Source organism: Ochrobactrum soli (assembly GCF_003664555.1).
Taxonomy (GTDB): domain Bacteria; phylum Pseudomonadota; class Alphaproteobacteria; order Rhizobiales; family Rhizobiaceae; genus Brucella; species Brucella teleogrylli.
The window spans coordinates 113,366-171,036 of the sequence record NZ_RCHH01000007.1 but is presented as its reverse complement, the minus strand read 5'-3'; the positions used below and the strand labels follow the sequence as shown (position 1 = coordinate 171,036).

The window sequence follows — 57,671 nt, the reverse complement described above, 5'->3', positions numbered from 1 at the left end:
GGTCCGCATGAGAAGGTCGTTGTACAGATCGAATATCAGCAGGCAGTGCGTCTGGCCGATAATCGCTTTTCGCTGCGCGTGCCGCTGGTCGTTGCCCCGCGCTATAATCCGCAGGACAAGGCCGCAATCGACCAGCGCGCCAAGCTGAATGGTGGCTGGGGACAATCCGCCGCCAGCACGACACAGAACACTCAGGCTGCACCGATCGATACGGCACTGATCGGACCGGACAGTGCACGGACCAACCCGGTCACGCTTGCAATCAAGCTGGATGCGGGGTTCCCGGTCGATGGACTGAAAAGCCTCTACCATCCCGTCAAGATCGACCGGCTGAATGGCGACGCGCGCCAGATCACACTGCAAGGCGACGCAATTGCCGACCGCGACTTCGTGCTTGAATGGAGCGCTGCGGCGAGCAACACGCCAACTGTCGGTCTGTTTCGCGAACGGGTCGGCAAGGAAGACTTTGTGCTTGCCTATGTCACGCCGCCGGTTCTGGCGCCGGCCAGGAAGACCGGTCGCGAGATTGTCTTCGTGATCGACAATTCCGGTTCAATGGGCGGCACCTCCATGGTGCAAGCAAAAGCCAGCCTCGATTATGCCCTGTCGCGACTGGAACCGAACGACCATTTCAACGTCATCCGCTTCGATGACACAATGACCAAATTTTTCCCGGACAGCGTTGCCGCAACCGGCGAAAATGTCGCCGCTGCGCGCAGCTTTGTCGGCCAGCTTGAAGCCGCTGGCGGCACGGAAATGCTGCCGCCGCTGCACGCCGCCCTCGATGACAGCCATCAGAGCAAGGGCTTGCGCCAGATCGTTTTCCTGACCGATGGCGAAGTGAGCAACGAATTGGAGCTACTCGATACAATCGCCGCCCGGCGCGGACGCTCGCGCATCTTCATGGTCGGCATTGGTTCAGCCCCGAACAGCTATCTGGTGAACCGCGCCGCCGAGCTTGGTCGCGGGAGCTTCACCCATATCGGTTCGGCAGCGGAAGTCGACGAGCGCATGCGTGCCCTGTTCGACAAGCTGGAAAACCCAGCCGTAACTGACATCCGCGCCGCGTTTACCGAAAAGAATGTCAGCCTCACGCCGACATTGCTGCCTGATCTTTATCGCGGCGAGCCGCTTGTCATTGCCGCCCGCATGGGCAAGGCGACCGGCGAACTGACCGTCAGCGGCATGGTCGGTGACCACCCCTGGACCGTGACACTGCCGCTTGATCAGGCAAGTCACGCGGAAGGCATTTCCAAAATCTGGGCGCGCCGCAAGATTGACGATGCCGAAGTCGCTGCCACGCTTGGCGAGATCAATCAGGATGCCGCCGACGCCCGTATCCTGCGGCTTGCGCTCGATCACCATCTGGTGACGCGCCTGACCAGTCTCATCGCCGTGGATGTCACGCCATCACGCGCCGCCAATATACCGCTGACCAAGGCCGATATTCCGCTGCATCTGCCCGCTGGCTGGGACTATCGCACATTGCTCGGCATCAGCGCCACGCGCGACGCGAATGCCGGACAGCCAACCGACAGCGAAAACGCCGACTGGAGTGGCGTCGACAGTAAAGCTGAGGAGATCGCTCCGACCCTACCCGTTCCGAGTCTTCCACTGCCGCAAACGGCGACACCTGCAACGCTTCTCATGCTGCAAGGTTTGCTGGCCGTGCTGATCGGTGCCCTTCTCTTCTGGTTCACGCGTCGTGAAAAGGCAGGCAGCCATGAGTAATCGTCAGACCATCCTGAAGGGGCGCGCGCTTGCGCGCTCCCTCTCGACACTTCTCGCCTGCGTTCTGATCACAGGCGGTCTGGTCCTCGCCGGACAGGGCTTCTGGATTCACGCCAAGGCCTTTGCCGCACAAATCCTGCTGGAGCGCGCTTTCACGCAGAGTGTGGAGACGGGGGCGCCTGTCAAGCCGTGGAGCTGGGCCGACACATGGCCGGTGGCGCGCATCGAAGTGCCGCGACTGGAAACCGCAGCGATTGCGCTGAAAGGCGCGAGCGGTCAGGCACTCGCCTTCGGGCCCGGACACCTCGATAATACGCCGGAAGCGGGAGATCAGGGCACGGCGGTCTATGCCGCCCATCGCGATACCCATTTCGCTTTCCTGAAAAATGTCGAGCCGAACGATTTGATCCGCATCACGCGCCGTGACGGAAAGATCGTGACCTATCGCACGACCCATATGGCTGTGGCCCGTTGGGACGAAGCGCCCATCGACCCGCAGGCCACGGGAAAACACCTCGTTCTTGCGACATGCTATCCCTTCGATGCAATCACGCCCGGACCGCTTCGCTATCTGGTCTATGCCGATCTGGTCGCCGATCGGCTCGACGGCGAATGAGCACGCAGCGTCAGGCGGGGCCAAGCATGATATTGGTCTCGCTTTTGCTGACGCCCTGAAGCGAGCGGATCGTCGAGATCACCTCGTTGAGTTCCGAAATCGTCGCCACTTCCAGCTCGGCAATCACGTCCCACATGCCATTGGTGTTGAACAGACCCGTCAGCCCCGGCACGCGCTTGATGGCGCTGATCGTGGCTTTGAGCGAAGAGCCTGACATTTCGATCAGCATGAAAGCCCTGATCTGGTCCTTGCCGATATCGTCGCGCACACGGACCGTAAAGCCCTTGATGTCGCCATTGGCCACCATGCGGTCGAGCCGCTTCTGGGCTGTTGCGCGCGCCACGCCAAGAAGCTCGGCCAGTTGCGGCACCGATGCGCGTCCATTGATGCGCAATTCCGTGATCAGTCTCTTGTCAAGCTCGTCCATGACCCCCTCTTTCTTTTTAGTAAGTGCGACTACCTATATCGGCAGTAATTTATAAAAATAATCACTTTATATTCTTTTTTGTCAATCTGATTGCAGATATTCATTTTCTGCAAGGGGATTGCCCAGGTGGTTTCCAGACGTTGATCGCGATGGAAACCCATGACCAATCCCGGCTTGGACCGGTCACAAGGTCACGAAAACAAGCGCATGCAAACGGCGATTTCACGGTCCCGGCGTCCGGGGCTTCAAATGGGGAACTGACCTACATGAATACCGCGAAATTTTTCTCCACGGCGCTTCTGGCGCTCGGTCTCACCTTTTCCATGAACGCGGCCAAGGCCGACGATCTGGAAAAGATCCAGAAGGCAGGCAAAATGTCGATTGCCCTGTCCGGCGTTTTTCCTCCTTTCAGCTTTGTGGATGAATCCAACAAGGTCGTCGGTTTCGACGTCGATATCGGCTCTGAAATCGCGCGCCGCCTGAAGGCCGAGCCAGAAATCGTCACGACCGCCTGGGACGGCATCATCGCTGGTCTGGTGACCGGTCGCTACGACACCATTGTCGGTTCGATGGGCATCACCGAAGAACGCAAGAAGGCAATTGCCTTTGTCGGCCCTTACTATCGCTCGGGTCTGGCGCTGTTCGTCCGCAAGGACGACGCTGCCACCTCGCTCAAGGAATTTGAAGGCAAGACCATCGGCGTGACGCTCGGCGAAACCTCCGAAAAATGGGTCCGCGAACAGGGCAAATACGACGTTCGCACCTATAAGGGCCTGCCGGAAATGCTGCTTGATCTGGGCTCTGGCCGTATCGATGCCGTTGTCGCCGACGACGTACCGGTTCTGGTTGCCATCACCAAGAGCAATGCGCCGATCAAGCAGGTCAAGGATGACCAACTGCCCCGCTACGACATCGGCATCGCCGTACGCAAGAACAATCCGGAACTGGCTGCCGCCATGCAGAAGGCTCTGGACGACATGATGGCCGACGGCACCTACAAGGCCATTTCCGAAAAGTGGATTGGCGCGGATATCCGCTAATCTTCCCTCTCCGGAAGATGGGTTGTGACAAGCAACCCATCTTCGAAATTGATCCCCCAAATCTGGTACTGTTCGCTTCTGCCCACCACCCTTTGGGCGAACAGCGGCGCGGTTCCTCCGGCCATTCGGTGGCCCATCTCCACGAGCCACCGATGGGGAAGAAAGGTTGAAGGATGGATATCGCACTTATCGAGCGGATTTTTCCCTTCATTGTTCAGTCTGGCTGGGTCACCGTCCAGCTGACAGTCGTATCGCTTCTGATCGGTCTGGTCGTTGCAACCGTTCTGGTTATTGCCCGCTTTTCGCGCTTCAAGCCGTTCCGCTGGTTCGCCACGGGCTATGTCAGCATCATGCGCGGCACGCCGCTGCTGGTGCAGCTTTTTCTGGTCTTCTTCGGCGGCCCTCAGTTCGGTCTGGAATTCAGCCCGTTTATGGCTGGCGTGATCACCATGGGCTTCAACATCGGAGCCTATATGTCGGAAGGCATACGCGGCGCCATTCTGGCCGTGGACAAGGGCCAGAACGAAGCGGCCCGCAGCATCGGCTTTGGACGCTTCAACACCATGCGGCTTTTCATTCTGCCGCAGGCAGCACCCCTGATGATCCGTTCGCTCGGCGTCAACACGATCATCCTGACCAAGAGTACAGCACTTGTCTCAACAATCGGCGTGGTGGAACTGACCTATTCCGCGCAGCGTTTCGTGACCTCGACCTATAAGCCCTTCGAAGTCTTCACGATCGCGGGCATCGCCTACATCGTCATCATTGCCGTCATTTCGATGATCGTTCGCGGCATGGAAACCTTCTTCAACCGAGATCGGAGGGCCGAAGCATGAGCCTCGATTTCACGGTCGTTCCCTCCTATCTGGAACTGCTCTTCATCGGCCTGCTCTGGACGGTGCTGATCACCGTTCTGGCCGGTGTCATCAGCGTGGTGCTGGGCGTCGTCATCGCTCTGGTGACATTGCACGGACCAAAAATCGTCAGCCTACCGGTGCGCGGCATCGTGTTCCTCTTCATGGGCACGCCACTGCTGCTCCAGCTCTATCTTCTCTATTATGGCCTGTCGCAGATCGGCATCATGGTTCCGGCCTTCTGGACCGGCGTGTTCGGCCTTGGCATGCATTATGCCGCCTATAACGCCGATATTTTCCGCGCTTCGCTGCAAGCTGTGGACGCCGGGCAGATGGAAGCCGCCCGTTCGCTGGGCTTCAGCCGGGGCATGTCGCTGCGCTATTTCATCATTCCGCAGGCGATCCTGACCGCGCTGCCGCAGGTGGGCAATAACAGCATCATCCTGCTCAAGGATACAGCGGTGCTGTCCGTCCTCGGCATCACGGAACTGGTTCTGAACGCACAGCGCACCATCAGCGAAACCTATCGACCCTTCGAATTCTATTTCGTCGCCGCCGTGCTCTATTATGCCGTCAATCTTCTGATGGAATGGGCATTGAGCAAAGCGGCCAAGAAAGCGGAAGCTATCCGATGAACACTCAGACACCCATGATCGAATTGCGCCAGATCAGGAAATCCTATGGCAACCACGAGGTTCTCAAGGGCATCGACCTGACGGTTCCGCGCGGCAAGATCGTATCCATCATCGGCCCCAGCGGGTCGGGAAAAAGCACGCTTCTGCGCTCCATCAACATGCTGGAAGAAACCTCGGGCGGAGAAATCTGGCTTGATGGCAATCAGGTCAACAAGCCGCTCAAGGGCCATGCCTTCGAAAAGCACATCAACCATATCCGTCAGGAAATGGGCATGGTGTTCCAGCAGTTTAACCTGTTTCCGCACCTGACCGTGCTGCAGAACATCATGATCGGTCCGATGCGGCTCAAGCATCTGCCCCGCGCCGAAGCGCTGGACCGCGCCAACACGCTGTTGGCGAAGGTCGGGCTGGTGGACAAGGGCAATGCCTATCCGGCGCGCCTTTCCGGCGGCCAGAAGCAGCGCGTGGCGATTGCGCGCGCGCTCGCCATGCAGCCCAAGGTGATGCTGTTCGACGAGGCCACATCGGCGCTCGATCCCGAGCTGGTGGAAGAGGTTAATCAGGTGATGAAGCAGCTCGCCAGAGAGCACATGACCATGCTGATCGTGACCCACGAAATGCGCTTCGCCGCTGAAGTATCCGACCATGTGATGTTCATGGATGGCGGCGTGGTGGTCGAGCAGGGTCCGCCGGACCAGATGTTGTCCAATCCGAAAGAGGAACGGACCCGCGCTTTCCTGCGAAAGCATCTTTCGCACTAGAGCGCGTTTCGATCTGATTGGATCAGATCGGCGCTCTAATTCTTTGTTTTAACGCGCATCTTTTCCGAAAACCGTTTCACACTTTTCGGGATGCGCTCTAAATTACGGAGACTACTCAATGACTGCGAATATTTCAAACGGCGCGCAAAACGCCGTAACGATGGCGCACAACCATATCGATGCGCAGCATGTCGAAGAGCTGGCTCTTCGCATGGTCAGTTGGCGTAGCGAAACGGGCACGCCCGGTGAAGCGGAATTCTCTGGTCGCTTCGTCGAATTGCTCAAGGAAATTCCTTATTTCCAGGAGAACCCGGCCAATATCCGCACGGTTGCCAGCCATGGCGATCCGCTGACCCATAATGTGGTGGCGCTGGTTCGCGGCAAGGGCCGTGACACGGTGGTTCTCGCTGGCCACTTCGACACGGTTGCGACCGACAATTATCACGAGTTGAAATCGCTTTCCTGCGACAGCCTCAACCTGAAAGACGCGCTGATCAAGGACCTTGGCAAGCGCGCGCGCTCAGCCCAGGAAGAGCGCGCTTTGGAAGATCTTCTGAGCGGCGACTTCCTGCCGGGCCGTGGCCTTCTGGACATGAAAAGCGGCATCGCTGCCGGTATTGCCTGCCTTGAGCGTTTTGCGACCGATCCCGACCGCAGCGGCAATCTGGTCCTGATCGTAACACCGGACGAAGAGCGCGAAAGCCGTGGGATGCGGTCGATGCGCAATGCGCTGCCGGAGATTGCGCGGGACTTCGATCTCGATATTTCGTCGGCTATCAATCTTGATGTAACGTCCGATCAGGGCGATGGCAGCGAAGGCCGCGCCGTCTATGCCGGAACCATCGGCAAGCTCCTGCCTTTCGCGCTTGTCATCGGTTGCAGCTCCCACGCCAGCTACCCTTATGAAGGCGTCAGCGCACAGGCCATGGCGGCTGGTATTCTCACGCGCTTCGAAGGCAATGCCGATCTGGCCGACCGCGACGACAACGATATTTCCCCGCCGCCCATCTGCCTTGAGGCAAAGGATTTGCGCGACGGCTATGAAGTCACGACGCCTGAACGTTTCTGGATCGCGCTCAACTGGCTCTATCATGGCATGACTGCGGAAGAGCTCTTCAAGCGCTTTCAGGATGAAGTGCGCACCGGCGCCGTTGATGCGGTTGCACGCTTTACCGCGCAGGCCGAAGCCTATGGCAAGCTGGTCGGCAAGCGCGCCGGAGCAACCCCCCCAGCGCCGAAGCTTTTGACATTCACAGAGCTGCGCGCCATGGCAGCACAGATCGCAGGCAACGACTTCGAACGTCTCTATGACGAACAGGAACAGCGCCTTTCCGGCATCGACAATCCGCTTTCCGTCAGCCGCCAGCTGACCGAATGGCTGGTGGGTGTTGCGCACCTTGCCGGACCGGCGATTGTCGTCGGCTTTGCCGGGCTGCACTATCCGGCAAGCCATCTTGACGACACCAAAACCAATGACCGCCTTTTCAGAGAGGCCATCGACGAGACGATCAAGGTCTTTGCGGACTTCCCCGACCAGAGCCTGGTCTGGAAGCCCCATTTCCAGGGCATTTCCGATATGAGCTTTCTCGGTCAGGCAACGCTTGGACAGGATATCGTGTCCCAGAACACGCCGGTGTCGCGGCTCGTCGATCATCCAGCCGCCAATGCGCTGCGTTTCCCGGTGGTCAATATCGGCCCATGGGGTCGCGAGTTCCACCAGAAGCTGGAGCGCGTCCACGCGCCTTACGCCTTCGAGGTTCTGCCGCAGATCGTTTCGATGATCGCTGAAAAATTCCTCGCGGCGAAGGCTGGAAACAGCGCCCGCTGATCGGGCGCGTCCGCCCATTGAATAAAGGTTCACTCCCATGACCAATGAAAAGCTGAATATCGTTCCCTTTGTCAGCGTCGATCACATGATGAAGCTGGTTCTGACTGTTGGTGTCGAAACCTTCCTCAAAGAACTGGCGGCAATTGTCGAAGAAGATTTTCGTCGCTGGGAACAGTTCGACAAGACGGCGCGCGTCGCCTCCCATTCGCAGGAAGGTGTCATTGAACTGATGCCAACCAGCGACGGCACGCTTTATGGCTTTAAATATGTCAATGGCCACCCAAAAAACAACCGGACGGGCCGTCAGACGGTTGCGGCCTTCGGCGTACTCTCCGATGTGGACAGCGGCTATCCGCTGCTCCTGACAGAGATGACCATTCTGACCGCGCTGCGCACCGCCGCCACGTCAGCAGTGGCCGCCAAACATCTGGCGCGACCGGATTCCAAAACGCTGACGATCATCGGCAACGGCGCGCAGAGCGAATTTCAGGCGCTGGCCTTCAAGGCTCTGCTCGGCATCGACACGCTGCGTCTGTTCGATATCGACCGTTCGGCGAGCGAGCGCTGTGCGGCCAATCTAGCGGACAAGGGATTTTCGGTCACCATCTGCGGGTCGTCGCAGGAGGCTGTCGAGGGCGCGGACATCATCACCACCGTCACCGCCGACAAGCAATATGCCACCATTTTGAGCGACAACATGGTCGGACCTGGCGTGCATATCAATGCGGTTGGCGGCGATTGCCCCGGCAAGACCGAGCTGAACAAGGAAATTCTCCTGCGCTCGGATATTTTTGTCGAATATCCACCGCAAACCCGCATCGAAGGTGAAATCCAGCAATTGCCGGAAGATTATCCGGTCAAGGAATTGTGGGAAGTGATCACCGGTAAACTGCCGGGCAGAACATCGGATCGCGCCATCACGCTGTTCGACAGCGTCGGCTTTGCAACCGAGGATTTTTCCGCCCTGCGCTATGTCTTCAGCAAACTGGAAGAGACCGGCCTTTATGCCGAACTCGACATGCTGGCAGACCCGGATGAACCGCGCGATCTCTACGGCATGTTGCTTAGATGCGAGCAGGCACTGGAGGCCGCATAAGCTTCGGCGATGATGCGCTGCATCGAGCCTTGAGTGAATAGTTCCGCCCGACACCTGTTGTTGGCGCTCCAATGTGGTATCACCATCGGCACGTGAGAGTGCCCGGTGTAGTTGGATATCCATGATCGTTTGAGCGATGCAGCAATTGGCCAGAAAAATGTTTGCAGAAATCGGCTGGGGTATTCCAAGCTCGATCGTCCTGCATCTGTTGCTGGCCATTGTTCTGCTCGTCCGCCTGCCGGAACTGCCAACCGCGCAAGAACAGAGCGTCAATGTAGAGCTTGTTCCCCCGCCGCCACCCGCCGAGGACAAGCCCAAACAGTACCAGGACAAGCCCGCTCCTGCGCAACAACAGGCGCAGGCCCAGAAGCTTGCCTTTGAGTCCGCTTCCAACGATCCGAAGGATGAGACGCCGGAGCAACCTGACGTTCCGCCCGCCGCACCAGAAACAAGCGAAAAGCCCGACGAAGCTCCACCCACGACAACCGAAACCAAGAACGAGCAGCCGCAGGACAAAGAACAGGAAGCGGTGGAGCTGCAGGCTCAATCCGCAACTGCGGCGAACGCGAACGAGGCGGCAGCCCCTGCTGTTCAGAACCCGCCTGTTCCCCAGCCCAAACCGGAACAGGCAAAGCCGGCCACCAAGGCCGTTTCGGAGCAAAAGGCTGAAAACTTCAAACAGGCGCGCAGGCTTTATTCCAAGGATGCCCTGTCTGACCCGCGTGTGAAACAGGCGCTCGGCAAACTCTCACCGACGGATCGCGTTATCCAGATTTGCAGCATCGAGGCGCTTGAACAGATCCGCCGCCAGCAGCCGGGCGCTTTTCCCGACATGCTGGCGCGCGCGGGCGGTTCGGTTTCCAACAACGGTCTGACGGTCAGCAACGGCGCCTTTCGCAGCCGCGCCCAATGGTATGGCGTGGATTTCAAATGTCAGGTCAATGCGGAGGCCATGTCGATCCAGTCCTTCAGCTATGCCATCGGCCACGCCATCCCCGAAAGCGAATGGGGCGCACGGCAACTGCCCAGAGACTAGTGGTCTGATTCCAACATTTGCATCCCTCGGTTCACGCGCTGAGCAAATGTTGGAATCAAAAAGACCACTAGCAAGTATATGTATCTAGTGGATTTTTCGAATTTGACGTTTGAAACAGCATCTATGTCAGCCGGGATTCAAACGTCAAATTCAATCCACTAGAATATGAAGTGATGAGACAAGACTGGCAGCATTTGCTAGAGTTGTCGGTGTAATGCCCCACGAAACTAACACTGAATGGAGACAGATATGAAAGTCGTATTTGTAACGACCGCTGTCCTCGCTCTGTCGGTTACGGCTGCGATGGCAGACTGCACTTACCACAATGCGCAATCGTCAACAAAAATGGAAAAGCCGCAAACAACGGCAAGCGCAGAAACTACGGCGCCCACCCAGAAGTAAAATATATTCCAACAGGAGGCCCTTCGAAACGGCGCCTCCTGTTCGGGATAGCGCTGTTCAAAGCCGCAAGCTGATACCAGCCTTGCGTAGAAGCCAGTAAAACAGCGCTGTCGCACCGACACCCAGAACAATCGCCCAGCCGAAACCGGACCCGTCGCCCGTGAAGGGCAATCCGGCAGTGTTCATCCCGAAAATACCGGCGATCAGCGTGCCGGGCAACAGCAATGCGCTCATCACCGCCATCACTTTGAGGCTGCGGTTTGAATCATCCGCCAGTTCCGCTGCAATCTCTTCCTGCAACAACCGCGCACGATCATTGACCATAACGATTTCACGGTCGAGGCGCTCGAGCCGCATGGAAAGCCGCGTCAACGCGGCATGCCCCATCTCAGGCAAGGTCCAGTCCAGACGGTCTTCCTCTTCAAACAAAGCCACCATACCGGCCACCGGACGATGCAGCGAGACCGCCAGTCTGCGCACTTCCTTAAGATCCCTGCGTTCATCATTCAACCGCTCGGTCACCAACCGATCCTCAACAGTATCGAGCATTTTGCTCGCCTCATTGAGCCTGATTGCGGTGTTCTTGCAGAAGGCCGTAACCACCGCCTCAAATAATTCATAGGCCGTTGCCGGGCAAAAACCGCTGGCAAAGGAATGGCGCACCCTGTCTACGGCTTCCAGAGGATGCCGCCTGCCGGTTACCAGAAGCCCACCCATCACCGCAAAATGCAGACGGCCGATTGTGGTGGACATGCGCTCCATGTCCTGATGCATGTCGGCGATGACGCCATGGATCGTTCCTGCCTCATGGCTGAGCACCAGGCTATCGTCATGCCCTTCCAATATTGCCCGCGCCGACGCGGGCAAGGCACAGCGCTCCGAGAGCCAGCCCTGTGACCGCTGATCGACCAGATCGACATGCAGCCACACCCAGCCGTCATTAGCGGCCAGCGCAGCATCCACTTCGTCTGCCTTGAGTTCCACAACCGCATGATCGGGGCGCTTGTGATAGGCCCCCACCAGACCGGTACTATGTTCCTTCAGCGAACCGTGAATAATGTTCAATGTCGTGTACCAATACCCGGAACAAAGCGGCCCCGCATCGAGCCTCTAATACACTTCCGGCACATACATTTCGGACGGGGTCTGATGACGTACATAATCGTCATGGCGCACGCGTTCCGGCAGATGGATGGCCGACTTCGGCACATCCTCATAAGGGATCTGCGACAGAAGATGGGCGATGCAATTGAGGCGCGCCTTTTTCTTGTCGACGGCCTCGACAACCCACCATGGCGCTTCGGCAATATGGGTGCGGTGCAGCATCTCTTCCTTGGCCTTGGTGTAGTCTTCCCAATGAACGCGGCTTTCGAGGTCCATCGGCGAAAGCTTCCACTGCTTCAGCGGATCGTGGATACGCATGTTGAAGCGGAATTCCTGCTCTTCGTCGGTGATCGAGAACCAGTATTTGATGAGAATGATCCCGGAACGCACCAGCATGCGTTCAAATTCGGGAACGGAGCGGAAAAACTCTTCCAGTTCCTCCTTCGTGCAAAAGCCCATGACCCGCTCGACACCGGCCCGATTATACCAGGAGCGGTCGAACAGGACCATTTCGCCAGCGGTCGGCAGATGCGGCACATAACGCTGGAAATACCACTGATTGCGCTCGCGTTCGGTGGGAGCAGGCAGCGCGACGACGCGGCAGACACGCGGATTGAGACGCTGCGTCACGCGCTTGATCGCGCCACCCTTGCCAGCGGAATCGCGGCCTTCGAACAGCACGACGACTTTGAGCTTCTTGTGCTGCACCCAGTCCTGAAGCTTCACCAGCTCATGCTGGAGACGAAACAGCTCGCGGAAATAAAGGCGGCGTTCAAGCGTCTGTTCGGCGGGGCCGGACATGCCCTCGGCGACCAGCGCGTCAAGCCGCTCTTCCTCGATCTGCATTTCCAGCTCTTCATCGAAACTGTCGGCGATTTCCGCCTTGATACGGTCCAGATGGCTACTCTCGAACATGTTCACACCATAAGCTGAAGATAACACCCGAAGCCGCGACGACTCCGCGCAATTGCACGGAATACTAGAAGTGGCTCATGACGGTTTCGTGACGCAATCCGGTCGCGCGGGTGTCAACAAAGGCGATATCAAGCCCTATTACAGTTTCGCAATTTTAAAGTGCGCTATGGACCCGGTTGAATTGACGCCTACGTAAAAAATAAGCTTTCGTTGAAAGCCGTTTGATTGCATTCTCCCGCAGATGCGAACCACCGGGATCGTTCAATGATTGCAAAACCTTCCTACCGTTTCCTCCGCTCCGGACGAAGCGTCATATTCGGAACCACGGCTGCCTTTGCATTCTGCATTTCGGCAATAACATTTGGCGCTCCGGCCCGTGCCGATTCCCGCAATGTGGTTCCGGTTGCCGTGATGAAGGTGGCGGCAAGCGATTATCAGCCCCGATTGACGCTTTCCGGCGCGATTGCCGCCCGCTCGCTGGTCAACACCTCATTTCGCCTTGGCGGGCAGGTCGTGGAGCGCAAGACCGAGATCGGCCAGCATGTCGACAAAGGCGAGTTGATCGCCCGTATCGACGATGCCGAACAGCAGGCGAATCTGCGTGTTGCTCAGGCCTCGAAGGATGCCGCGCAGGCGCAGCTCGTTCAGGCGGACGCCAATTTCAAACGCCAGAAGGCGCTTCTCGCGCAGGGTTTCACGACCCGCAGCACCTATGATCAGGCAAACCAGACCCTGCAAACCGCGCAAAGCGCGCTTTCGAGCGCCGAAAGCCAGCTTAGCGACGCGCGCGACCAGCTTTCCTACACCGAACTGCGCGCCCCGGTTTCCGGTGTCGTCACGGCGCGCAACATCGAAGCGGGTCAGGTGATACAGGCCGCGCAGACGGCGTTTTCGATTGCCGAGGATGGACCACGCGATGCCGTCTTCGACGTGCAGGAAACGCTGGTCAACCACGCCAAGGACGGCATGGGCGTGACAATTGCGCTGCTGTCGGACGCTTCCATTGTTGCAGAAGGACAAATCCGCGAAATCTCTCCGGTCGTCGATGCGCAGACCGGCACGGTCCGGGTCAAGGTTGGCATTGCCAAAACCCCGCCACAGATGGCGCTTGGTGCGACCGTCACCGGAACAGTGCATATGGATAGCCGTCAAGTCATCGTCCTGCCATGGAGCGCCATGACATCCGACGCCGGACGCCCCGCTGTTTGGCGGGTGGCTGACGATACCCATGTTACAACGCTGGTTCCAATCACCGTGCTTTCCTATGAAAAGGAACGGGTGATCGTGGATGGCGGCTTGAACGACGGCGAACTGATCGTCACGAAAGGCGCGCAGATGCTGCGGTCGGGCGAGCCGACCGAAATCATGCAGACGCAGGAAGGGGCGGTTGCGCAATGATGCGAGAATTCCGAAAGCCCATTGCCCTCCCCCTGATGCGCGCCGCTGTGCTGATGACCACGCTTGCGCTCGCAGCCTGCGGCAAGAGCGATGAAAGCGAAGCGGAGGCCGAACCCGTTCGCCCGGTTCTCTACATGGTTGTTGAACCGCGACCGGCCACGCAGGCGGGGTTTGCCGGTACGATCGAGCCGCGCTATTCGACCGATCTCGCCTTCCGCGTGCTTGGGCGCATCATCAGCCGTCCGGTGCAGGTGGGCGATCTGGTGCAGAAGGGTGAGAGCGTCGCAACGCTTGATCCGTCGACGCTTGATCTGGCGATCCAGTCGGCGAAGGCCGATCTGGCGAGCGCCGAGGCGCAATATGCCAATGCCTCGGCCAGCGAGGAGCGGCAGCGCATTTTGCTGCAAGGCAACAATGTTTCGCAGGCCGATTATGATGCCGCCAGACAGGCGCGCGACAGCGCCAGTGCAGGACTGGAAAAGGCCCGGGCCGGGCTGAAAAAGGCGCAGGACCAGCGCAGCTATGCCGTGTTGCGCCCCGACTATGACGGGGTAATTTCGGCAACCAATGCCGAGGTTGGACAAGTGGTCGCTGCCGGTCAGGCAGTGATGACGGTGGCGCGCCCGGACATTCGTGAAGCCGTGGTCGATATTCCCGACAGCATGACACAGTATTTCGCGCCGGGTGCTGCCTTCAATGTGCAGCTTCAGGCTGATCCGTCGGTGACGGGAACCGGCACTGTGCGGGAAGTCGCGCCGCAGGCGGATGCGCAGACCCGCAGCCGCCGGGTCAGAATTGCCCTCGACAATCCTCCCGACGGTTTCCGTCTCGGGGCGACCATCCGCGCCGCTTTGGCGACGCCGGAGAAGGATGTGGTGCGCCTGCCGATCCAGGCCCTGCGCGAGGACAACGGCAAGACAAGCATCTGGATTATCGATCCCGACAAACAGACCGTCTCGCTGCACGATGTTCAGGTTATCGCGCGGCAGGGCGGCAATTTCGTTGCCGGTGGTGTCGAGGTCGGCAGCTATGTGGCGATTGCTGGCGTCTATGAATTGAAAGAAGGACAGAAAGTCCGTCTGGACCAGAAAGGAACTGGCCTGTGAAAAAGGGATTCAATCTGTCCGACTGGGCTTTGAACCACAGATCGCTGGTCTGGTATTTCATGCTCGTGTTTCTGGTCGCAGGCTTCGTGTCCTATCTCGATCTCGGTCGCGAAGAAGACCCGGAATTCACCGTCAAGACGATGGTGGTGCAGGCCAACTGGCCGGGCGCTTCCGTGGAAGAAACGCTCAATCAGGTCACGGATCGCATCGAGAAGAAGCTCGAGGAACTCGATACGCTCGATTATACGCGCAGCGTAACGACCGCGGGCCAGTCTGTCGTCTTCGTTTTCCTGAAGGACACGGTGCGTAAACGTCAGGTCACCGACGCCTGGAATGAAGTCCGGCATATGCTGGACGATATCAAGCCGGAACTGCCTGATGGCGTTTATGGGCCTTATTATAACGACAAGTTCGGCGATGTTTTCGGGAATATCTTCGCCTTCACCGCTGATGGTCTGTCCATGCGACAGCTGCGTGATTATGCGGAAGATGTGCGCGCCAAGATTTTGACGCTGCCCAATGCCGGTAAGGTCGAGCTGATCGGCGCGCAGGACGAGGCGATCTATCTCGAATTTTCGACGCGGCAGGTCGCAGCACTTGGTCTCGACCAGCAGGCCGTGCTTCAGGCCTTGCAGGACCAGAACGCGATCACGCCATCGGGCGTCGTTCAGGCCGGGCCGGAACGGATCAGTGTCCGCGTCAGCGGCCAGTTCAATTCCGAAGCCGATCTGCGCGCGGTCAATCTGCGCGTCAATGACCGGTTCTTCCGCTTGTCCGATGTGGCCACCATCACGCGCGGCTATGTCGACCCGCCAACATCCATCTTCCGCGTCAATGGCGCGGATTCCATCGGGCTTGGCATCGGTATGAAGCCGAACGGAAATCTGCTGGAATTTGGCGCGGCGCTCGACAAGATGATGCAGCAGGTGACGGCGGAACTCCCTGTCGGCGTCAAGGTGTTCAAGGTGGCCGACCAGCCGCATGTCGTGAAGGAAGCCGTGTCCGGCTTTACCAGCGCGCTGTTCGAAGCCGTGGTCATCGTGCTTGCCGTCAGCTTTGTCAGCCTTGGCTTGCGCGCCGGATTCGTGGTGTCGCTATCGATCCCGCTCGTGCTTGCGATCACCTTCCTGTCGATGTCGCTTCTGGATATTTCACTGCAACGCGTGTCGCTCGGCGCGCTTATCATCGCGCTCGGCCTTTTGGTCGATGATGCCATGATCGCCGTCGAAATGATGGTGGCGCGACTGGAATTCGGCGACCCGATCAACAAGGCCGCCACTTACGTCTATTCGCATACGGCCTTTCCGATGCTGACAGGCACGCTTGTAACCATTGCGGGCTTCATCCCGATCGGCCTCAATTCCAGTCAGGCGGGCGAATATACTTATACGCTCTTTGTGGTGATCGCCGTTTCGCTGGTGGTGTCGTGGATTGTCGCGGTGCTGTTTGCGCCGCTGCTGGGCGTCACATTCCTGCCCAAGAAAATGAAGCCCCATGCGGAAAAGCGCAGCCGCTTCTTTGAAGCCTTTTCCAGGGCGCTGTTGCTGGCGATGCGCTATCGCTGGGTGACCATCGTGACAACCGTCCTTCTGTTTGCGGTTTCAGTTTTCGGGATGCGCTTCATCGAACAGCAGTTCTTCCCGCAGTCGGATCGTCCGGAACTGGTTCTCGACTGGACCTTGCCGCAAAACAGCTCCATCGCCGAAACCCGGGCGCAGATGGAGCGTTTCGAAGAAACCATGCTAAAAGGCGATCCCGATATCGAGCATTGGAGCACCTATGTCGGGCAAAGCGCGATCCGGTTCATCCTCTCCTTCGACGTGCAGCCGAACAATCCCTATTTCGGCCAGATGGTCGTCGTCGCCAAGGATGTCGAAGCGCGAGACCGCCTGAAGGTCAAGTTTGATGAGGTCTTCCGCAAGGATTATGTCGGCACCGACGTCTATGTGAAATTCCTGGAGCTTGGACCGCCGGTCGGACGCCCCGTGCAATACCGCATTTCCGGCCCGGACATTCAGAAACTGCGTGGTCTGGCGCAGGATTTCGCTGGCATCCTGACTGCCGATGAAAGACTGGGTGTGGTCAATTATAACTGGAATGAGCCCGGCCGCGTGATCCGTGTCGATGTCATGCAGGACAAGGCGCGCAAGCTTGGCATTTCATCCAAGGATATTGCTACGACGCTGAACGGTGTCGTCGGCGGCATCACCATCACGCAGGTTAGGGATTCGATCTATCTGATCGATGTCGTCGTGCGCGCGCAAAAGCACGAACGCGATTCCATCGACACCTTGCAGAGCCTGCAAATTGCGACCGGCAACGGCACCTCGGTGCCGCTCGCTTCCATCGCCAATTTCCGCTACGAGCTTGAGCAGCCCGTCATCTATCGCCGCTCGCGCATCCCGACGATCACGGTCGCGGCAGGCATTATCGACAAGACCATGCCGGATACGATCGTGAAAGACCTCGGCCCCGCGATCAATGCTTTCGCCGACAAGCTACCGGCTGGCTACTATATTCAGACCGCAGGCACGGTTGAGGAAAGCGGCAAGAGCCAGGGACCGATTGCCGCCGTCGTTCCACTGATGCTGTTTGTGATGGCGACTGTGCTGATGCTGCAGTTGCAGAGTTTCCAGCGCCTGTTCCTCGTGGTGGCGGTTGCGCCGCTTGGATTGATCGGCGTGGTTGCAGCACTCCTGCCAAGCGGCAAACCGCTTGGTTTCGTCGCCATTCTAGGCGTGCTGGCGCTGATCGGCATTCTGATCCGAAACTCCGTCATCCTGATTGTGCAGATCGAGGAACATATCACCGAAGGCATGAAGCCCTGGGATGCTGTGATGATCGCCAGCCAGCACCGTATGCGCCCGATTGCACTGACGGCGGCGGCGGCAAGCCTTGCGCTGATCCCCATTGCCCGCGAAGTGTTCTGGGGGCCGATGGCCTATGCCATGATGGGCGGCATCATCGCTGGCACGGCGATCACCCTCCTGTTCCTGCCAGCACTCTATGTGGCATGGTTCCGCATCAAGGAACCGGACGCAGAAGAAACGCCCGCGCCACAACATTGATATTGCAACGAAATCTGTCTGGAGCGGGAATCCGCTCCAGACTGCCACACCCCCTCACAAAAATTTTACACTCCACCCTTGAACCGGGCAAAAACATACACATTTGAAGAAGGCAGCGCCGGGCCCCTCTGGTCATGGTTTTCCGCTATGGCGATGTCGGGGCTGCTCCACTTGTTCAAATGGAGATGGTCCGGCGATGGATTCGCTTATTTTAGCCCTTTCGGGCGATTTTCTCGGCACACCTGTATACTTCTGGGCGGCATTCATCACGATCGTCGTGGGTTTGCTGGTTTTCGATCTTGGTATTCTGCATCGCGACGAACATGAAATCGGAGCCAAGGAGAGCCTGCTCCTTTACGGCTTCTATGTCGTCATCGCATTGGCTTTCGGCGGCTGGGTCTGGTGGGAACGCGGCGCGCAGGCGGGCCTCGAATTCTACACCGGCTATCTGATCGAGCAGAGCCTTGCGATGGACAATATGTTCGTCATCGCAACGATTTTCGGCTTTCTCGCCATCCCGCGCCTTTATCAGCACCGCGTGCTGTTCTGGGGTATTCTGGGCGTCATCGCCTTCCGCGCGGTTCTGATCGGGCTGGGCGCGGCATTGGTGCATGAGTTCAATTGGATCCTGTTCCTGTTCGGCGCTTTCCTCGTCTTCACCGGCTTCAAGATGTTCCGCCATCAGGATGAAACGCCCGATATCGAGCAGAATGCGGTTTTCCGGTTCCTGCGCAAGCGCTTCAATATCACCAGCGAGGTGCACGGGCGCCATTTCACCGTCAAGAAGCCGCACCCGAAAACCGGCAAGCTCGTCACCTGGCTAACGCCGCTTGCGGTCGCGCTGATCATGGTTGAGACCGTCGATCTGATCTTTGCCGTAGACTCCGTCCCTGCCGTGTTTGCCGTCACGCAGGATACGTTTATCGTCTACACCTCGAACATCTTCGCCGTCCTCGGCCTGCGCGCGCTCTATTTCGCACTCGCCGCCGCCATGAACCGCTTCCGCTATCTTCAGGTATCGCTGGCGATCATTCTGGTGCTGATCGGTATCAAGATTTTCCTCGTGCCGCTGGGTGTTCATATCAACACACTGCTGTCGCTGGTGGTAACGCTCGGCATTCTCGCAAGCGGTGTGCTCTACTCGCTCTATAAGACCCGCAACGAGCCGGATATGAGCGTCGAGGAACTGGCCGCGCAACAGCATAAGGAAGGCTGATCGCAAGCCCTGCTTTCCCAGAGCGGTTCCGGTTAAAACGGAATCGTGGAACCGCTCTATCTATTTGTTTTGCGCATTATCCTACGCAAAACCGCTACGCACTTTTGCTGGAAATGCTCTAAGAAAAAGCCCCCGGACTTGGTTGGTCCGGGGGCTTTCATTTCGAGGTGACGCTTAAGAAGCGATATAGTTTTTCAGGAAGGCCCGCGTCCGGTCCTGCTGCGGGTTGCGCAACACGTCTGCGGGCGCGCCTTCTTCGACCACAAAGCCGCCGTCCATGAAGATGATCCTGTCGGCAACCTCACCGGCAAAGCGCATTTCATGCGTCACGATCAGCATCGTCATATGCTCGGCTGCAAGCTGCTTCATGACCGCATTCACTTCATCGACCAGTTCCGGATCGAGCGCCGAGGTCGCCTCGTCGAACAGCATCACCTTCGGCTGCATGGCAAGCGCGCGGGCAATGGCAACGCGCTGTTTCTGGCCGCCGGACAGGCGTGACGGGTAGACGTCCACCTTGCTGGCGAGCCCCACCTTGTTGAGCAGTTCCAGCGCCAGTTCGCGGGCCGCCGATTTGGACATGCCCTTCAGCTTTGTCGGTCCCAGCGTGATGTTTTCCAGCACGGTGAGATGCGGAAACAGATTGAAGTGCTGAAACACCATGCCCATCTGCTGGCGCACCGCGTTGATGTGCTTTTCAAAAGCCTGCCCGCTCAGCGGCTGGTTGACCTGCAACCCGTCGAGCCAGACTTCGCCGCCATTCAGCGTCTCCAGATGATTGATGGAGCGCAGCAATGTGCTCTTGCCCGAACCACTCGGGCCGATGATCGCGATGATCTGGCCACGCGATACCGAAAGATCGATCCCTTTCAGAACCTCCAGCGCACCATAGGCTTTGCGGGCGCCTTTCACTTCAACCATAGGCTTCAAGGCGCTCATCGCGTAACCTCCACTTTTCTTTCGATATGCCGCAGGCCCGCTTCCATGACGAGGTTGACCACGTAATAAAGTGCGGCGGCAGTCAGATAGAACTCAAACGGACTATAGGTTTCACTGATGGCGATCTGCGCGCTGTGAACCAGTTCGGCAATGCCGATGATCGACACGAGCGATGTGTCTTTCAACAGCACGATCATGTTGTTGCCGATGGGCGGGATGGTGTTGCGGATGGCCTGCGGGATGATGATATAGCGCAGCGTCTGCCCCTGACTTAGCCCGATGGATCGCGCACCTTCCGTCTGCCCCGGATCGACCGAGACGATGCCCGCCCGGAACACATCCGCATTATAGACCGCGAAATGCAGACTCAATCCGAGAATGCCCGCAAACAGGGCCGGAATGTCGATCCCGATCTGCACCAGACCGTAATAGATGAGATAGAGCTGCAAAAGCAGCGGCGTTCCCATGAAGAGCCACATGAAGAAGCGGACCGGATAGGCGAACAAAGCCGGTGCATAAAGCACAACCAGCGCAAAGACGATGCCGAGGATGAAGCTCAGCGCGCTGGATGCGACCGCAAGAACGATGGTCCACCACAATCCGGTCAAGAGCAGATCGGTATAGGGAGCGACGATACTGAAATCGAGAGCTGGCATTGCGTCCTCCCTCAGCGTGCAGCGAAGCGCTTGTCGAGCAGATCGACAAGCGACGCCACCACATAGACGATGAGCATGTAAATGACCGCAGCAACTGCGAAAATCTCGAATGGCTTGTAGGTCGAGCTGATGAAGCGTTGCGCCGTATAGGTGAGTTCAACCACGGAAATGGTCGATACCAGCGCCGAACCCTTGACCAGAGCAACCGCATTCACACCGAGCGGGCGGATCATCAGGCGTGCGGCCTGTGGCAGAATGATGAGGCGCAGCGTCTGGCCGCGGCCAAACCCAATCGAGCGGGCTGCCTCGTCCTGGCCCCGATCCACGCTTGCAATTGCGCCGCGAATAGACTCGGCCATGTAAGCGCCGATATTGAGCCCCAGACCGATGACACCCGCCGCATAGGGCTCCAGTTCGAGCCCGATCTGCGGGCCACCGAAATAAAGCACGAACAGCTGCACGAGGCAGGGCGTTCCACGAAAAATGCTGACATAGGCGCCGGACAAAAAACGCAGAACAAAGCTGTTAGAAAGGCGTCCGACGACCAGAATGCCCGCAATGACGAATCCCAACACAAGAGCAAGCACGGAAATCTGCACAGTTACCCATGCCGCCTCCAGAAAAAACGGGAGGACGTGCCGCATTAACGCAAGATCCATAGAACTACTCCGGAAGATCGCATGTACCGGCCCGGATAAACCGGGCCGGATTAAAAGCCAGCTTAGCGAATATCGCTACCGATCCACTGCATCGAGATCTTCTCGTAGCCGCCATCGGCGAGCATGTCGTCGAGTGCCTTCTGCATGGCAGCCTTGAGTTCCGGATTGTTCTTGCGAATGGCAATGCCGAGCGCCTCACGACCGCCTTCGATATTCGGCGTATCCAGAATGCGAACCTTCTGGCCGGTTTCCTTCACCGCGATCTTCACCGGAATGCTGTCCATGACAAGAGCATCGATGCGGCCTGCATCAAGATCAATCAACATTTCCGGCAGGCCCTTATAGGTGCGAACATTGAGGTCGCCCTGTGCCTTGGCCCACTTCTCATGGGCATCACCCATGGTCACACCCACGGTTTTGCCATTGAGGTCTTCCAGTTTCTGGATTGGGGCGTCTTCTTTGACCACGACCGTGCGACCCGCATGGTAGTAGGGTCCCACAAAATCGACGGCCTTTTCACGCTCTGGGGTGATGGTCATGGAGGCGACAACAGCATCGTATTTCTTGGCCAGAAGACCTGCAATGATACCGTCAAATGGCGTGGTCACGAGCTTGACCTTCACGCCCAGACGATTGGCGATTTCTGTTCCGATGGAGGCATCGAAGCCTACCACCTGATTATCGGCATTGGTGAAGCTGAACGGAGGATAGGCGCCACTCATGGCGACGCGTAACTCACCGGTTTCCTTGAGCTTTTCCAGCTCATCCGCATGCGCTGGCATGGCGGAAAAGGCGGCGGCGAGTGCTACGGCTGCAGCCGCAAACATGGTCTTGAGCTTGCTATTCATGGCTTTGGTGTTTCCTCTGGATTGGTCTTATTGTTAGGCTTATGGTTTGCCATCAACCTTCATCGACAGAGCTTGGCACAGGCCTTGTTTCCAAGCATCCTGCAATATGACTGCCAGCCCGACACATTGCCGGAAATGACCGGCATATTGTCGGCGGTCGAGGGCGCGATTTTAAAAGAAAAGGCCGCACTCCCACCCGGCAAACCGGATCGGAATGCGGCCTTGAAAATCGGCCCTGATGTTGGAGGCTTTACTTCAACGCAGCCTCGAAACTGTCGGCCAGAACGCTGAGCAAATGATCTGCATTGGCGCGGCTGAACACCATGGACGGGCGCATCTTCAACACGTTGTCATGCGGACCCTCAGTCCCCATCAGGATGCCGCGTTCGCGCGCGCCGTCATTGATCTTGCGGGCCAGCGCCGTTGCTGGCGCCTTGGTCTTGCGATCCGTGACAAGCTCGATACCGAGGAACAGTCCCTGACCGCGAACATCGCCGATAATATCGAAGCGCTGCTGCATCTTACGGAAACCGTTGATGAGATAGTTTCCGACAGTCAGCGCATTCTCGCGCAGCTTGTCGCGTTCGATCACGTCGATGACTGCAAGACCAGCGGCACAGGACACCGGATTGCCGCCGAAGGTGTTGAAATATTCCATGCCGTTATTGAAGCTGTCTGCAACTTCACGGGTGGTCACCACAGCCGACATGGGATGGCCATTGCCAATCGGCTTGCCCATGGTGACGATATCCGGCACCACATCCTGCATTTCAAACGCCCACCAATGGCTGCCGACGCGACCGAAACCGACCTGCACTTCGTCGGCAACGCAAAGTCCGCCTTCGGCACGAACCATAGCGTAGACTTCCCTGAGGTAGCCTTCTGGCAGGAATACCTGACCGGCGACACTTGGAATCGATTCCGCAAAGAACATAGCCGGCGCACGACCCTGCTTGCGCATGGTGTCGATCTGTTCGGCAATGCTCTCGGCAAAGCGCTTGCCATGTTCCTCCAGCGGCCAGTCTTCCGGCGCGTGGTAGCTGTCGGGAATGACCGCCTCATAGACGTGATCCGGTCGCCCTTTACCGCCCTTCCGCTTGTATTTGTAGGGGCTGAGATCGATCAGCTCCTGCGTGGTGCCGTGATAGGCCCAGTCGAGAACGATGGCTTCCTTGCGGCCCGTATGATTGCGTGCCATGCGCAGCATCAGGCTGTTTGCTTCGCTACCCGAGCAGGCGAAGGACGCGACCGTCAGTCCTTCCGGCAAGGTTGCCGTCAGCCGTTCGGCGTAGGCCACGATGTTGTCGTGCAGATAGCGGGTGTTGGTATTGAGCAGCGCCGCCTGACGGGCGATGGCTTCCACCACTTCCGGATGGGCGTGCCCCAGATGGCAAACATTGTTGAAGCAATCGAGATAGGCGCGACCGTAATTGTCGATCAGCCACGTCCCCTCGCCGCGCACGAACTTGATCGGCTCGGAATAGGAAATCGACAGGTTCGGCAGCAGTATTTCCTTGCGCTTCGCGATGATTTCTGCGCGGGTGCGTCCATCCTGATGGAAGGTCTCCGGCGGAATGCCCGCCAGCCCCGCCACATCCGGGAAAACATCGGCCCAGACGTCGAGATAGGCCGCTTCGCCGACGCCCAGAATTTCGGTTGCCGACAGATTGATATCCGTCGTCATTTCGAAATGCAGATGCGGGGTCCACCCGCCATTTTCGTGAATATCGCCCATATGGCCGACGAGATCGCCAGCTTCCAGCCTCTCGCCCGGCTTGAGACGACCGAGCGCCTCATGTGCCATATGCCCCCAGAGGGTCACGAAAGGCGGGCAGCCTTCCGGGCGATGCTCAAGCTTGACGAGACCGCCATAGCCGAGCGGTTCGCGTTCGATTTCAACGCTGACGACCGTTGCGGCCAGCGGCGTGTAAAGCGGCGTTCCGGCAGGCATGAACAGATCGACGCCCAAATGGTGGATGCGGCGCTGCCCTTCGATGAAACGCGATTCAAACGCGGTGTCGGTATAGACAGTGCGCTTTTCGCCCCAGGGGCCGATACCGAGCTGAACGTTGTTGTAAGTGCAGAAATTATCCCACCATTCCGTCGCTTCCCTGGCGCGCTGTTCAGCGGAGGCAACCGTCATGACATGCGTTTCATCGCCATATGGCACGAGCGCCTTGGTCATGGTTGCCGGTGCCGGATGCACAATCGGCGCAAAGGTCTTGCTGTTATCCGCAATCCATTTGCGAACCGCGCCTGCACCCTCGATAGCGTCGAAGCCGCAGGCCTTGCGCAGAATAGCGGTCGCAAAACGCGGGTTCATCGCGTCCATCTTTTCCAGAAGACGCCAGGCCGGAGCCTCGCTGATCGCCAGATATGGATTGTCGTCCGTCTTGTCGTGGCGCGAAGCAGAGAAGGTCACGCTGGTGACAAGACGCATGGCGATGAGATCGAACAGAACGTCGATTTCTTCCGCCTTGAGCGGGTATTTTTCGTGGAATCCGGCGGCCAGTGCCGCTGCCGCACCAATTGGATCTTCCATGTCGAGAATGGAATAGGCGCAGGCAATGGCGACTTCGGCAATCAGAACCGTGTGAACGGCATCGCCGAAATCGATCAATCCGGCAATCTGTTCATGGTCGCTCGTGCTGACCAGTACATTCCAGTCATTCGCATCATTGTGGATGACCTGTGCACGCAGGCGCGACAGTTTCGGCGCGACGCGGTTTTCAAAACGCACGATGAAGCGCTCAAGCAGCGAACGCCTGTCGGCATCGCCGACGAAATGCAGGCGCGTGCGCGTACGGGCCGCATGGCGCAAATCCCAATCGAGATCGCGCACGGCGCCCGGATGGATGAAGCCCTGCAAGGCATGATCCAGTTCGCCAAGCGCGCGACCGAGATTGCGCATCAGCCCAAACGTGCGTTTGACTTCCGCGAGGGGAACACCCGGCAGCCAGCCGACCAGCCGCATGGCATGGCGCTCGCCACCGCTCGCCACAGCCGATGCAAGCACATCGCCCGAAAGGCTTGGCTTCAGATGCGGAACCGCGAGCTTCGCATCGGCACTGGCCAGATGCTGCAGAAGCGCGGTCTGGAATTCGCTTTCGACCTGCGGCTCGCTGGCATTGACGATTTTTAAAATCCAGTCGGCATCCGTTCCGGTCTCCAGACGAAAATTGCGATCGCGTTCGCTGTCGAGCGGCGATGCCGTGGCAGTGACACCAAAGACTTCAATGGCCAGCTTCTCGGCATCGGCTGCGGAAAACTGCGGGTTCGGATGGGACAGATCGGTCATGGATAGTGCGTTTCCAGTTTAGATTTCTTATCAGAACCTTGGCACGCAATGCGTTTTCGGGCATCAAGTATCCTGTCGGAAGAACCGGCACTTTGTCGGAATGGACCGGCATATGTCCGGTCATGCGTATAGGGTAACGATGCGGGAACTTGACGCGAAAGATCGCGAAATACTGGCAATTCTGTCCAAGGAAGCGCGCATCGCGCTGAAGACGCTGGCCGGTCGTATCGGCTTGTCCCGCAGCGCGACCAGCGAGCGCGTCACAAATCTGGAACGCAGCGGCGTCATTCGCGGCTATCGCGCGGATATTGGCGAGATCGATACCAATTTCATCCGCGCCATATTGCTCGTAAGCCTGAAACGCACGCCTGCGCTGGCGCTTCTCGACATATTGGCGCAGCACGCTGAAGTCCGCCGCGTCTCATCGGTCAGCGGGCAGCTTGATCTGGTTGTCGAGCTGGAAGCGGCGACAATCGACGACCTCAACCGCGTGCGCGACCTCGTTGCCGCCCATGATATCGTGGACGACATCACCACGGCCTTCGTGCTGCGGCGCGATATCGACCGCGAAGTCCGATAATCCTTCAGGCGGCAGGCGGGGCTTTCTGCTCCACCTGTTTAACTCTGATAAATATCCGCGCGGGTTTGCGGCACAGCCGAAATGCCGCGTTTACGCTTCGAGGCAAGTGTCTGGTTGATCTGGACTGTTCCGCGTTCAAACGCCAGCGCACAGCCCGCGAGATAAAGTATCCAGAGCCGCGCCTTCGGATAACCGACCTCGGCGACAGCCTTGTCGAAATTGGCATGAAGCCGTTCCGCCCACAGGCGGCAGGTGCGCCCATAGTGCTCACGGAGATTTTCCACGTCATGCACCTCGAAGCCATGGCCTTCAAGATTCTCGACGGTCATGCCCAGATGGTCCAGCTCGCCGCCGGGGAAGATATATTTTACCAGCGCCAGATGTTCCGCACTTTTGCGGTTGAAGCTCTTCTTGTTCTTCTTCATCCGGCGGGTGATGGCGTGATGCATATAGAGGCCGCCCGGCCGCAGCAAACGTCGCACAGACTTGAAATAGGTATCATAATTGGCAATGCCGACATGTTCGAACATGCCGATGGAAGAAATCTTGTCGAACTCCTGATCAAGCTCGGTATAAGACTTGATGTGGATGGTGATCTTGTCTTCCAGCCCGGCAGCCTTGATCCTTTGTCGGGCGAGTGCCGTTTGCGCTTCCGACAGAGAAACGCCGGTTCCGATCACGCCGTAATTCTGCACGGCATGGATCAAAAGCGCGCCCCAGCCGCAGCCGATATCGAGAAAGCGGTCGCCCGGTTTCAGGCGCAGCTTGCGGCAGATCAGGTCCAGCTTGTCATACTGCGCCTGATCCAGACTGTTTTGCCAGTCGGTGAAATAGGCGCAGGTATAGACCATGCGTTCATCAAGAAACAGCTGATAGAACTCGTTCGACACATCGTAGTGATGGGTGATCGCTTCCTTGTTGGAGCCGCTGACGAAGGGCGACTTTCCGTCGATATTCGCCTGGTCCTTCGCCTTTCCGGCAAAGAGCAGTGATGGAATGCCTTTCAGCAACTGCCATTTCGGCAGCGCCTTGATGCGCTCCTTGAGATGACCGTCGATCTTTGTTTCTGCGACATCGAAGATGGTTCCGTTTTCGATATCCACCGCGCCGGAGGTCCAGAGACTGATAAGCGTGTCGTAATTCGGCTTCAACACCACCTGACGCACGACCGAGGGGTCCTTGATCGCCAGCGTTGGCCCGTCGAAAGCGCCGATCTGGGTGCCGTCCCACAGTTTGACATTCAATTGCGGTTGAATGGTTTCAACAATGGTCCGAATGGTACGCGCCGCACCGGTCTCTGCTGCCATGCAATGTCTCCCAAGCTCGACATCGATTCGCTACGAAGAATTATCGTAATCTCTCCAATTGGAGAAAGCATCAGGAATACCGATCTGCTTTGCGGCGCGATACAAGTTACCGTGAACGCACAGCTTTTCAGCGTATGGTTTGACCGCGATGAATATCCTGCGGTCGTATTTTGGCAAGTGCCGACACCAGAACACCGGTGATGACAGCCTTGACCAGATCGCCCGGAATGAAGATGGCAAGGAGCTTGACCGCTTCAAGAAAAGGCTTTGCAAGGATCAGCGACATGCCGATAGCGCCGAACAGATAGAGCACCCCGATACAGCCCAGCACCGCGCCGAGAAAGGTGGACACGCCGAGATTGGTGATGGGTGCACGCTCGATGAAAAGGCCGGTCACATAAACCGCCGGTATCCAGCCGAGCAGAAAGCCGACCGTCGGGCCGGCAAAAACGCCGAGACCGCCGCGTCCGACCGCCAGAACCGGCAATCCGATTGCCACCAGAAGAATGACCAGCGCCACAGCGGCAACACCGCGTTTTGGCCCCAGCACAGCACCGGCCAGCATGACGCCAAGATTTTGCGCGGTAATCGGCACGCCGAAGCCGAGCGTAACGGCTGGCAGAAATCCGAGTGCGCAGATCAGCGCTGCAAACAGAGCCACGTGGGCGACATTTCTTTCCATAGGGGAGCCTTTACTTGAGAGTTCCGCCGCGAGCACGCAATGCTTCGGCAACATGATCGGCATCGTCGAGCGCCGCCAGCGACAGCGGCAGCACCAGTTGCCAGCCCGGACGCCTGCGCGACCGGGCGCGCCAGGCTTCAACAAGCTGTCTGGCCCGGACAATCAGCACCGGCGTAAAGCGTATCACCAGCGGGATGGCCGTTTCGAGAATTTTCGTCGGCAGGCCAAGGCGGCGCATAGGCGTGTTTAAGAACCGGAGCAGATGCACGAAATCTTCAAGCGGTGTCGTCATCGTCACCAGATTGGCGAGCGCAATCATCGTGGCCACGCGCACCGTGATCTCCACCCCTTCAAGCGCGGTGTAGAAAGCCAGATGCCAGAGAAAAATCACCGCAACAAAGGGTAGAACCGGCCGCATGGCCTGCAAGCCGGCGCGAAAGAATACGCGCCCCGGGAGGGCGTAGAGCGCGAGACAGACCACCAGCGCGCCAAGCTGGAACCAGACCGACGTGACCATGAAAAGCGTCGTGGTGGCGATGCAAAGCGCGGCCACCTTGGCCGCCACCGGCCATTGATGCGCGCGTGTTTTAACGGGAGAGGTGAGAGAGATCATCGCTCTTGCCCTGAAGGATCATTTCTTCAACATAACGGGTCAGAACCGTTTGCGCATCCCCGGTTTCCCGGATCTGGCCCTGATCGATCCAGAACACTTCCTCATAACCGTGCAGGTCTTCCGGGTGATGGGAAATGTGCAGAAGGCGCGCCTCGCCGCCGTTCAGATAGCGCGCCAGCTGATGCCGTGTCGGAATATCGAGACCGGCAAAAGGTTCGTCGAGAATGATCAGCGCCGGGCGCATGGCGACCACCGCCATCATGCAGACCAGATGCTTCTGCCCTTGCGACAGCGACTGGATGGCAGCATCGGCCCAATGGTCCTTGCCGAAATCGGCCAGTACCTTGGTCGCCATCGTGCGCGCATCGGCTTTGGTCGCGCCCTGCTGGCGCAGGCCGAATGCAATTTCCTCGATGACCGTTGGAAAGATGATCTGGTGTTCGGGGTTTTGAAACAGGATGCCGACGGTTGAAAGCGCGGCCTTGCGGTCTTCATAAATATCGTGGCCAGCGATACGGATCGCGCCTTCCGTTGGTTTCAGCAGCCCCGCCAGAAGCCGCGCAAGCGTGCTCTTGCCGGAGCCGTTTCTGCCGACAATGCCCATTCTGCGCGCATTGGAGTGAAGCGAAACACCGTGCAGGATTGGCCGCCCTGCTATCGCATAACCGACGCCATTGACAGCAATGAATGGTGCGGATGCGCCATTATCGGGCATGGTTCAACAAATCCTGCTTCGGGTCTTGTTCTGACATTTCTGCAAACCGTTGCAGGCTTTGACCAGAAGCCGGGCCCGATTGCAACCATGCAGACAAGCTACCGCGCTTGAAGCGTAGCGGGACTTGCATGGTCATTCGCCAAACGGGCGTGTTGGTTCATCCAATTTCGCTGTTTCCCGCCGCCGGAAAATTGGTTAATGTTTAGTAAACATGCGCCGATCTTGCGGCGACCCAACGCAGTTGGCGTTGGATGGGGGAGAAAATGAAAAATGCACAGCAGTTCAATGAAAAAGGATAATGGGGCAAAAGCGGAATTGCACGCCCACACACCATCGCGAACAAACCGACCATTGAAGCGACCGATCTGGATCGACCGGCTGACCGCTTCGGAGCTGACGCTTTTCGCCTGTTCGTGTGCCGTCGGCACGGTGCTGGTGCTAAGCCAGGTACTCCAGTTCTGAGAGCCTGTTCCTGCGGCGCTATGAAAAAGGCGGGACCAATAGATCCCGCCGCTTATTTTATCAGGCTGCCAGAGAAGCCATATCGATTACGAAGCGATAGCGCACGTCGCTTTTCAGAACGCGCTCGTAAGCCTCGTTGATATCCTGAATATTGATCATCTCGATTTCCGAGACGATGTTGTGTTCGCCGCAGAAATCCAGCATTTCCTGGGTTTCCTTGATCGAACCGATCATCGAACCGGCAAGGCTCTTGCGGCCCGGAATGAGCGAGAAGGCATGGACCGGCACCATATGTTCCGGCGCGCCGACATTCACCATGGTTCCATTGACCTTGAGCAGGCCGAGATACGCATTCCAGTCGATGGCGACGCCAACCGTACAGATGATCAGATCGAAACTGCCTGCGAGCTTCTCGAAGGTCGAAGCATCGCTGGTGGCGTAATATTCCTTTGCGCCGAGCTTGAGGCCGTCATCCTTTTTCGAAAGCGATTGGCTCAGCACCGTGACATGTGCGCCCATCGCACTGGCCAGCTTGACGCCCATGTGGCCAAGCCCGCCCATGCCGACGATGGCCACGCGCTTTCCCGGGCCCGCATTCCAGTGGCGGAGCGGCGAATAAAGCGTGATGCCGGCGCAAAGCAGCGGGGCCGAGGCATTGAGCGGCAGATTGTCCGGAATGGACAGCACATAGCCTTCCTTGACGACGATCTGGTCGGAATAGCCGCCCTGCGTGCGCGTCTTTCCTTCTGCGTCATCGCAGTTATAGGTCTGAATGAGACCCGGCAGATATTGCTCGTTATCAACGTCGCGTGCTGCGCAACCAACGCAGGAATCCACGAAGCAGCCGACGCCGACCTTGTCGCCAACCTTGAACTTGGTCACGTTGTCGCCGACAGCCGTGACGACGCCCGCAATTTCATGGCCGGGAACGATTGGATAAACGGCGTTTTTCCATTCGTTGCGAACCGTATGAATGTCGGAATGGCACACACCGCAATACTGGATCGAGATGACCACATCGTCGGCATTGGGTTCACGACGTTCAAATGTGAACGGCACCAGCGGCTGATCCGCATCGGTTGCGGCATAACCTCTTGCAATAGCCATAATAAACTCCGTTTTTCAGGGAAAATTGGGGAAGGATGAGATGATTGACTATGCCGTGAACCTGAGGAAAGAGGGTAGACCGATCCTGCAAGCTTCTTGCATAATCCTGCAAATCTGGCCCGCATGACCTACCCTGTCTCTTGGTTTCGTTTTCCGAACTGGATAAATGAAGACCATGTCGGATCGTTGACAAACCGAGGTGCCCATGAACTTACCCGTCGATGCATATAGGGAGCTGGCTTCGCTCGCCAAGCGCTTCATCGAAACCGATGGCGAGTGCAGAACCGCGATCGACGGCCTCTCCTTGAGCAGGCGTTCGACGCCGAGCGTTCCCTGCCACGGCAGTTATCGCCCGTGTCTCGCCATGGTTCTTCAAGGTTCGAAGTCGCTGCGCCTTGGGTCGGCCACGATCAATTATGCTACGGGAGAATATCTGGTCACCTCGCTTGATCTGCCGGTCACGTGGCGGGTGGTCGAAGCCAGCGCGGAGGCGCCGCATCTTTGCCTTTCACTCGCCATCGACAGTGAAAAACTGGTCGATCTGCTTGGCCGCAGTGATATTCGCAGAAGCATCTCCCAATCGGAAAACCAGTGGGGCATCAGCGTCAACGCTGCACCTGCCGGGCTGGTTGATGCGGTGATCAGGCTCTTGCGCCTTCTCGACAGCCCGGAGGATATTCCGGTCATGGCGCCGCTGATCGAACAGGAAATCCTCTATCGCCTGCTGACCGGCCCCAGCGGCGACCGCCTGATCAATATCGCCACCGTGGACAGCCAGGCCAACCGGATTGCGCGCGCCATCGGATGGTTGCGCCAGCATTTTGCGCTACCCCTGCGCATCGAACAGCTGGCCGAATATGTGAATATGAGCCCGTCGTCTTTCCACCACCATTTCAAGTCGATCACAGCCATGACGCCGATTCAGTATCAAAAGCAGCTGCGGCTGAGCGAAGCGCGGCGGCTGATGCTGGTTGAAAGACTGGATGCAGGCACGGCAGGACATCGGGTGGGCTATCAAAGCCCTTCGCAATTCAGCCGCGAATATAGCCGCCTCTACGGCAATCCGCCGGTTCGCGATATCGAGGCGGCATAAGCACACTACAAATTTTGTTCAAACTTCTTCACCATGAGCAGGCTTTGCTTGCTGTTGCTGTCGTATTGCCTATCTATGATCTGGGCGGGATGAGAAATGCATGATGGTGACGATGATGAATACAGGTGCGCAGGGCTTCACACAGCCGGAACGAAGCTTTTCCATTCCGGCCAATGAAGTCGAACGGCTCGAAAGCGTTCGCAGCCTCGTCTCCCTGTCCAGCATCGGCCTGCCAGAACTCGACACGCTTGTCGGTCTCGTCAAGGAGGCTTTTGGCGCGAGCACGTCTGCGCTCAACATCATCGATCAGGACTGGCAACGCGTCGCGGCCAATGCCGGTCAGCATGTGGATAGCTGCCCGCGCGAGATGACCGCCTGCACATTCGTGGTGGAAAGCGGCAAGAGCTTCGTGGTCGAGGATATGGTTGAAGACCGTTTCTTCTGCACCATGCCCTATGTCACCGGCGAACCGCTCTTCCGGTTCTATGCAGGGGCGCCGGTTTCGGTGGATGCGGGCCTGACCGTTGGTTCGCTTTGCATTCTCGACAACAAGCCCCGGCAGATTTCCAAAAGCGAACTGGCCAGGCTGGAAGACTTTGCCAGCATCGCCAGCGGGCTGTTGCGCCTGCAAAAGACCAACAAGTTTCTCAATGACGATTCCATCGCCCTGAAGCGTCTGGCGCTGACTGACCGGCTGACGAAACTCTATAATCGCGGCGCGCTCTATGAGCTGGCGATCCCGATGATCGAAGATGCGCTGAAGCAGGGAAAATCCGTCGGCGCGCTGCTGATCGATCTCGACCGCTTCAAGGCCGTGAACGACACGCATGGACATATTATGGGCGATGCACTGCTGATTGAGGCCGCGCGGCGTCTGCGCTCCACTCTTGGCGCCAGCGATCTGCCGGTCCGGGTTGGCGGCGATGAATTTGCTGTCGTTCTGCCAACGTTAAGCGGCCCAGACGAGATTGAAACCGTTGCAGCAAAGATTGTCGACGCATTCCGCGAACCGTTTATCATTCACGGCATCGTTCTGGATGTTTCTGCCAGCATCGGCGCGGTGGTTGCGCCGCGTGACGGCGTCACCCCACAGGATCTGGCGCGCAATGCCGACATCGCGCTCTATCAGGCCAAGGGCAAGGGACGCAATTGCTACAGCGTCTTTGGTGCAGCAAACTGATCCGAGCCGAGCGAAACTGACAACACCGTAGCCGATCACGCCTGATCGGTTGCGGTGTTTTCGTTATGGTTTTTCTATCCGAAAAACTGGTTTCTTGGGCGCGGTAGTCCGAGATGTTCGCGCAGGGTAGAACCCTCATAATCGCTGCGGAAAATATTGCGCCGCTGCAATTCCGGCACCAGTCTTTCCACCACGTCGTCCAGCCCTTGCGGCACGAACGGAAACACCACCGTAAAGCCGTCGCAACCGGCCTCGTCCAGCCATTGCTGCATCTCGTCGGCGACACTTTCGGGCGTGCCCACAAAAGCCAGACCCGAATAGCCGCCATAGCGCTGGGCAAGCTGGCGAACCGTCAGTTTTTCTTCGCGCGCCAGCTTCAACACCTGTTCCTGGCTCGACTTGCTGGCATTGGTATCGGGCAGTTCAGGCAGATATGAATCTGGATCGAGGCCGGATACATCGTGCCCGATGGCAATCGACAGCGATGCGATGGCGCTGTCGTAATGCACCAGACTATCAAGCTTTGCGCGCTTTTCCTTTGCATCTTCAATCGTGTCACCTATCACGATGAAGGCGGCGGGCAATATTTTGAGGTGGTCCGGATTTCGCCCAGCGGCTGCAACTCGGCTCTTCAGATCAGCATAAAGTTTCTTTGCATCCGACAATCCGCGCGGCGCGCAGAAGACAACCTCGGCGGTCTCTGCGGCCAGCTGGCGTCCCGGCTCCGATTGGCCTGCCTGCACGATCACCGGCCAGCCCTGCACCGGGCGCGCAATATTGAGCGGGCCGCGCACATTGAAGTCGTCACCCTTATGCTCGAGAACATGCATACGCGATGGGTCGAAAAAGATGCCGGATTGCTGATCGCGCAAAAATGCGTCATCGGCAAAACTGTCCCACAATCCCGTCACGACATCAAAAAATTCACGCGCGCGCTTGTAGCGCTCGCCATGAACGAGATGCTCTTCCTTGCCGAAATTGAGCGCCGCATCGGGATTGGAGGTCGTGACGATGTTCCATGCCGCCCGCCCCTGACTGATATGGTCGAGCGAGGCAAAACGCCGGGCGATATGGTAAGGCTCATCGAAGGTTGTCGAGGCCGTTGCCGCCAGACCGATCCTATCCGTCACCGCCGCCAGCGCCGACAGTAAGGTGAACGGCTCAAAAGATGTCACGGTGTGGCTGCGCTTCAACGCCTCTTCCGGCATGTTCAGCACGGCCAGATGATCGGCCATGAAGAAGGCGTCGAATTTGGCGGCTTCCAGCTTCTGCGCAAAAGACTTCAGATGGCGGAAATTGAAATTGGCGTCGGGATAGGCTCCCGGATATCGCCAAGCGCCAGTGTGCAGGCTGACGGGGCGCATGAAGGCGGTGAGATGCAACTGTCGTGTCATTCGTTCATTCCCGAAGCGGTTTCGAACCTCCAATTTTAAGGGGCTTGATCCCACAACGGAAGCACGGTCCGTTGCCACGGACCGGCGCAATTGCGCAACATTTTGTTATCGGGAGGACCACTTGTAGCAACCGCAACCCTATTGCGCGCGGCGCACCGTTTCCGACGGAAGATAGCCAAAGCGCTGGCGGTAATCGGCGGAGAACAGGCCCATATGATTGAAAGCCCAGGCCATGGCGATGCGCGTAATATCACCGGGCCCGGCATATCCGCGGGCAAGTTCCGCATGCACCTTGTCCAGCCGCATGTTCTTGAACACACCGAGCGGCGTGTTGCCCCGGACACTGCGGAAGGTGCGGTGCAAGGTGCGGGCGCTGGTGCCTGTTGCATCGACAAGCTCCTGCAAGGTCAGCTGCTTGTCGAGATTGTCGAGCATGAATTTTTCGGCGCGCTGGACATAGCTCGGCACCGCGCTCATCAGCGGTCGTGCACGCGGCTGCGTATCGAGCGCCGCCGCAAGTGACGCCATCAGGCTGTCCTCCAGCCGCTCCGACAGACCGCCATGGAAGAAAGCTTCCTTGTCCTTCTCGATCTCGTTCATGACGAAATGCGCCAGATGATAGAAGGCATGGCCGACCGGCGTATCGAATGACACGACCCGCTTGTTATGGGTAAACTGCTCGATGAATTCCTTGCCGCCCAGTATATCGATCTGGGTATCGTTGAGGCTGAAGATCAGCATGCGCGTGGACGGGTGAAACTCAAGGTCGATGGCCGAATGCGCATCGACCAGCTGCGCATTCATGCCCGACTGATACAAAAGCTCGTCGCCGCGCCGGTCGCGTGAAACGAAGATGCCCTGCAACGGAACCTGCAACAAGGTCATATCATTATGCGCGTCCACCTCGATGCGGGCATGGCCGCCGACGCGGATTGCCGTCAGGCCGAAGGGCCGCATGCGCCCGTGGGCGACTTCGGTGCGGTAGGTCCGGCTGGATTTCTTCGAGATGCGGCAAGGCCGGAGCAGCCCGGACATGGTGTCCTGGAACGAATCGATGGACGGCGAAAGCCGGTGCATATAGCTCGTAGTCGGCATCACGATATTCCCCGTATCTCATTTAGAGAGCGTTTTATTTTAAGATTAAACTATCACGCTGCGCCGAGAGCGCAAGCATCGCGAAAATTTTGCCCTAAAGCGTGTTTCTGGCGGTTTGCTGTTAGGCGTGGCGTTTTGGTGATAGACAGCATTGTTCCCGCTTTTATCGTTGGACCCAGGCGCCAGAGAGCAGCCACGAAAAAGGGAACCGCGAATGAAAGCGATTATCGTCGGAGGAGGCATTGGCGGCCTCACAATGGCACTGATGCTGCATGCACGGGGCATTGACTGCCAGATTTTCGAAGCAGCGCCAGAAGTCCGCGAGTTGGGCGTTGGCATCAATGTTCTTCCGCACGCGATCCGTGAACTGGCCGAAATCGGCCTCCTGCCCGCGCTCGACGCTACGGGCATCCGCACCCGTGAGCTGATTTACGCCACACGGCAGGGCCAGGAAATCTGGCGCGAACCCCGCGGCATGGATGCAGGCTATGATGTGCCGCAGTTTTCCATCCATCGCGGCTATTTGCAGAAACTGCTTTATGACGCGGTGATCGAGCGGCTTGGACCAGAAGCCATCGTCGCCAACCAGCGCTGCGTCGGCTATGCCCAGAATGAAGGTTCGGCGACCATTCACTTTGCCGAAGGATCGAAAATCGCATCCGCAACTGCCGATGTCATCATCGGCGCGGACGGTATCCACTCCGTCATCCGGCAGCAGATGTTCCCGAACGAAGCCGGTCTCAAATGGAACGGCGTCATGATGTGGCGCGGCGCGGTGGAAAGCGATCCGTTCCTTGACGGTCGCACCATGATCGTCGCCGGCGGTTTTACCTATAAGCTGGTGCTTTATCCAATTGCCAGAGGCACCACGCCCGGCAAGATTCTCAACAACTGGGTCGTCACCTATCGTCCGGGCGCCGATGGATCGCCCGCGCCGAAACGCGAGGACTGGAGCCGTCGCGGCACGCATGAAGAGCTGATGCCCCATGTCGAAAAGTTCGGCATCAATGTCGTGGACCTCGCCGCTTTGGTGCGCGCCACCGATACATTCTTCGAATATCCGATGTGCGACCGCGACCCCGCCCGCTGGTGGACCGATGGCCGCGTGGCGCTGATCGGCGACGCCGCCCATCCGATGTATCCGGTGGGGTCGAATGGTGCCAGTCAGGCGATCATCGACGCCCGTACGCTGGCTGATCATCTGGCCTCCGCCGAACATGGCCGCGCAGCACTTGCCGCCTATCAGGCCATCCGCCTGCCTGCGACGGCGGAAATCGTCCGGCTTAACAGGCTGGGCGGCCCGGAAGGCGTCATCGATGAGGTCGAACGCCGCGCACCGTCTGGCGTTGCCGATCTGGATGGCGTCATCAGCTTTGCCGAGCGCGAGGCGATCGTTCGCGGCTATGCCGCAAAGGCTGGCTTTTCAACGCAGCAGGTCAACCGGGAAATGACCCGGGCGACCGCCTGAAAACTCACATCTGTAATTATTGTGAAAGGGAATGAGAGTGACTGATCTTCCAGCTGGCGTGACCAAATCCGGCTCCTCCGTGGACGGTGTTGTCTGGCACATCCTGGGCCAGACCTATGTACCCAAGCATGTCTGCGAAAGCTCCATGTCGTGGCACGCAACCTTTCCTCCGGGCACCTTCGTTCCGCCGCATATCCACACCACGCAGGAAGAATTCATCTATGTGCTGGAGGGACGATTCGACCTGCTTCTCGACGGCAAGGAAGCCGTTGCAGAGGCTGGCGATCTCGTCTGCCTGCCGCGCAACGTGTCGCATGGCATTTTCAACAAGACCGAACAGCCGGTGAAGTGCGTTTTCTGGGTTTCGCCCACTGCGAAGCTCTGGGATTTGTTCGTTCGCATCAACAATGTCGGTGATCCTGCCGAAATAGTTCGCGTTGCACCGGCACATGAGGTTGAATTTTTGCCTGCGCCAGCAGAATAATGCATCCGCCCGGCAGAGGTATGGGGGTACATCTGCCGGGTAATAAGCATTTCCAGCATCGGACAATGCGAAAGAATAAGAAAACAAAGCAAAAATCTGCAATCGAGGTGGAACTATGAAAATTTCGACGAAAGCGGCTTTCGCGCTGCTCGCCGCAACCATGCTAACCGGAACCGCGCAGGCCGAAGACGGCAAGATCAAGATCGGTTTGATCTATACGCTCAGCGGACCGTCCGCCCTTTTGGGCGAACAATCCCGCGACGGCTTCCTGCTTGCCATGGAGAAGCTCGGCAACAAGCTCGGCGGCCTCGATGCGGAAATCATCATTCAGGACGATGAACAGAAGCCGGATATTGGCGTCAACAAGGTCCAGCAGATGATCCAGCGCGACAAGGTGGATTTTGTGGTCGGGCCGATTTTCTCCAACGTGCTGAACGCCATCGTCAAGCCTGCGACCGATTCCGGCGCGTTCCTGATCTCGACCAATGCAGGCACATCCAATCTGGCTGGCAAGGATTGCAACGCCAATCTGTTCGTCACCTCCTATCAGAACGACCAGATGCATGAAGTTTCCGGCAAATATGCCGAAAAGCAGAACTACAAGCGCGTTTTCCTGATCGCCCCGAACTATCAGGCGGGCAAGGACGCGCTGGCCGGTTTCAAGCATTCCTACAAGAACGAAGTCGCGCAGGAAATCTATGTGCCGCTCGGCCAGCTCGACTATTCGGCAGAACTGGCGCAGATCGCCGCTGAACAGCCGGATGCGGTCTATGCTTTCCTGCCCGGCGGCATGGGCGTGAATTTCGTCAAGCAATATCGTCAGGCCGGTCTTGAAGGCACGCCGTTCCTCTCCGCATTCACCGTGGATGAAACGACCCTGCCCGCACAGCAAGACGCAGCCGTCGGTTTCTTCGCCGGTTCGAACTGGGCGCCGGATCTCGATTCAGCCGCCGCCAAGGAATTCGCCACAGCCTATGAGGCCAAGTTCAAGCGCGTTCCGGCAACCTATGCCGTGCAGGCCTATGACGCCGCCATGCTGATTGATGCGGCCGTCAAGCAGGTCAACGGCAATATCACCGACAAGGACGCGTTGCGCGCCGCCATGAAAGACGCGAAATTCACCTCGCCGCGCGGTGAATTCAGCATTGGCGACAACCACTTTCCGATCCAGAATTTCTACCTGACCAAAGTCGTCAAGCGTGACGATGGCCAGTTCGCCACGTCCTACGTTGAAACAGTTTTCAACGACTACAAGGACAATTACGCAGCTGAATGCAAGATGTAACCCGGTGGAAGAAGGGCGCTCCGATGAGCCCAGTCTTCTCAATTTCCAAGTCTGAAACAGGTCACGCCAGCCCGTCTGGCGTGGCCCGGGCTTCAGTACAACGAGTTCCGGACATCCCCCATGCTCAATCTTTTTCTACTGCAATCCCTTAACGGGATTCAGTTCGGCATTTTGCTCTTTCTCGTCGCCGCCGGGCTGACGCTGATCTTCGGCGTCATGGACCTGATCAATCTGGCGCATGGCGTGCTTTATATGGTCGGCGCTTATCTGACCGCGAGTTTCACTGCCATGACCGGCAGTTTCTTCTACGGCATTTTGATCGCGCTTCCCGTCACGCTTGTCATCGGCATCGTGCTGGAAGTGCTGGTCTTTCGACGACTATATGAACGAAGCCATCTCGATCAGGTTCTGGCGACCTTCGGGCTGATCCTGATCGTGAATGAACTGGTGAAGATCATATGGGGTGCAGCGCCGCTCAGCGTGCCGATGCCGGAATCGCTCTCCGGTTCCATCCAGCTTTTCGGAAACCTGCGCTATCCCGTCTATCGCCTGCTGATCATCGCAGCTGGGCTTCTGACGGCGGCAGGTCTCTATGTCCTCGTCAATCACACGCGCATCGGCATGCTGCTGCGCGCCGGTGCCACCAATGGCGACATGGTGTCGGCCCTTGGCATCAATATCCGCCGCCTGTTCATGGTGGTGTTCGGACTTGGCGCGATGCTTGCGGGCTTTGCCGGCGGCATGGTCTCGCCCATCCTCTCGGTTGATCCCGGCATGGGCGATTCCATCCTGATCCTGACCTTCGTCGTCATCGTGATCGGCGGCGTCGGTTCCGTGCGCGGCGCTTTTGTTGCGGCCATCGCCGTCGGCCTGGTCGATACGCTTGGCCGCACCTTCGGGCCGATGCTGCTGCGCAACCTGCTCGACCCCGCCGCAGCCTCCCAAATGGGCCGCACGCTGGTGCCGATGCTCACCTATATTCTGATGGCAGCCGTGCTCTATTTCCGCCCGACAGGTCTCTTCCCGGCACAGGGAGGAACGCGATGAGCGAGATTACCCATAACAGCACGCGCGACACCGCCATGCCGAAAAAGGCAAAGCGCCGAGCTTCGCCTTTGCTGGATGCAGGCCCGTGGCTGGTCTTTGCAGCCTTTGCAATCGTGCCGCTTCTTGCCTCCGTTCTCGGCGACAGCTTCCTCCTCGTGATCGTCACCCGCATCATGATCTTTGCGCTGGCCGCGCTTTCGCTCAACTTCATCATGGGTTACGGCGCGCTCGTTTCCTTTGGTCATGCGGCCTATATCGGGATCGGCGCTTATGCGGTCGGCATCCTGTCCAGCTATGGCATTGACGATCTGATCTTGCAGCTGGTCGCGGCCATCATTGCTGCAGCGCTCTTCGCGCTCGTCACGGGCTATATTTCACTCAGAACCAGCGGCGTTTATTTTATCATGATCACGCTGGCCTTTGGTCAGATGGCCTTCTTCTTCATGGTCTCCCTGTCGGCCTTTGGCGGCGACGACGGCATGACGCTGTCGACCCGTTCCACGCTGTTCGGCAATACGCTGCTTTCCAGCAATCTGGTGCTGTTCTATTTCGTGCTGGCGCTGCTGGTCGGTGCGTTTCTCACCTTCCGTATGCTGGTGCATTCCCGGTTCGGTCGTGTGTTGCGCGGAACGCGGGATAATCCGGTGCGCATGCGCGCCATCGGCTTCTCGCCCTTCTCGTTTCAGCTCACCGCCTATGTGATTGCCGGTGTGGCGGCGGCGATTGCCGGTGTGCTGCTCGCCAACCAGATCCAGTTCGTTTCACCTGCTTTCATGAGCTGGCAGCGCTCCGGCGAACTGATCGTCATGGTCGTGCTGGGCGGCATGGGCACGCTGATCGGCCCAGTCCTCGGCGCAACCGCCTTCATCGTGCTGGAAGAAGTGCTGGCGCATTTCTCCGAGCATTGGAAACTCGGTCTCGGCCTTTTCCTCGTCCTCGTCGTGCTTTTCAGCCGCGACGGTATTGGCGGCTTGATCCGCAAGCTGCGTGGAGGTTCCGATGTCGGATGAACTGCTTCAGGTCCATGACCTGCACAAGAGCTTCGGCGCGCTCAAGGTGACGGACGGCGTCAATCTCACCGTCAAACGCGGCGAAATTCACGCGCTGATCGGCCCGAACGGTGCTGGAAAGACCACGCTGATCCATCAGCTTTCGGGCAATCTGAAAAGTGACCGTGGCTCGGTCGTCTTTGACGGTCGCGACATTTCCGGTCTGGCCATGCCCGCGCGTGTTCACTTGGGCCTTGCGCGCTCCTTTCAGATCACCTCGGTTCTGGAAGGTTTCAGCGTGCTGGACAATGTTGCGCTGGCCGTTCAGGCGCGATCAGGCTCAAGCTTCCGCTTCTTTCGGGCGGCGAGCAAGGAGGCCGAAATCAACGAGCAAGCCATGGCGGCACTTGCCCGCGTGCGGCTGGACGACCGCGCCCATCGCCGGGCTGGAGCGCTGTCGCATGGCGAAAAGCGCCAGCTTGAGATTGCCATCGCGCTTGCCACCAAAGCGCAGATGTTGCTACTCGACGAGCCACTGGCTGGCACCAGCCACGAGGAATCCGTGGTGCTGGTCGAATTGATGCGCTCCCTGCGCCAGACCCACACGCTGGTTTTGATCGAGCATGACATGGATGCCGTTTTCTCGCTGGCCGATCAGGTGAGCGTGCTTGTCTACGGGCGCGTCATCGCATCGGGAACACCCGCCGCCGTACGCTCCGACCCGGACGTACGCGCCGCCTATCTCGGTGAAGAGGAGGCCGCCTGATGCTGAAAGTTGAAGGGCTTCAGAACGCCTATGGCCAGTCCCGCATTCTCTTTGGCATCGATTTTGAAGTCGGCGCGGGAGAGGTCGTTACCATTCTCGGCAGAAACGGCATGGGCAAGACGACAACCATCAAGTCGATCTTCGGCTTGCTGCCGCCCAAGGGCGGCAAGGTCATCGTCAATGGTCATGACGTGACCGGCAAGCCGCCCCATGCGATAGCCCGCGAGGGGCTAGGGCTGGTCCCGGAGGGACGACAGATATTCCCGACGCTCAGTGTCGAGGAAAACCTACTGGCCACCCGGCGCGCGGATGCGCGCTCATGCAAATGGTCGCTGGAGAGCATCTACCGGATGTTTCCACGCCTGAAAGAACGACGGCGCAATATGGGCAACCAGCTTTCCGGCGGCGAGCAGCAGATGCTGGCGGTCGGTCGCGCCCTGATGACCAATCCGAAAATGGTTGTGCTGGACGAAGCGACGGAAGGCCTGTCGCCGCTGATGCGCGAAGAAATCTGGTCCTGCCTGCGCAACATCAAGGATGAGGGCGAAGCGATCCTCGTCATCGACAAGAATGTCGATGCGCTGGCGCGCTTTGCCGACCGTCACGTGGTCATCGAGAAAGGCCGTGTGGTGTGGAGCGGCGACAACGCCGCCCTTTTGAACACCCCGGACATCAAGGAACGTTACTTGCACGTTTGACCATGCAATCGAACGCAAATTACTGGCACTACAGGAGACGAGCATGCACCCCAGCGCTCATGTGGACACATTCGTTCTGGATAATCTCCCGGCTGCGGAACTTCTACCGGATATCATCAACCTTGAAGAACTCGGTTACCCGGAACAGCTGAACGCGACCACCGAGCTGGTGGACGCCCATCTGGCAAACGGCAGAGGCGACCGCATCGCCTTGCAGGCGCCGGGCGTGCGCTGGACCTATCGCGATCTTGCCGCGATGATCAACAAGATCGCCAATGTGCTGACCGACAAGCTTGGCATGAAACCCGGCAATCGCGTGATGATTCGCTCGGGCAATAACCCGACCAAGATTGCGCTCTATATGGCGATCATCAAGGCAGGCGGTGTCGTGGTCGCGACCATGCCGCTTTTGCGCGCCCGCGAGCTGGTCCAGATCATCGACAAGGCCGAAATCAGCATTGCCTTTTGCGATCATGCTCTGATCGGCGAAATGCAAAATGCTGTGGCGCAGACAGGTTTCGTCAAAACATTGGTGACATGGGAAGGCAATGCAGACGGAGAGCTTGGCGCATTGCTGGCCGATGCATCCAGCGATTTCGAGGCGGTCGCGACACGCGGCGATGATCCTTGCCTGCTCGGTTTTACATCCGGCACCACTGGCCTGCCGAAGGCGACCATCCATTTCCACCGCGACCTGCTGATCGTTTGTGACTGCTATGCGCATCACATTCTGGACGCGACTGAAGACGACATCTTCATTGGCTCGCCGCCACTGGCTTTCACTTTCGGTCTTGGCGGGCTGGTCCTGTTTCCGTTCCGAATTGGCGCTTCCACAGTGCTTCCGGCAAAGACCGCGCCGCATGATCTGGCGCTCGCCATCGGCGAATATAAGCCGACTGTCTGTTTCACCGCGCCGACCGCTTACCGCGCCGTGCTTTCAAAGATCGATCAATATGATCTTTCCTCGCTGCGCAAATGTGTTTCAGCCGGTGAGGCCCTCCCGCTCCCCACTTTCGAAGCGTGGAAACGCGCCACCGGGCTTTCGCTGGCGGACGGCATCGGTGCCACGGAAATGCTGCATATCTTCATCTCCGCGCCGGAAAAGGATATTCGCCCCGGCGCGACTGGCAAGCCAATCCCCGGCTATGAAGCGCGCGTGATCGATGACAACGGGCAGGAATGCGCGCCCGGCACGCCCGGACGCCTTGCCGTTCGCGGGCCGCTCGGCTGCAAATATCTGGCCGACCCGCGCCAGACCAAATATGTCGAGAACGGCTGGAACATTACCGGCGATACCTATGTCATGGATGAGGACGGTTATTTCTGGTATCAGGCCCGCAATGACGACATGATCGTTTCCGCCGGATACAACATTGCCGGACCGGAGGTCGAGGCCAGCCTGCTCGCGCATCCGGCCGTGGCGGAATGCGGCGTGGTGGCAGCGCCCGATGACGAACGGGGCTGCATCGTAAAAGCCTATGTGGTGCTGAACGAGGGCTATAATGGCGACCAGAACTTGCAGGAAACTCTGCAAAGCCATGTCAAAAGCGAACTCGCGCCTTATAAATATCCGCGCGTGATATGCTGGGTTTCCAGCCTGCCCAAGACGGAATCCGGAAAATTGCAGCGATCCGCCCTGCGTGCGCAGGCGGCTAGCGAAGCCCGCGCCTGACGCGGCTTGCGCATGGATATGCAGGAGAATTCAGTGCTTCACGACTTCGATACCGCCTATGACAATATGAAAGCTATCAGCGATTCCGCCAGCTATCCGCCGCGCTGGACGGAACTGGCCTCCAGCTTTCGCGAAAAAATGCGCGATCAGGGCCGTTTGATACCCGACATTGCCTATGGCGACGGCGCACGCAACCACTACGATCTTTTCCTGCCGGACGGCTCGGCCAAGGGCACCGTTGTGTATGTCCATGGCGGCTATTGGAAGGGGTTGGATAAAAGTTTCTGGTCGCATCTGGCGCAAGGCGCGCTTGCGCGCGGTTATCGCGTGGCCATGCCAAGCTATACGCTCTGCCCCGAAACACGGATTTCCGGCATCACGCTGGAAATCGGTCGCTTCCTCGACCATCTGGCGCAGGAAGTGGACGGCGACATTGCCTTGACCGGCCATTCAGCCGGGGGGCATCTGGTCAGCCGCATGGCCTGCGAAAACGCGCCCATTGCCGCCGCAACGGCAGAACGGATCAGGCGTGTTCTTTCAATCAGCGGGCTGCATGATCTGCGCCCGCTGCTCAAGACCGCAATGAACGATATTTTCCATATGGATGCCGCAGAAGCTGTCGCGGAAAGCGCAGCTCTCCAGCGCCCGCGCACGGACATCGCCGTGCATTGCTGTGTCGGCGGCGACGAGCTGATGGAATTCAGGCGGCAAAATACGCTGCTGGCAAACATCTGGTACGGATTGGGGATCGAGACCAGCGCCTGGGAAATCGACAGCACGCATCATTGCAATGTGATCGATACGCTTTGCGATCCCGAAAGCCGCGCCGTCCAATTTCTCTGCCCCTAACACCAACCTGCGATCCGACGGTCAAACCGGCGGTGTTTTCAGAGATCTGGGCGGGAAGGTCGATGCGATTGTCGTTTCAGGCTCGCTTTTCACTGGCATCTTTCCGCAACCGATATTAACACCGATGAGAGCGCCTTGTTGCGCCTGATGCCAAAATGCATCCGGCGCATGACTGTTGCAACCATGATCGATGACGAGGGAATTCATGGAGGAACGCTTCTCAGGTACGGTTCTGGCTTCCGAGCATCAGGAGGAGAACCCCGCGCGTTCGCTGGGCGAGATCGGCCTGAACAGTTTTGCGCCCTACCTGATGAACCGCCTGATGGCGCGCTATAATGCAAACCTTGCGGAAGCGCTGAAAGGCCGCCAGATCACGACGGTCAAATTGCGCACGCTTGCCGTCTTGAGTGTCACCCCTTCGGCGACGATCAACGAGCTTGCGGTCTTTACCGTGACCGAACAATCAACGATGAGCCGCACGCTCGATTCGCTTGAAGAGCAGGGGTACATCCGCCGTCAGGCACGCGCAGAAGACATGCGCATCCGCGATATTTCGATGACCGAAGAAGGCCGCAACATCTTCAACGAAGCATGGCCGGTCATGTATGATCTGCTGTTGCAATTGTTTGAAGGCATCGATGAAGACGAGCATCGCGCCTTTGTCGGCACCTTGCAGAAAATGCTGCGCAATATCCGTAAAAACGAACTTTAAACCGGCCCGCTTCAAGAAAGCGAGCCGGAATTGTCAGACCATCAATCCGTCGAGCGTGACGGGATCAGCGCGGTTGCCACAGCTGCCAAAGCGGCAACGATAGCAAAGATATAGAAGTTCCACTGCGGGCCGACATTGAGGCTTGCGATCAAGCCGCCCAGAAGCGGGCCCGACAGCGCACCAATGCGCGAGAAGCTCAGCGCCCAGCCAGTTCCGGCGGAGCGAATCGAGGAATCGAGCCGCTGGGCCAGAAAGCCTGTCAGAACCAGCGATGCCGACACGGTGCCGAAACCGGCAATGGCCACAAACACATAATTCATCAGGAGCGAACCCTTGAAGGCAAGCGCCACAATGCCGAGCGCACCCAGCGCATAGGAACAGGCGACCGTGCGGCGCACACCGAAGCGATCCGCCCAAGTGCCAAGCACAATACCGCCGATTGCCGAGCTGAGACTGAAGACCGCGAGGAACAGCAGGCTGTTGCCGAGGTCGTAACCGTTCTTGCGCATGATCTGCGGCAGCCATTGTGCGAGGCCATAAACCAGCAGCAGACCCATGAAGAGCGCGATCCAAAAGCAGGCGGTTTCGAACGCCTTTTTCGGGGAGAAGATTTCACCGAACACCGTGCGCCAGCCAACCTTGCCATGCTTGCGGACAATCGCCGCCGGAACGCCAACGCCCATGCGTGCCGCCGTCTTGCGCGCCGCATCATGCTTGCCGCGCTGGACCAGCGATTCCACGCTTTCCGGCAGGAATGCGAGGAAGATCGGGACAAACAGCAGCGGGATGGCGCCGATCAGCACGATGGTGCGCCAGCCATGCGCTTCAAGAAAACCGCGACCGCACAAGGCTGCGGCAAGCAATCCCATTGAATAGCCCGAATACATGAGACCGTAGTTGAAGCTCTTCTTCTTGATCGGGGAATATTCCACTGTCAGCGCGGCTGCGACCGGAATAATCCCGCCAAGACCGATGCCCGAAATGAACCGGCTCAATCCGAAGATGAACGGGGACGGCGCCATGGCGCTGACGATCATGCACAGCGAAAACAGGGTGATGCAGGCGATGAACAGCGGTTTGCGTCCATGAAGCTCGCTCAACGTGCCAGCAAGAATGCCGCCGATCAGCATGCCGATCACCGTGTAACTGCCGATGGCACCAAGCTCTATCGGCGTCAGTTGCCAGACCGGATCGACCGACAAGGCGGGCAGAATGGCCCCGATGACACCGACATCATAGCCTTCCGCGAAAATCGCGAGCCAGCACAGGCCGACGACGAGCAGGCTTTTGCCTGCCGATATTTCCTTTCCGGCAACAGCCGGCGCGTCTATGCTCTGGGCTTGAGACATAGCTTTCCCCTTTTATTTTGAATTGGCGGGGCGCGCTCTTTGTCAGAGCGTCGCGATTGTCTTCAGCGCGCCATCGAGCGCGATGCCCTGTTCGTCCAGCAGGGCGGCTTGCCGCAGACGCCGGAGCCAGGCCGCGCCGTCGTCCCGCTCAGTCAGAACAGGCAAGGCGGATAGGACACGGTCAAATTTCGACAGGCCACGCGAATGCGTATCGGAGTAGCCCTTGACCAGACGACGGCAACCAAGAACCTCGACCGCGAGATCATAGTTCTTGGGCAAGACAGCCAGCGCCTGTGCCAGCCAGGCTTCACGATGTTCGACCTCACGCTGATGGCGCAGGCTGCCGCGCCGGAAACGACGCAGGCCCGAAACGACATAAAGCCCGGTGAACCAGAACAGCGTTCCCGTGTTTACCCGGCGACCCTTGCTGACACGCTTGTCGAGCCACGCGAAGAGTTTGGGGCGATTTTCAATCCATGCGCCGATGCCTTTCGGCAAGGTGCCGCACACTTCTTCCATGCGCGGGTGCATATATTCGGTCGTATAGGCGATCTGGTCCTTCTTGAGGCCGATTTCCTTGCGCACCCGCTCGAACCGCGAGCCGCGCACCTTGATATCCGCCACCCGGACCACATCGTCATAAGCCATGGCGACAGCGACATATTTTGCCGCCTGTTCGGTGAAGGCAAAACCATGCGCCGCACCGCCATTATCGCGATCGGCCTTGAGCAAGGCAGCGCAGCGGGTCAAATATTCATCCGCATAGGCCGGGTCCTGAAACTCGGTAAGTTTCTTGATGCCTGCGAAAAACATCGGATGGCATTCACCCGGAAACTCGCTGCGAATGCGCTGGATAAGCCTATCCAGCGCTGGATGATCGGACCGTTCGGGCAGAGGGTCGAGCCGCTTTGCGGGCGTTGCCGCCAGCTTGTCATTCGCGCCGCCAAGCGCGCGCTGATAGGCAGCTTCAAAAGCTCTGAGACTGGCCTCAATGCCTTTGCCGCCAGACTTGATCGTCGTTTCAAAAGCGGCTTTGTCGAAGGGCAAAGCGCCGGAAGCCGCAAGCGCGCCGAACAGAGCTGAAGACACCACGCTGCCGCTTTTCGTTGCCAGCGCTTCCATGTCAAAGGCGATGGTCTTGCGCGCGGCAAAGGCTGTTGCGTCCTCGACGACCACCGGATTGCCGATGCCATCGCCCGGCTTTTCCTTTTCGCCCACCGCAAAGGAGCGATGGGTGGAGGTGATGAGCAAGGTCTTGTCTGGCGTCACGAGACCGCGCAGAACCGAGCGCCCCGCTTCCATCAGTTCAGCCGCAATGACGATATCGACGTCGCCCGGCGTCGGCATCAGCGACAGGATCGGATGCGCCCCTTCGCGGGCCCGCAACAGTTCGAGATAATAGATCGTCGCACCGGTTCTTTGCGCCACGCCGGGCACGGAAGTTGTCTGCGCGACCCAGCCATTGGCTTCCGCAAGCGCGACAACCCAGTCGGCCAGAACGCCACCGCCCTGCCCGCCCATGGCGAGAATGGCAATTGACAGTGGTTTGTCCTGCGACAGAAGAGCGGACGGCGATGCATTCAGTGTGGCCATGACCTGTTCCTCAATCCGCAAAGACGATGCGCGACGCGCGGCGGCGCTTTTGCAGCCAGCCAATGACACCGGAGCGCAGGCGATGCATGAACTTGTCCCAACCCGTCGGATTGTGAATGACATCGGCGCGATAGAAGGACGGGCACAGAACCGCCGCTTCCGAAACTTCACCGCAGTTGCCGCAACCGACGCAGGAATTGTCGATGGCCGCGACCGGATCGTCCTTCAGCGGATCGTCGGTATGCTTCACCGAAAGCGACGGGCAACCCGACAGGCGGATACAGGCGTGATCGCCGGTGCAGACATCTTCATCGACGCCGAAACGCTGCTTGACCATCCGCTTGCCGTCCTTGACGGCCTTGGCGAATTGCGGCTTCACGCGGCGCTGCTTGTTGAGCATGCATTCCGACGACGCCACGATGATCTTTGGGCCTTTTTCTTCCGTCGTCAGCGCTTCCTTCAGCGTGTCGCGCATCTTGGCAACGTCATAGGTGTGGTCGATCTGGCGAACCCAGCCCGCACCAATTCCCTTGACTGCATCGACGATGGAATTGTTGGTCTTGCGGCGCGGATTGATCGCTCTGGAGGACATCACATCCTGACCGCCCGTCGCCGACGAATAGTAATTGTCGACCACAAGGATGACGCCATCCTGCTTGTTGAAAACGGCATTGCCGACTGAAGTGGCGAGACCGTTGTGCCAGAAACCGCCATCGCCCATCACCGAAATGGAGCGTTTGCCCGCAGGCACATTGAAAGCGGAAGCCGAGGCCGGGCCAAGGCCATAACCCATGGTCGTGCCACCGAGATTGAACGGCGGCAGAATGGAAAAGAGGTGGCAGCCGATATCGGCAGACACGTGATGCTCGCCCAGCTCCTTTTCCACCAGCTTCATGGCGGCGAAGATCGGGCGCTCCGGGCAACCGGTGCAGAAACCGGCGGGGCGCGGCGGCACCACTTCTGCCAGCGCCTTGACGCGCTCATCGGCCAGAACCGGCGATGGATCGGGCAGCGGCGGACGGTTGCCGAGCAATTGGGGCGCATGCGCATCGAAGAATGCCGTCAGACCCTTCAAAAGCACGGGCGTTGTGTATTCGCCGCCCAGCGGCAGCACATCCTTGCCGGTCAGTTTCGTCTGGATATCACGGCGGCGCAGCAGCGTATGCAGCGCCTGCTCTATATATTCAGGCGCGCCCTCCTCCAGCATCACCACGGCTTTCTTGCCGGCGACGAAGTCGATGACTTCATCGTCTATCATCGGATAGGCGACATTCATCACATAGAGCGGAACGCGGCTTTCGCCGTAAACATCGGCCAGCCCCATTTGCTGCAGGGCCCGCATGGCGCTGTTGTAAAGCCCACCTTGCAGGATGATGCCAACATCGCCCTCTTTCGGGCCGAAATATTCATTGAGACGATTGGCTTTGACAAACTCGACGGCTGCGGGCCAGCGCTTTTCGAGCTTTTCCTTCTCGTGCAGGAAAGATGCAGGCGGCAGGACGATGCGGTTCACATCGCGCCTTGGATTTTCCAGCGCTTCGGCCAGCGTGTGGGCGGGCCGCTTGTTATCCTTCGCCACAAACTGACCATGCACATGGCAGCTGCGAATGCCCACCTGCAACATGACCGGCGTGTTGGAGGCTTCCGACAGTTCGAAGCCTTTTTCAACGGCTTCCACGATCGAAGGCAGATTGGGCCGCGGCGTCAAAAGCCACATTTGCGATTTCATCGCATAGGCGTGGCTGCGCTCCTGCATGATGGAGGAGCCTTCGCCGTAATCCTCGCCGATGATGACCAGCGCGCCACCAGTCACCCCGCCAGAGGCAAGGTTGGACAGGGCGTCGGAGGCGACATTGGTGCCAGCCGTCGATTTCCACGTTACTGCGCCGCGCACCGGATACATCACGGAAGCGGAAAGCATGGCCGCAGCCGCAGCTTCCGATGCGGACGATTCGAAATGAACGCCGAGATCTTCCATCACGTCCTTCGCATCGGCGAGAACGTCCATCAAGTGCGAAATCGGCGAGCCCTGATAGCCGCCGACATAGGACACGCCTGACTGCAACAGCGCCTTGGTGATGGCGAGAATGCCCTCGCCACTGAAAATATCGCCTTCGCCGAGCTTCAGATCCTCGACCTCACGGGCGAATGAGCGCTCCGCCATGACAATTCCCCTTTTCCGTTCGCCGGAATATCAATTCATTTGCATCAGCATATTTTCCAATTCTAAACTGTGTCAATAGCGCTTTTCAGAACGATTATAATTATTGCATTTGCATATTTCTGTTTGGGCGCATTTTCTCGCCTCCCAAACGCGATGTGGGAAAGACTATGATTTTTTCGCTTGACGCGCCAGAACCCCTAATTATATTTTAAGCTTAAAATAATTAACCGGCTCCGTTCGGCAAATATCGGTCGGCAGCATATCGGAAAGGGAACTCAACATGCGTATCGTGTGTATTGGAGGAGGTCCGGCCGGCCTTTATTTCGGCCTTCTGATGAAAAAACTTCATCCGGAACATGACATTACGGTCGTGGAGCGGAACCGCCCTTACGACACGTTCGGCTGGGGCGTGGTGTTTTCCGACGCGACCATGGAATCCATGAAGGTCTGGGACCCGGAAAGTGCGGCTGAAATACAGGACGCCTTCAATCACTGGGACGATATCGAGGTTCTGTTCAAGGGCACGCGCCAGCGCACCAGTGGCCACGGCTTCGTCGGCATCGGGCGCAAGCGCCTGCTCAACATTCTTCAGCTGCGCTGCGAAGCGCTGGGCGTGAAGCTTCAGTTTGAAACCGACGTGGAAAGCGATCTCGATTTCCCGGACGCCGATCTCATCATCGCTTCGGACGGCCTGAACTCCCGCATTCGCAATCGCTATGAGGACGTGTTCGAACCCGATCTGATCGTTCGGCCCAATCGCTATATCTGGCTCGGTACGGAAAAGCTGTTCGACGCCTTTACCTTCGATTTCCGCAAGACCGATCACGGCTGGTTCCAGGCGCATATCTACAAGTTCGACGACAAGACCTCGACCTTCATCATCGAAACTACCGAGGAAGCCTATCTGGCGCATGGACTGGACCAGATGGACCAGACCGCATCCATCGATTTCTGCGAAAAGCTTTTTGCGGAAACGCTGGAAGGCGTACCGCTGATGACCAATGCGCGCCATATGCGCGGCTCGGCCTGGCTGAACTTCAACCGCCTGATTTGCGGAAAGTGGAGCCACTTCAACGGCAATTCCCATGTGGTGCTGATGGGTGATGCGGCCCATACCGCGCATTTCGCCATCGGCTCGGGCACCAAACTTGCCATCGACGACGCGATTGAACTGGCCAACCAGTTCCAGAAACTCGGTCACGGCAAGGAAGGCATTCCTGAAGTCCTGCATGCCTATGAGGAAATCCGCCGGGTCGATGTTGCACGCATTCAAAACGCCGCGCGCAACGCCATGGAATGGTTCGAGGTCGTCGGCCAACGTTATGCCGACACGCTGGAGCCGGAACAGTTCATGTATTCCATGCTGACGCGCTCGCAACGCATCAGCCACGAAAATCTGCGCCTGCGCGACAAGAACTGGCTGGAAGGCTATGAGCGCTGGTTCGCCCGCAAGCAGGGGCTGAACGTGACGGAAGACGAGCGTTGCCTGCCGCCGATGTTCACGCCCTACAAGCTGCGCGGCGTGACATTGCCAAACCGCATCGTCGTGTCGCCGATGGCCATGTATTCCGCGACCGATGGCCTGATCGACGATTTCCATATGGTGCATCTCGGCAGCCGCGCCATGGGCGGCGCGGGACTGGTCTTTGCCGAAATGACCTGCGTGTCGCCCGATGCGCGGATTACGCCGGGCTGTCTCGGCATCTGGAACGATGCGCAGGCCGAAGGCTGGAAGCGCGTTGTCGATTTCATCCATGGCAACAGCAATGCCAAGGTTGGCATGCAGATCGGCCATGCCGGACGTAAAGGCGCAACCAAGCTTGCCTGGGAAGGGATCGATCAGCCGCTGGAAGAGGGTTCATGGCCGCTTCTGTCTGCTTCCGCCCTGCCCTATCTCAAGCACAGCCAGACGCCGAAGGCGATGGACCGCGCCGACATGGACCGGGTCAAAGCGGATTTTGTCGCCGCCACCAAACGCGCCGCAGAAGCGGGCGTCGATTGGCTGGAGCTGCATTGTGCACACGGCTATCTTCTGTCGAGCTTCCTCTCGCCGCTCACCAACCGGCGCGAGGATGAATATGGCGGAAGTTACGAAAACCGCGCGCGCTATCCGCTGGAAGTCTTCCACGCAATCCGCGAAGTCTGGCCGCAGGACAAACCGATCTCGGTTCGTCTTTCCTGTCACGACTGGTTTGAAGGCGGCAACACGCCGGAAGATGCTGCGATCTTTGCCGACATGTTCAAGGCTGCTGGCGCCGATCTGATCGACTGTTCGTCAGGACAGGTCTGGAAGGAAGAAAAGCCGGTTTATGGCCGTCTGTTCCAGACCCCGTTCTCCGACAAGATCCGCAACGAAATCCACATTCCGACCATTGCCGTCGGTGCGATTTCGGAAGCCGATCATGCCAATTCGATCATCGCGGCTGGCCGCGCCGATCTCTGCGCCGTGGCCCGACCGCATCTTGCCGACCCGTCCTGGGCATTGCATGAAGCGGCAAAAATCGGCATCAACTCGATCGCATGGCCGAAGCAATATCGCTCCGCCAAATATCAGTATGAAGCCAATCTCGCCCGCGCCGCAGCTGCGCCGCAAGGTGCGAAGTAACGGGAGATTGCGATGAACGATGCCGCTGTTGGCCTTGCCCTTTCCGGCAAGCATGCGCTGGTCACCGGCGCCGGTAGCGGCATCGGCGCCGCTATCGCGGTCGGTCTTGCGCGCGCCGGGGCAAATGTGACCCTGGCGGGTCGCCGCCGCGAACCGCTGGAAGCATCCGCCGCCCTTCTGGACTGGCAACGGTGCTTTATTGCCGATGGGTTCGATGTGACCAACCGCGAAGCCATCGCAACCGGGCTGGACAGCGCGCGCGCCGCATTCGGGCCTGTCAGCATTCTTATCAACAATGCCGGAGAAGCACCGAGCGCGCCGTTTGAGAAAACCAGTCTCGACATGTGGAGCCGCGTTCTCGATGTCGATCTGACAGGCGTTTTCAATGTGACGCAGGCGACCCTCGATGACATCAAGGCGGGCGGCAAAGGCGGGCGCATCATCAATATCGCCTCCACGGCGGGCCTGAGCGGCTATGCTTATGTCTCGGCCTATTGCGCCGCAAAGCACGGGGTCGTGGGTCTGACCCGCGCGCTGGCGCTGGAACTCGCCCGCAAGGGCGTGACGGTCAACGCCGTTTGCCCCGGTTTTACCGATACGCCGATCATCTCACGCTCGATTGCGGCCATTGTCGCCAAGACCGGACGGTCGGAGGAAGATGTTCTGGCAGAATTCGTCAAGGCGAACCCGCAGGGACGCCTGATACAGCCAGAAGAGGTGGCTGAAACCGTGCTGTGGCTCACATCGCCCGGCGCGCAATCGATAACTGGACAGGCGATTGCAATCGCCGGTGGGGAGGTAATGGCAGGATGACCGACGGCACGACTTCGATGGCGAGCAATCTGAAGCCTTTCAAGGACTATCAGGCCACGCATTTTCTATGGCAAACAAGCGAAGACGGTCGCGTTGCCACGCTGACCCTGAACCGCCCGGACCGGAAAAACCCGCTGACATTTGAAAGCTATGCCGAGCTGCGCGATCTGTTTCGCAATCTCGTCTATGCCTCCGATGTGCGCACCATCGTGCTGACCGGCGCTGGCGGAAACTTTTCGTCGGGCGGCGATGTGTTCGAGATCATCGAACCGCTGACCCATATGACAATGCCCGATCTTCTGGCTTTCACGCGCATGACCGGCGATGTCGTCAAGGCCATGCGCAAATGTCCGCAGCAGATCATTGCCGCCGTTGATGGCATTTGCGCTGGCGCTGGTGCCATTCTGGCCATGGCCTCGGATTTGCGCATCGCCACGCCGGAAGCAAAGACGGCTTTCCTCTTCACCCGCGTCGGCCTTGCTGGCGCCGATATGGGCGCATGCGGCATTCTCCCGCGACTGATCGGTCAGGGCCGCGCATCGGAACTGCTTTATACCGGGCGCTTCATGAGCGCAGACGAAGGCGAACGCTGGGGCTTTTTCAACGCGCTGCACCCGCAGGGCGATCTTCTGGGCAAGGCCGAAGCGCTGGCGCGCAATATTGCCGACGGTCCATGGTTCGCGCATGGCATGACCAAAACCATGCTCAATCAGGAATGGGCCATGGGCATTGAAGAACTGGTGGAATCGGAAGCGCAGGCGCAGGCGATCTGCATGGCGACGCAGGATTTCCGCCGTGCCTTCGAGGCTTTCGCAGCCAAGCAGAAGCCCGTTTTCGAGGGGAACTGATGATGGAAAGTTCCGCAGCACTGCCGCTGACGCGGGAGCATCTCGACTGGCCGTTTTTTGACAAAGCTCATGCCGATTGGGCCGCAAAACTGGATGCCTTTGCTCAAAGCCCGGCGTTGGCCGATGTCGATCACAGCGACACGGACAATGCCTGCCGCGCTTTGGTGAAAGCGCTGGGCAAAGCCGGGCTGCTGGAAGCAGCCGTCAGCCTGACGGGCGGCGAAGGGATCGATTCCCGCAAACTTTGTATTGCCCGCGAGACACTGGCCTATCACGATGGTCTTGCCGATTTCGCCTTTGCCATGCAGGGCCTTGGCACCGGCGCGATCAGCCTCACCGCATCGGACGAGCTCAAGCAGGCCGTGCTACCGAAAGTGGCAAGCGGCGAATGGATTTCGGCCTTTGCCCTGTCGGAAAAACTGGCAGGGTCCGATGTGGCGGCGATGAGCTGCGCCGCTAAAGCCGACGGCGATGACTATGTGCTCGACGGTGAAAAGACCTGGATTTCCAATGGGGGCATCGCCGATGTCTACACCGTCTTTGCCCGCACCGGCGAAGCGCCCGGCACGCGGGGCATTTCGGCCTTTGTCGTGTTCGCCACCGATCCCGGCTTTTCCATCGCGGAGCGCATCGATGTGATTGCGCCGCATCCGCTGGCGACGATCCGCTTCGACAACTGCCGTATCCCGGCCTCGCGCCGCCTCGGCGCGCCGGGCGAAGGCTTCAAGATCGCCATGCGCACGCTTGATATTTTCCGCGCATCGGTTGCGGCAGCAGCGCTTGGCTTTGCGCGTCGTGCAGCCAGCGAGGCGCTGTCCCATGCGCGGTCGCGTCCGATGTTCGGCGGCGCTTTGGCCGACTTGCAGCTGACGCAGGCCACGCTTGGCGACATGGCGACCGATATCGACGCCGCAGCACTTTTGACCTATCGCGCAGCATGGCGGCGCGACGTTCAGAAGCTGAACACCACCAAGGAAGCCGCCATGGCCAAGATGGTTGCGACGGAAAACGCCCAGCAAACCATCGACAAGGCCGTGCAGATGTTTGGCGGTCGCGGTGTGAAAAGCGGCGAAATCGTCGAGCGGCTTTATCGCGAGATACGCGCACTTCGCATCTATGAGGGCGCAACGGAAGTGCAGAAACTCATTATCGCGCGCGAACTGCTGAAGGCGAATTAACGCCTGCCCCCGCACGTATTTTCTGGAGACACAACATGCATAAGACACTGCAGCCGCAAGGCTGGGCCCGCCCCATCGGATATGCCAATGGCGTTGAAGCGCGTGGGCGCACCGTCTATATCGGCGGCCAGATCGGCTGGAACGAACAGCAACAGTTCGAGACCGACGATTTCGTCGAGCAGACCGAGCAGACATTGAAAAACATTGTCGCCATTCTGGCGGAAGCTGGCGGCAGGCCGGAGCATATCGCCTCCATGACCTGGTATTTCACCGACAAGGCTGAATATACCGCCAATCTGAAAGGCATCGGTCGCGCCTATCGTGATGTGATCGGCAAGCACTTCCCCGCCATGGCGGCGGTGCAGGTTGTCGCGCTGGTCGAAGACCGGGCCAAGATCGAAATACAGGCTTTTGCCGTTATACCGGACTGAGACCGCCATGACCGATAGAAGCGAATTCTCCGCCGCTGTGACAGGCACGGTTGTCGATGGCATTCTTGTCGTCACGGTCGATAACCCGCCGGTCAATGCCACCTCCGCCGAGGTGCGCAAAGGTTTTGCCGCAGCCATTCGCCATGCGTCAGAAGACGCGGCGATCCGCGCTACCGTGCTGAGCGGCGCTGGCAAGATCTTCATCGGCGGGGCGGATATTCGCGAATTCGGCAAGCCGCCGGTCGAACCGACATTGCCGGATGTCATCACGCTCATCGAAAGCGCTGACAAGCCCGTGGTGGCCGCAATCAACGGTCCCGCTTTGGGCGGCGGACTGGAGGTTGCACTTGCCGCTCACGCGCGGATCGCATCGACCAGCGCATCCTTTGCCCTGCCGGAGGTCAAGCTCGGGATCGTGCCCGGCGCTGGCGGCACGCAGCGCCTGCCCCGATTGATCGGACCGCTGGCAGCGCTCGACATGATCGCCACCGGACGCCAGATCGCCCCGGACGAAGCGCAGCAATTGGGCCTCATTGACCAGATATCGGTCGGCGACCTTGTGGCCGACGCCATCGCGCTCGCCAATGCGCTGATCGGCAAGCCGTTGCGTCGGACCGGCGATCTGTCGGTTACCGCGCCGGATGCTACAGCCTTTGAACAAGCCAAGGCCAAAATCCTGAAAAAGGCACGCGGCGCTACGGCTCCCGGCGAAGCCGCGCGGCTGGTGCAGCTTTCCACAACGGCCTCTATTGCCGAAGGTCTGGCCGAAGAACGCGCAACCTTCATCCGCCTGCGCGACAGCGAAGAGGCTGCCGCCTTGCGGCATCTGTTCTTTGCCGAACGCGCCGCTGGAAAAGTG

Annotated in this window: 51 protein-coding genes (2 of these 51 running past the window's edge); 33 read left to right on the top strand and 18 right to left on the bottom strand. The window is 58.6% G+C overall.

Features of this window, described 5'->3' with window-relative positions:
* Together D8666_RS14325 and D8666_RS14320 are read left to right on the top strand one after the other, a co-directional pair.
* A protein-coding gene (locus D8666_RS14325; RefSeq protein ID WP_235858969.1) for a marine proteobacterial sortase target protein crosses the window boundary here: on the top strand, positions 1-1,731 show its 3' portion. It extends 444 nt beyond the left edge of the window; only the last 1,731 of its 2,175 coding nucleotides appear in the window; its start codon lies off the left edge, out of view; it ends in the stop codon at positions 1,729-1,731.
* A complete protein-coding gene (locus tag D8666_RS14320) occupies positions 1,724-2,347 on the top strand; it encodes a class GN sortase (RefSeq protein ID WP_109366875.1) in 624 nt (207 codons plus the stop codon). Before D8666_RS14325 ends, D8666_RS14320 begins: the two co-directional genes overlap by 8 nt.
* Positions 2,348-2,357: 10 nt before the next feature.
* On the opposite strand, the gene D8666_RS14315 is transcribed toward D8666_RS14320, so the two are convergent.
* A complete protein-coding gene (locus tag D8666_RS14315; protein WP_109366874.1) occupies positions 2,358-2,774 on the bottom strand; it encodes an Lrp/AsnC family transcriptional regulator in 417 nt (138 codons plus the stop codon).
* A 266-nt stretch (positions 2,775-3,040) separates the two neighbouring features.
* Between D8666_RS14315 and D8666_RS14310 the strand changes: the two genes are divergently transcribed.
* The 7 genes from D8666_RS14310 (at position 3,041) to D8666_RS14280 (ending at position 10,024) form a co-directional block, all read left to right on the top strand.
* Positions 3,041-3,814, top strand: coding sequence for a transporter substrate-binding domain-containing protein (locus tag D8666_RS14310; protein ID WP_109366873.1), 774 nt, complete (start codon positions 3,041-3,043; stop codon positions 3,812-3,814).
* 173 nt (positions 3,815-3,987) lie between these two features.
* Entirely contained in the window at positions 3,988-4,650 is a 663-nt protein-coding gene (locus D8666_RS14305; protein WP_121538432.1) for an amino acid ABC transporter permease, read from the top strand.
* The gene (locus tag D8666_RS14300) at positions 4,647-5,303 is read left to right on the top strand and encodes an amino acid ABC transporter permease (protein WP_121538430.1); all 657 of its coding nucleotides are present in this window, start codon (positions 4,647-4,649) and stop codon (positions 5,301-5,303) included. Before D8666_RS14305 ends, D8666_RS14300 begins: the two co-directional genes overlap by 4 nt.
* Positions 5,300-6,064 carry an amino acid ABC transporter ATP-binding protein gene (locus tag D8666_RS14295; protein ID WP_109366870.1) on the top strand — a complete coding sequence of 255 codons (765 nt, stop codon included), beginning with the start codon at positions 5,300-5,302 and terminating at the stop codon, positions 6,062-6,064. The genes D8666_RS14300 and D8666_RS14295 overlap by 4 nt, the downstream gene beginning before the upstream one ends.
* 130 nt (positions 6,065-6,194) lie before the next feature.
* The gene (locus tag D8666_RS14290; protein ID WP_167836093.1) at positions 6,195-7,892 is read left to right on the top strand and encodes a M20/M25/M40 family metallo-hydrolase; all 1,698 of its coding nucleotides are present in this window, start codon (positions 6,195-6,197) and stop codon (positions 7,890-7,892) included.
* A 37-nt stretch (positions 7,893-7,929) separates the two neighbouring features.
* Positions 7,930-8,988 (top strand): ornithine cyclodeaminase, encoded by a 1,059-nt coding sequence (gene ocd, locus D8666_RS14285; protein WP_109366868.1) that lies wholly within the window; start codon positions 7,930-7,932, stop codon positions 8,986-8,988.
* A 157-nt stretch (positions 8,989-9,145) separates the two neighbouring features.
* The gene (locus D8666_RS14280) at positions 9,146-10,024 is read left to right on the top strand and encodes a DUF930 domain-containing protein (protein WP_235858968.1); all 879 of its coding nucleotides are present in this window, start codon (positions 9,146-9,148) and stop codon (positions 10,022-10,024) included.
* Positions 10,025-10,483: 459 nt separating this feature from the next.
* Here the strand turns inward: D8666_RS14280 and D8666_RS14270 are convergent, their stop codons facing one another.
* A complete protein-coding gene (locus D8666_RS14270) occupies positions 10,484-11,491 on the bottom strand; it encodes a CorA family divalent cation transporter (RefSeq protein WP_109366866.1) in 1,008 nt (335 codons plus the stop codon).
* A gap of 45 nt (positions 11,492-11,536) precedes the next feature.
* Entirely contained in the window at positions 11,537-12,445 is a 909-nt protein-coding gene (gene ppk2, locus D8666_RS14265; RefSeq protein ID WP_109367940.1) for a polyphosphate kinase 2, read from the bottom strand.
* Positions 12,446-12,709: 264 nt separating this feature from the next.
* Here ppk2 and D8666_RS14260 point away from each other — a divergent pair, with 264 nt between their 5' ends.
* From D8666_RS14260 to D8666_RS14245, 4 genes are all read left to right on the top strand, one after another.
* Positions 12,710-13,843: an efflux RND transporter periplasmic adaptor subunit gene (locus D8666_RS14260; RefSeq protein ID WP_109366865.1), complete on the top strand. Its 1,134-nt coding sequence runs from the start codon at positions 12,710-12,712 to the stop codon at positions 13,841-13,843.
* Positions 13,844-13,878: 35 nt separating this feature from the next.
* Positions 13,879-14,949 carry an efflux RND transporter periplasmic adaptor subunit gene (locus D8666_RS14255; protein ID WP_235858973.1) on the top strand — a complete coding sequence of 357 codons (1,071 nt, stop codon included), beginning with the start codon at positions 13,879-13,881 and terminating at the stop codon, positions 14,947-14,949.
* Positions 14,946-18,017, top strand: a complete 3,072-nt coding sequence (locus D8666_RS14250; protein WP_121538424.1) for an efflux RND transporter permease subunit — start codon at positions 14,946-14,948, stop codon at positions 18,015-18,017. Before D8666_RS14255 ends, D8666_RS14250 begins: the two co-directional genes overlap by 4 nt.
* Before the next feature lie 196 nt (positions 18,018-18,213).
* A complete protein-coding gene (locus tag D8666_RS14245) occupies positions 18,214-19,233 on the top strand; it encodes a TerC family protein (RefSeq protein ID WP_109366863.1) in 1,020 nt (339 codons plus the stop codon).
* Between the two features lie 174 nt (positions 19,234-19,407).
* On the opposite strand, the gene D8666_RS14235 is transcribed toward D8666_RS14245, so the two are convergent.
* From D8666_RS14235 to D8666_RS14215, 5 genes are all read right to left on the bottom strand, one after another.
* On the bottom strand, positions 19,408-20,172 hold the full coding sequence (locus D8666_RS14235; protein ID WP_280176229.1) for an amino acid ABC transporter ATP-binding protein: 765 nt from the start codon (positions 20,170-20,172) through the stop codon (positions 19,408-19,410).
* A complete protein-coding gene (locus D8666_RS14230) occupies positions 20,169-20,828 on the bottom strand; it encodes an amino acid ABC transporter permease (protein WP_109366862.1) in 660 nt (219 codons plus the stop codon). The genes D8666_RS14235 and D8666_RS14230 overlap by 4 nt, the downstream gene beginning before the upstream one ends.
* A gap of 11 nt (positions 20,829-20,839) precedes the next feature.
* Entirely contained in the window at positions 20,840-21,487 is a 648-nt protein-coding gene (locus D8666_RS14225) for an amino acid ABC transporter permease (RefSeq protein ID WP_109366861.1), read from the bottom strand.
* A gap of 62 nt (positions 21,488-21,549) precedes the next feature.
* Positions 21,550-22,335: an ABC transporter substrate-binding protein gene (locus D8666_RS14220; protein ID WP_109366860.1), complete on the bottom strand. Its 786-nt coding sequence runs from the start codon at positions 22,333-22,335 to the stop codon at positions 21,550-21,552.
* A 250-nt stretch (positions 22,336-22,585) separates the two neighbouring features.
* Entirely contained in the window at positions 22,586-25,633 is a 3,048-nt protein-coding gene (locus D8666_RS14215; protein ID WP_109366859.1) for an aminotransferase class III-fold pyridoxal phosphate-dependent enzyme, read from the bottom strand.
* 139 nt (positions 25,634-25,772) lie between these two features.
* Here D8666_RS14215 and D8666_RS14210 point away from each other — a divergent pair, with 139 nt between their 5' ends.
* On the top strand, positions 25,773-26,213 hold the full coding sequence (locus tag D8666_RS14210; protein ID WP_078338226.1) for an Lrp/AsnC family transcriptional regulator: 441 nt from the start codon (positions 25,773-25,775) through the stop codon (positions 26,211-26,213).
* Between the two features lie 38 nt (positions 26,214-26,251).
* On the opposite strand, the gene D8666_RS14205 is transcribed toward D8666_RS14210, so the two are convergent.
* The 4 genes from D8666_RS14205 to D8666_RS14190 form a co-directional block, all read right to left on the bottom strand.
* Positions 26,252-27,520 carry an SAM-dependent methyltransferase gene (locus tag D8666_RS14205; RefSeq protein WP_109366858.1) on the bottom strand — a complete coding sequence of 423 codons (1,269 nt, stop codon included), beginning with the start codon at positions 27,518-27,520 and terminating at the stop codon, positions 26,252-26,254.
* A gap of 127 nt (positions 27,521-27,647) precedes the next feature.
* Positions 27,648-28,202, bottom strand: coding sequence for a biotin transporter BioY (locus D8666_RS14200; protein ID WP_109366857.1), 555 nt, complete (start codon positions 28,200-28,202; stop codon positions 27,648-27,650).
* A gap of 10 nt (positions 28,203-28,212) precedes the next feature.
* The gene (locus tag D8666_RS14195; RefSeq protein ID WP_109366856.1) at positions 28,213-28,815 is read right to left on the bottom strand and encodes an energy-coupling factor transporter transmembrane component T family protein; all 603 of its coding nucleotides are present in this window, start codon (positions 28,813-28,815) and stop codon (positions 28,213-28,215) included.
* The gene (locus tag D8666_RS14190) at positions 28,790-29,530 is read right to left on the bottom strand and encodes an energy-coupling factor ABC transporter ATP-binding protein (RefSeq protein ID WP_109366855.1); all 741 of its coding nucleotides are present in this window, start codon (positions 29,528-29,530) and stop codon (positions 28,790-28,792) included. Before D8666_RS14190 ends, D8666_RS14195 begins: the two co-directional genes overlap by 26 nt.
* 270 nt (positions 29,531-29,800) lie before the next feature.
* Here D8666_RS14190 and D8666_RS24000 point away from each other — a divergent pair, with 270 nt between their 5' ends.
* Positions 29,801-29,992 (top strand): hypothetical protein, encoded by a 192-nt coding sequence (locus tag D8666_RS24000; RefSeq protein WP_124915313.1) that lies wholly within the window; start codon positions 29,801-29,803, stop codon positions 29,990-29,992.
* A 60-nt stretch (positions 29,993-30,052) separates the two neighbouring features.
* Here D8666_RS24000 and D8666_RS14185 read toward each other — a convergent pair whose 3' ends face one another.
* Positions 30,053-31,099: an NAD(P)-dependent alcohol dehydrogenase gene (locus D8666_RS14185; RefSeq protein WP_109366854.1), complete on the bottom strand. Its 1,047-nt coding sequence runs from the start codon at positions 31,097-31,099 to the stop codon at positions 30,053-30,055.
* A 205-nt stretch (positions 31,100-31,304) separates the two neighbouring features.
* Here D8666_RS14185 and D8666_RS14180 point away from each other — a divergent pair, with 205 nt between their 5' ends.
* Positions 31,305-32,192 (top strand): AraC family transcriptional regulator, encoded by an 888-nt coding sequence (locus D8666_RS14180; RefSeq protein ID WP_109366853.1) that lies wholly within the window; start codon positions 31,305-31,307, stop codon positions 32,190-32,192.
* 100 nt (positions 32,193-32,292) lie between these two features.
* Positions 32,293-33,372, top strand: a complete 1,080-nt coding sequence (locus D8666_RS14175) for a sensor domain-containing diguanylate cyclase (protein WP_109366852.1) — start codon at positions 32,293-32,295, stop codon at positions 33,370-33,372.
* Between the two features lie 74 nt (positions 33,373-33,446).
* Here the strand turns inward: D8666_RS14175 and D8666_RS14170 are convergent, their stop codons facing one another.
* Positions 33,447-34,766: an LLM class flavin-dependent oxidoreductase gene (locus D8666_RS14170; RefSeq protein WP_121538422.1), complete on the bottom strand. Its 1,320-nt coding sequence runs from the start codon at positions 34,764-34,766 to the stop codon at positions 33,447-33,449.
* Positions 34,767-34,904: 138 nt separating this feature from the next.
* Positions 34,905-35,861 (bottom strand): AraC family transcriptional regulator, encoded by a 957-nt coding sequence (locus tag D8666_RS14165; protein ID WP_109366850.1) that lies wholly within the window; start codon positions 35,859-35,861, stop codon positions 34,905-34,907.
* Between the two features lie 214 nt (positions 35,862-36,075).
* Between D8666_RS14165 and D8666_RS14160 the strand changes: the two genes are divergently transcribed.
* The 10 genes from D8666_RS14160 to D8666_RS14110 all read left to right on the top strand — a co-directional run bounded on the left by D8666_RS14160 (position 36,076) and on the right by D8666_RS14110 (position 45,831).
* Positions 36,076-37,329 (top strand): flavin-dependent oxidoreductase, encoded by a 1,254-nt coding sequence (locus D8666_RS14160; protein ID WP_109366849.1) that lies wholly within the window; start codon positions 36,076-36,078, stop codon positions 37,327-37,329.
* 37 nt (positions 37,330-37,366) lie between these two features.
* Positions 37,367-37,813, top strand: coding sequence for a cupin domain-containing protein (locus D8666_RS14155; protein WP_109367937.1), 447 nt, complete (start codon positions 37,367-37,369; stop codon positions 37,811-37,813).
* Between the two features lie 115 nt (positions 37,814-37,928).
* Positions 37,929-39,098: an ABC transporter substrate-binding protein gene (locus D8666_RS14150; RefSeq protein ID WP_109366848.1), complete on the top strand. Its 1,170-nt coding sequence runs from the start codon at positions 37,929-37,931 to the stop codon at positions 39,096-39,098.
* Positions 39,099-39,218: 120 nt separating this feature from the next.
* A complete protein-coding gene (locus tag D8666_RS14145; protein WP_109366847.1) occupies positions 39,219-40,145 on the top strand; it encodes a branched-chain amino acid ABC transporter permease in 927 nt (308 codons plus the stop codon).
* A complete protein-coding gene (locus D8666_RS14140) occupies positions 40,142-41,155 on the top strand; it encodes a branched-chain amino acid ABC transporter permease (RefSeq protein ID WP_109366846.1) in 1,014 nt (337 codons plus the stop codon). Before D8666_RS14145 ends, D8666_RS14140 begins: the two co-directional genes overlap by 4 nt.
* The gene (locus tag D8666_RS14135) at positions 41,145-41,900 is read left to right on the top strand and encodes an ABC transporter ATP-binding protein (protein ID WP_109366845.1); all 756 of its coding nucleotides are present in this window, start codon (positions 41,145-41,147) and stop codon (positions 41,898-41,900) included. Before D8666_RS14140 ends, D8666_RS14135 begins: the two co-directional genes overlap by 11 nt.
* A complete protein-coding gene (locus tag D8666_RS14130; RefSeq protein ID WP_109366844.1) occupies positions 41,900-42,598 on the top strand; it encodes an ABC transporter ATP-binding protein in 699 nt (232 codons plus the stop codon). Before D8666_RS14135 ends, D8666_RS14130 begins: the two co-directional genes overlap by 1 nt.
* A gap of 43 nt (positions 42,599-42,641) precedes the next feature.
* The gene (locus D8666_RS14125) at positions 42,642-44,270 is read left to right on the top strand and encodes a benzoate-CoA ligase family protein (RefSeq protein ID WP_109366843.1); all 1,629 of its coding nucleotides are present in this window, start codon (positions 42,642-42,644) and stop codon (positions 44,268-44,270) included.
* A 33-nt stretch (positions 44,271-44,303) separates the two neighbouring features.
* Positions 44,304-45,119, top strand: a complete 816-nt coding sequence (locus D8666_RS14120) for a hormone-sensitive lipase (protein WP_109366842.1) — start codon at positions 44,304-44,306, stop codon at positions 45,117-45,119.
* 205 nt (positions 45,120-45,324) lie between these two features.
* A complete protein-coding gene (locus D8666_RS14110; protein WP_010659191.1) occupies positions 45,325-45,831 on the top strand; it encodes a MarR family winged helix-turn-helix transcriptional regulator in 507 nt (168 codons plus the stop codon).
* A 41-nt stretch (positions 45,832-45,872) separates the two neighbouring features.
* Here D8666_RS14110 and D8666_RS14105 read toward each other — a convergent pair whose 3' ends face one another.
* The 3 genes from D8666_RS14105 to D8666_RS14095 are packed head-to-tail and all read right to left on the bottom strand — an operon-like array spanning position 45,873 to position 50,937.
* Complete coding sequence (locus D8666_RS14105; protein ID WP_109366840.1) at positions 45,873-47,180, bottom strand: MFS transporter; 1,308 nt, start codon at positions 47,178-47,180, stop codon at positions 45,873-45,875.
* A 42-nt stretch (positions 47,181-47,222) separates the two neighbouring features.
* Positions 47,223-48,773 carry an indolepyruvate oxidoreductase subunit beta family protein gene (locus D8666_RS14100; RefSeq protein ID WP_109366839.1) on the bottom strand — a complete coding sequence of 517 codons (1,551 nt, stop codon included), beginning with the start codon at positions 48,771-48,773 and terminating at the stop codon, positions 47,223-47,225.
* 10 nt (positions 48,774-48,783) lie between these two features.
* On the bottom strand, positions 48,784-50,937 hold the full coding sequence (locus tag D8666_RS14095) for a ferredoxin family protein (protein WP_109366838.1): 2,154 nt from the start codon (positions 50,935-50,937) through the stop codon (positions 48,784-48,786).
* 280 nt (positions 50,938-51,217) lie between these two features.
* Between D8666_RS14095 and D8666_RS14090 the strand changes: the two genes are divergently transcribed.
* The 6 genes in view from D8666_RS14090 to D8666_RS14065 are tightly spaced (at most 35 nt apart) and all read left to right on the top strand, a layout consistent with a single transcriptional unit that may run on beyond the window.
* Positions 51,218-53,542 (top strand): bifunctional salicylyl-CoA 5-hydroxylase/oxidoreductase, encoded by a 2,325-nt coding sequence (locus D8666_RS14090; RefSeq protein ID WP_109366837.1) that lies wholly within the window; start codon positions 51,218-51,220, stop codon positions 53,540-53,542.
* 12 nt (positions 53,543-53,554) lie between these two features.
* Entirely contained in the window at positions 53,555-54,355 is an 801-nt protein-coding gene (locus D8666_RS14085) for an SDR family NAD(P)-dependent oxidoreductase (protein ID WP_109366836.1), read from the top strand.
* Positions 54,352-55,203 (top strand): enoyl-CoA hydratase family protein, encoded by an 852-nt coding sequence (locus D8666_RS14080; protein WP_109366835.1) that lies wholly within the window; start codon positions 54,352-54,354, stop codon positions 55,201-55,203. The genes D8666_RS14085 and D8666_RS14080 overlap by 4 nt, the downstream gene beginning before the upstream one ends.
* A gap of 2 nt (positions 55,204-55,205) precedes the next feature.
* On the top strand, positions 55,206-56,381 hold the full coding sequence (locus D8666_RS14075; RefSeq protein WP_109366834.1) for an acyl-CoA dehydrogenase family protein: 1,176 nt from the start codon (positions 55,206-55,208) through the stop codon (positions 56,379-56,381).
* A 35-nt stretch (positions 56,382-56,416) separates the two neighbouring features.
* Complete coding sequence (locus tag D8666_RS14070) at positions 56,417-56,812, top strand: RidA family protein (RefSeq protein ID WP_010659199.1); 396 nt, start codon at positions 56,417-56,419, stop codon at positions 56,810-56,812.
* A 7-nt stretch (positions 56,813-56,819) separates the two neighbouring features.
* Positions 56,820-57,671, top strand: partial view of a 3-hydroxyacyl-CoA dehydrogenase NAD-binding domain-containing protein gene (locus D8666_RS14065; RefSeq protein ID WP_121538420.1) — the 5' portion only. The gene runs 1,122 nt beyond the window's last position; the window shows 852 of its 1,974 coding nt (coding positions 1-852); the start codon lies at positions 56,820-56,822; the stop codon falls past the right edge of the window.

Bases quoted from the DNA above. Each gene is read 5' to 3' on its own strand.
- D8666_RS14090 (WP_109366837.1), top strand. From the start codon at position 51,218: ATGCGTATCGTGTGTATTGGAGGAGGTCCGGCCGGCCTTTATTTCGGC.
- D8666_RS14305 (WP_121538432.1), top strand. From the start codon at position 3,988: ATGGATATCGCACTTATCGAGCGGATTTTTCCCTTCATTGTTCAGTCT.
- D8666_RS14195 (WP_109366856.1), bottom strand. From the start codon at position 28,815: ATGATCTCTCTCACCTCTCCCGTTAAAACACGCGCGCATCAATGGCCG.
- D8666_RS14205 (WP_109366858.1), bottom strand. From the start codon at position 27,520: ATGGCAGCAGAGACCGGTGCGGCGCGTACCATTCGGACCATTGTTGAA.
- D8666_RS14170 (WP_121538422.1), bottom strand. From the start codon at position 34,766: ATGACACGACAGTTGCATCTCACCGCCTTCATGCGCCCCGTCAGCCTG.
- D8666_RS14175 (WP_109366852.1), top strand. From the start codon at position 32,293: ATGATGGTGACGATGATGAATACAGGTGCGCAGGGCTTCACACAGCCG.
- D8666_RS14095 (WP_109366838.1), bottom strand. From the start codon at position 50,937: ATGGCGGAGCGCTCATTCGCCCGTGAGGTCGAGGATCTGAAGCTCGGC.
- D8666_RS14180 (WP_109366853.1), top strand. From the start codon at position 31,305: ATGAACTTACCCGTCGATGCATATAGGGAGCTGGCTTCGCTCGCCAAG.
- ocd (WP_109366868.1), top strand. From the start codon at position 7,930: ATGACCAATGAAAAGCTGAATATCGTTCCCTTTGTCAGCGTCGATCAC.
- D8666_RS14295 (WP_109366870.1), top strand. From the start codon at position 5,300: ATGAACACTCAGACACCCATGATCGAATTGCGCCAGATCAGGAAATCC.
- D8666_RS14210 (WP_078338226.1), top strand. From the start codon at position 25,773: ATGCGGGAACTTGACGCGAAAGATCGCGAAATACTGGCAATTCTGTCC.
- ppk2 (WP_109367940.1), bottom strand. From the start codon at position 12,445: ATGTTCGAGAGTAGCCATCTGGACCGTATCAAGGCGGAAATCGCCGAC.
- D8666_RS14080 (WP_109366835.1), top strand. From the start codon at position 54,352: ATGACCGACGGCACGACTTCGATGGCGAGCAATCTGAAGCCTTTCAAG.
- D8666_RS14320 (WP_109366875.1), top strand. From the start codon at position 1,724: ATGAGTAATCGTCAGACCATCCTGAAGGGGCGCGCGCTTGCGCGCTCC.
- D8666_RS14200 (WP_109366857.1), bottom strand. From the start codon at position 28,202: ATGGAAAGAAATGTCGCCCACGTGGCTCTGTTTGCAGCGCTGATCTGC.
- D8666_RS14255 (WP_235858973.1), top strand. From the start codon at position 13,879: ATGCGCGCCGCTGTGCTGATGACCACGCTTGCGCTCGCAGCCTGCGGC.
- D8666_RS14085 (WP_109366836.1), top strand. From the start codon at position 53,555: ATGAACGATGCCGCTGTTGGCCTTGCCCTTTCCGGCAAGCATGCGCTG.
- D8666_RS14130 (WP_109366844.1), top strand. From the start codon at position 41,900: ATGCTGAAAGTTGAAGGGCTTCAGAACGCCTATGGCCAGTCCCGCATT.
- D8666_RS14185 (WP_109366854.1), bottom strand. From the start codon at position 31,099: ATGGCTATTGCAAGAGGTTATGCCGCAACCGATGCGGATCAGCCGCTG.
- D8666_RS14230 (WP_109366862.1), bottom strand. From the start codon at position 20,828: ATGCCAGCTCTCGATTTCAGTATCGTCGCTCCCTATACCGATCTGCTC.
- D8666_RS14075 (WP_109366834.1), top strand. From the start codon at position 55,206: ATGGAAAGTTCCGCAGCACTGCCGCTGACGCGGGAGCATCTCGACTGG.
- D8666_RS14135 (WP_109366845.1), top strand. From the start codon at position 41,145: ATGTCGGATGAACTGCTTCAGGTCCATGACCTGCACAAGAGCTTCGGC.
- D8666_RS14300 (WP_121538430.1), top strand. From the start codon at position 4,647: ATGAGCCTCGATTTCACGGTCGTTCCCTCCTATCTGGAACTGCTCTTC.
- D8666_RS14070 (WP_010659199.1), top strand. From the start codon at position 56,417: ATGCATAAGACACTGCAGCCGCAAGGCTGGGCCCGCCCCATCGGATAT.
- D8666_RS14165 (WP_109366850.1), bottom strand. From the start codon at position 35,861: ATGCCGACTACGAGCTATATGCACCGGCTTTCGCCGTCCATCGATTCG.
- D8666_RS14160 (WP_109366849.1), top strand. From the start codon at position 36,076: ATGAAAGCGATTATCGTCGGAGGAGGCATTGGCGGCCTCACAATGGCA.
- D8666_RS14220 (WP_109366860.1), bottom strand. From the start codon at position 22,335: ATGAATAGCAAGCTCAAGACCATGTTTGCGGCTGCAGCCGTAGCACTC.
- D8666_RS14100 (WP_109366839.1), bottom strand. From the start codon at position 48,773: ATGGCCACACTGAATGCATCGCCGTCCGCTCTTCTGTCGCAGGACAAA.
- D8666_RS24000 (WP_124915313.1), top strand. From the start codon at position 29,801: ATGCACAGCAGTTCAATGAAAAAGGATAATGGGGCAAAAGCGGAATTG.
- D8666_RS14235 (WP_280176229.1), bottom strand. From the start codon at position 20,172: ATGAGCGCCTTGAAGCCTATGGTTGAAGTGAAAGGCGCCCGCAAAGCC.
- D8666_RS14260 (WP_109366865.1), top strand. From the start codon at position 12,710: ATGATTGCAAAACCTTCCTACCGTTTCCTCCGCTCCGGACGAAGCGTC.
- D8666_RS14105 (WP_109366840.1), bottom strand. From the start codon at position 47,180: ATGTCTCAAGCCCAGAGCATAGACGCGCCGGCTGTTGCCGGAAAGGAA.
- D8666_RS14125 (WP_109366843.1), top strand. From the start codon at position 42,642: ATGCACCCCAGCGCTCATGTGGACACATTCGTTCTGGATAATCTCCCG.
- D8666_RS14190 (WP_109366855.1), bottom strand. From the start codon at position 29,530: ATGCCCGATAATGGCGCATCCGCACCATTCATTGCTGTCAATGGCGTC.
- D8666_RS14110 (WP_010659191.1), top strand. From the start codon at position 45,325: ATGGAGGAACGCTTCTCAGGTACGGTTCTGGCTTCCGAGCATCAGGAG.
- D8666_RS14245 (WP_109366863.1), top strand. From the start codon at position 18,214: ATGGATTCGCTTATTTTAGCCCTTTCGGGCGATTTTCTCGGCACACCT.
- D8666_RS14215 (WP_109366859.1), bottom strand. From the start codon at position 25,633: ATGACCGATCTGTCCCATCCGAACCCGCAGTTTTCCGCAGCCGATGCC.
- D8666_RS14280 (WP_235858968.1), top strand. From the start codon at position 9,146: ATGTTTGCAGAAATCGGCTGGGGTATTCCAAGCTCGATCGTCCTGCAT.
- D8666_RS14145 (WP_109366847.1), top strand. From the start codon at position 39,219: ATGCTCAATCTTTTTCTACTGCAATCCCTTAACGGGATTCAGTTCGGC.
- D8666_RS14315 (WP_109366874.1), bottom strand. From the start codon at position 2,774: ATGGACGAGCTTGACAAGAGACTGATCACGGAATTGCGCATCAATGGA.
- D8666_RS14140 (WP_109366846.1), top strand. From the start codon at position 40,142: ATGAGCGAGATTACCCATAACAGCACGCGCGACACCGCCATGCCGAAA.
- D8666_RS14225 (WP_109366861.1), bottom strand. From the start codon at position 21,487: ATGGATCTTGCGTTAATGCGGCACGTCCTCCCGTTTTTTCTGGAGGCG.
- D8666_RS14310 (WP_109366873.1), top strand. From the start codon at position 3,041: ATGAATACCGCGAAATTTTTCTCCACGGCGCTTCTGGCGCTCGGTCTC.
- D8666_RS14150 (WP_109366848.1), top strand. From the start codon at position 37,929: ATGAAAATTTCGACGAAAGCGGCTTTCGCGCTGCTCGCCGCAACCATG.